The organism is Bacillus sp. FSL K6-0255 (assembly GCF_045040725.1).
Classification (GTDB): Bacteria; Bacillota; Bacilli; order Bacillales; family Bacillaceae; genus Bacillus; species Bacillus subtilis.
This window is the reverse complement of the sequence record NZ_CP150278.1, coordinates 3,057,501-3,115,171: the sequence shown is the minus strand read 5'-3', so window position 1 is coordinate 3,115,171 and position 57,671 is coordinate 3,057,501. Positions and strand designations below refer to the sequence as shown.

The window sequence follows — 57,671 nt, the reverse complement described above, 5'->3', positions numbered from 1 at the left end:
GCTCGGCGTATAGCTTCCGCTGTTGCCGAATGTCGTATAAGCCTTTGTCATCTCAAGAGGCGTCATGCCGTTTGTAAATCCGCCAAGCGCCGCCGGAAGAAGATAGTCACTGTCGACAAGTTTGGCAAAATGATACGGCTCAATATAACTGAATGCCTTTTGGATGCCGACGCGGTCGAGCATTCTAATAGCCGGTGTATTATATGAATTTTTAAACGCCGTATCAAGCGTCACTGTGCCGTAAGTGCGGTTATTGTAGTTTTGCGGACAGTAGTCTTTGCTGCAAAACTTGCTGGCATCAATGGTGCTGCTTGTTGTCGCGCCGGTCTGTTCAATATAAGGGCCGTAATCAAGAAGCGGCTTAATGGATGAACCCGGCTGCCTGTACGCCTGGTAGGCGCGGTTAAAGTCATATTTTTGATAGTTTTTCCCGCCGGATAGAGCGATGATTTGATGCGTCTGGTGATTAATCACAGCCGCTCCGCCCTGTACGTCCGCATACGGGAGCTTGGAATTCATTTGTGCCACAACTTGATTTTGCATATACGGATCAAGTGCAGTATAAATTTTCACACCGTCTTTCATCAGCGTGCTGACTCTTGCGGACAGCTCGTTTTCGATCTTTTCTTTTTGTTTTCCTGATGCTTTTTGAAGGCGTTTATCAAAGCCTTCTGATTCAGACACCAGCTGAGTGAATTCATCATTGACGTAGGAAACGTAGTCAGGATATTTGTCTTCTCTTTTTTCAACATCCAGTTTGATTTTTTGTTTTACGGCTTTTTTCAGCTCTTTGTCCGTAATGACCCCGGCATCTTTTAGCCCTTTAAGCAAACGTTCTTGACGGCTTTTCGTGTAGTCAAAATGCTTGAGAGGATCATATAATGTAGGGTTATTAGGTATAGCACAGATAAAAGCCATTTCTCCCACTGTGAGAGATTTCAGCGGTTTGCTGAAATAGAATTCAGCCGCTGAACCGACGCCATAAACACCATTGTTAAAATAAATGGTATTTAAGTAAGCTTCAAGAATTTCATTTTTCGTATATTTTTTCTCCAGCTGATAGGAATACGCGAGCTCTGTCAGCTTGCGGCTGAAGGAGCGTTCGTGGCTCAAATATAAGTTTCTTGAAAGCTGCTGTGTGATGGTGCTGGCACCCTGGTCAATTTTCTTGTCTTTTACGTTAGAAGCAGTAGCCCGCACCATTCCCATAAAGTCAAAGCCTTTATGCTCGTAAAAATGGCGGTCCTCAGATGTTAAGAAAATCTGTTTGACTTCCTCGGGAATCTTGTTAAATGGAACGAGCACACGGTTTTCGTGGTCGCTGACGATTTCCGAGACAAGGGAGCCGTCCCTGTCATACATGTAGCTGTTCTGAACAAGGCTGATATCTTTCAGATTAATATTTTTATCAAGCACCTGATCCAGGGACTTCATTTGTTTTACTTCTTTTCCGGAAGCGATAACTGTAAATGCAAACAATGGGATTATGCAAAGGAGCAAAATCCATCCGATTATTTTTCGTAACATGGTCACTCTCTTTTCTCCTAAATTCTAGCCATATCGTACCATTCTTTTGAGATTACGAGAAGGTTAAATTTAGAAGATTCCTCAGTTTTTTCTCGGAATCAGCTTGCTTTGGCATAAGAATCTTTCCGAAGTTTCTGCATGATCCAAAGCATGCAGGCGCCGGCGAAAAAGAGAAACGCTGTGACGTAAAAGGTGGCCGAAATGGTAAAGTGGCTCGATATGATTCCGCCGAGCAGAGGCCCGAGCACGTTTCCTAAAAAGCGAAAGCTGACATTGTAGCCGAGAACTTCACCTTGAATGCTGCCGGGAGCCTGAACGCGGATCGCTGCCGTAATGCATGGCAGCAAACCGCCCATTGCCATTCCGAATAAAAATCTGAAAACAAGGAGCACGCTGAGTGAGGACGCGAGCGCCTGCGGAATAAAAAAGAAAGAGGCGGCGAGCAAAAGTCCGATTAAAATGCGGCGGTGGCCGTAGCGGTCGCCCAGATCACCCCATTTTCTAGCCAGCAGCAAACTTCCGAGCCCCGTTGCTGAAAATGCCATGCCGGAGAAAAAGGCAAGATTGACAGGTCCGTGCAGCTCATTTACATATAAAGCGAGCAGGGGCTGGATACTGAAATTGCCTGTTTGAATCAGCATGGTTAACAGCATCATGACCCACAGCGCCGGCTGGTGAAAAATATAGGAGAGCACTTCTTTTCTCGAGTAAGACGTACGTTTGGCTGTTTTCTCTGCAAGAGGCTTTTCTTTGACACCAAATAACACGAGAAGAACAGACGAGAAAATCACAAAGGATGTGATAAAAAAGGTATACGTAAAGCCGAAACGATCAGCAAGCATGCCTCCCAAAAGCGGGCCGAACAAGCTTCCGGACACTTGCCCCATTTGCAGCGTGCCAAGCGTTTTGCCGGCTGAGCTCTTCGGAGTCTGTGCCGAAATCATCGCAAGAGATGTTGGGATGAATCCGGTTACAAGACCCATTGCCATACGCAGAAAAAACAATTGGTACACCGATGTAACAAAGCCCATGAAGAAAATGCTGAGGGCAATGCCCGTTCCGGTTGCCATAAGGATTTTCTTGTATCCGCGTTTGTCTCCGAACCGTCCCCAAAACGGGGATACCAAAAACGCCATGAGAAATGTAATGCCGAACACATAGCCGCTCCACCTTTGCACAAAGCCGTTTGAAAAAGAGCTGAGCGTCTCAATGTATAAGGAGAGAAAAGGAACGATCATCGTCGTGCTAGCGGAGACAAAAAAGTTCGCCAGCCACACAATGACAAAGTTTTTCTTACGGATAGAAATAACATCACCTTCTTATTATTTCGGGTTCCTTACTAATTATAAAGAAACGATTCACAATTTAAAAGAAACGAAGCGGCTGGGAAAATTCATTATTTTTAGAAAATGAAGAAATGTCGAGAAGGGGAATTGATATACTATAAAGATAGCATTTTCTGATCGGAGGAAAGGCAGGTGTAAAAAGGTGACGACAAACAGCTTACTCATTATTGATTTCGAATTTACAATGCCCGACGGAAAGTACAGTCCTCAAAACTTCTTCCCGGAAATCATTGAAGCCGGAATTGTAAAGTCGATTGATGATGAAGTGGTTGAGACGTTTTCTAGCTATGTTAGACCGAAAAAGTTCCCGAAGCTTACGAAACGCTGCAAATCATTTTTAAAAATAACACAAAAACAGGTAGACGAAGGAATGAGATTCGAGGATTTCATCCGTAAACTAAACGAGCTGGATCCTGAGAAAAACAGCACAATTATTACGTGGGGAAACATGGATATGAAAGTGCTGAAGCAAAACTGTATGTTTAACCATATCCCTTTCCCGTTTAAGGGAGAAATGAGAGATTTATCGCTTGAATACAAAAACTTTTTTGGAGACCGGACATTGACGGGTTTATGGAAAGCTGCCGAAGAGTATGGAGATTCCGGAACCGGCACCCATCATAAAGCGCTTGATGATGCTCTCACAGCATACAAACTTTTTAAGCTTGTTGAGCAGGATAAGCAGTATCTCGAAAAGCCAAAACCGCCCACAATCGGCGAAAGAATCGATTTAACCGAACTGTTGAAGCGCGCGACGTAAAAAACCCAATCTTTTGTCAGACTGGGTTATGGCCGGTTAAAATATTCTTTTTCTAAAATGTCCAGATTATGAAGGGAGCGCTTTGCCCACTCCGAACCATCCTCATTCAATTTGGCTCTCAGCTGTGCTGTCGCCTCCCGCAGAGATTCGGTATAATCCGGCACTTCACCGTCATAAGGCTTCACCATATGGTGGGGGATATTGGTCTGTTCACCATATGCGAGCGCTTTTCTCTCATGAAAAAATGGCACATCCGCCTGTTTTGGATGATGAAGGTCTCCCTGAGCGGGATGGGTAAGAACCGCTTTCACTTTCACTAAATAATGCTGCGGCCTGCAAGCCGTGATTTCTCCTATGTATACACCTGTTTTGTAAAATCCTTTAACGATAGAGCCTGTCTCAAACGTGCTCATCTGTCATCACCTCGCATTTATTCTATTAAAGTTCCAATCGATTTGCTAGTGAGGAAGATCAGCGGGAAGCTTAATGGTCACCGTAGTGCCTTTTTGGAAGCTGCTGTTAAATGAAATGGTCCCGTGATGATGTTCAATAATGGAAAAGGTTACGGTGAGGCCGAGTCCCGTTCCGTTCGTTTTTAAGGAATAATAAGGTTCGCCGAGTTTTTGCATTTGATGGTCTGTCATCCCGACCCCATTGTCTGTGATGTTGATCATGATCGTATGGCCGTTTCTTTTGGCTGATATGTGGATCATCCCCTTCCCGTGAGGAACCGCTTCAATACTGTTTTTCATCAGGTTGATGACAGCCTGCTTCAGCTTTGTTGCGTCTCCGTATATCAAAAGGTCCGGTTCTGTTTCAGCCTCGACGGTTACTGACTTGTAATTGGCGTACGACACCATAAGGGAGCTTGTCTCTTTGATAAGGGCAGATAGGTCAAAAACCTCTTTTTCGTATAATTGCTGTTTGGCCATATCGAGATAGTTTGTGATAATGCCTTGCGCCCGGTCAAGCTCTGACAGTACAAGCTTTTTGTAATCCGCACTCGACTTGTTTTGTAGGGTTTCGTCATTAAAAAGCAGCTGGACAAACCCGCGGACAACTGTCAGCGGATTCCTGACCTCATGGGCGACGCTCGCTGCCAGTTCACTCACAATCGTCATTTTTTCAGAATGGATAAGCTGTGAGCGCAGGGCGATATTTTCGGCGATGCTTTCGATAATATAGATGCTTAATAGAAGAACACTGGAGCGGAAAAGCCCTGAGACTGCCGCCTCGTAAACGAAAATTCCTGATTTTTGAAAATTTAAAATATTCAAGGCGGAAAGAATCCAGCTTGAGGCGAAGAATAGGAAAATCTCCACGCAGCTGATCAATAAAGACAGCAGCAGTTTTTTCGCTTTGGACATGAATGGCCATTTTTTCTGAAATAAGATTGGGATAATGATAAGAAAAGGCAGCAAAGTGAAAACAAACATTGCGGAAGGTTCGTAAAAAAGCAGTTCAAAACATAGGACAGATGCGGCGACTGTAAGTCCGGAAGCGGTACTAATGTAAAATAAACAAATGATAACGGGAATCATCTGAAGGCCGTATTGTATGTAGTCCATTTCATGAATCGGGAAAATAATGCATAAAACGGAGGCACCGCAGGCGAAGAGCGTGACCAAACCGCTGTTTATTTTTGGCACAAGAATCGCAGGTTTTCCAAGCCAAAACACTTGGTAAAGAAGAATAGGAAACAAAATAAAGCAGATGTGCAGAAGATAGTCTTTTAGAATTTCCATTCGTGTGAAATCCTTTCGTATAAAATATGAATCTATTATAACACTAAATATTAGAAGTAAAATATAAAATTCCTTTATTAAGAACGCCTTTACAAATGAAGACGTAAAGGCGTTTAACAGCTATATTTACGATAATGCGGCTTTGATGCGGCGCAGGCCGTCCTGCAGGGTTGCAAGAGAGCATCCTGCGTTCAGGCGCATAAATCCTTCTCCGCCAGGCCCGTATTTCGTCCCGGGCTCTAAAATAACTTTTCCTTTTTTTAGCATTCTTTGCTGAAGCTCTGCATCGGACAAGCCGTAAGCGCTGAAGTCGAGCCAAATCAAGTATGATGCATCCGGCTTCATCATTTTGACCTTTGGCAGCTCGGTGCTCAAAAAGGCTTCCGCTTCGTTCATGTTTCTCTCAATGTAAGAGATCAATCCATCAAGCCACGGTCCCCCTTTTGAATACGCGGCTTCGATTGCAGTGACGGCAAACGCGTTCAGTCCGCCTAAACCATTGCGCTGAAGGCTTGCGGAAAACTTGGCGCGCTTCAGGCGATCCGGAATAATGATTGCTGAAGCCTGCAATCCGGCGATATTAAATGTTTTGCTTGGAGCAGCACATGTCACAGAAATATCAGCGAAATCGTCAGAGAGCGAAGCGAACGGCGTGTGTATGTGTCCGTACAGCATTAAATCAGAATGGATTTCATCCGATACAACTGTGACGCCATGCTCAAGGCACAATTCGCCTAGCTTCAGTAAGTCTTCCCGGCCCCATGAACGCCCAGAAGGGTTATGAGGATTGCATAAAATAAACAATGTAACACTTGGGTCACTAAGCTTCGTCTCCAAATCTTCAAAATCCATTGCATATGCGCCGTCTTTTTCTAGCAGCGGATTATGTAAAATGTGCCGGCCGTTTTTCTCCACCATATGGTAAAAAGGCGTATAAACTGGAGGCTGAACAACTACTTGATCGCCCGGCTCCGTAAAAGCTTGTACCGCCATGCTCAAAGCCGTTACAACGCCGGGGCTGAATGTGATGCTTTCCGGATTCACCTTCCAGCCGTGCCTGTTTTGCATCCATCCGCACACAGCATCCCTCGTTTTTTGATCTGGAGTTGTATAACCAAAAATACCGTGGTCAAGACGCTCTTTTAACGCTTCAGTTATCGCTTCTGGCGCGCGAAAATCCATATCCGCCACCCACATCGGGAGTGCGTCTGTCACGCCAAATAATTCGCCTGTTTTGTCCCATTTGACCGATTGGGTGCCAAGGCGTTCTTCTCGTTTATCAAAGTTCATTCTGTTACCCCCTCATGTATGTTTATTCTTCTAAGCTTCACTATGATAAGATAGAACTGCAAATTTTATTATAAGCGGTGATGAATATGGAAGAAAGTCAAGCGGTCAGGGAAATGATTAAGATCATTGCCAAATGGGACCCGTTTAAATATGGAGAAGAGTTTTACGAAACGGAGGCTGTTGATGTCGTGCAGGCAGTCTATGATGAAGACGATCCCGACGTGCTGGCGAAAAGCATTCAGCAAATATTTGAAACTTCTTTTGAACAAACGCTGCCGATCGCCAGCTGCCGGGAAGTGGCTGGCCAGCTTTTATTCATTAAAAACAGCAGCTCCTGCACGCCTTAAAAAAACCGGTTCAGCACCGGTTTTTTTAATTGATAAAATCAGCAATGTGTTCAGAAACAAGTTCAGGCCGTTCTTCAGGCACCAGATGTCCGGTCTGGCCAAGTGAGTACAGCACGGAATTAGGCAAATCTGCGTGCAGCCGTTTACCGATCTCCATTGGGACAATTCGATCCTCCTCGCCCCAAATCAATAGAGCAGGCTTGTTCATTTTCTTCAATTGCTCGGGTTCTAAATCTCCTTCTCTGTGGCGGATAAACCTTGTCATGGCTTTGAAAATCTGCTCGTCCTGAAACGGTCTGCCATAGCCGTCGATCATCTCCTCATCAATCAGCGATTTGTCATGCACCACATTTAATAAATTTTTCATCACGCCTTCTTTCGAGAGCCAGCGTTTGATGTAAAGATGAAAATACGGGATATGGGTCCCGAAAATGATCGTCGGGTGTGAACGTTTTAAATACCCTGAACTGCAAAGCAGCACAACCTTTGAAAAAAGCTCAGGTTTTTGGAGAGCAGCAGACAGCGATATCTGCCCGCCCATAGAATGCCCGACAAGCACAGCCTGTTTCACTTGCAAGTGCTCCAAAATCCCAATGACAAGCTTAGCAAGGTTTTGATAGGTATAGATAAACGTTCTTGATTTTTCAGATTGGCCGAAAGGAGGCAAATCAAGCGCGATGATGTCGTACTTGTCCCGAAGGAGAGGAATTACTTTTCTGAAGCTGAATGCAGATGATAAAAAACCGTGTACGCAGACCAGCGTTTGCCTGCCGGGATTTTGATAATGTTCGTAGTATACATTGACTCCATCGACCATAAACCGCCTTATTGGTGAAACCGCCTCCATTCTGTGTCACTCCCTTTTTTTGATGGTTGTATTATGCCCTGAAATTGTAAATTCTAGCGGAAGTTTCTCCTCGTTTTTTCTTAGCATTCGTCAAAAAACGTGATATAATGTCATGAGATTTCTTGACATTGCAAAGGTGTGAATCAAATGAAATTGACAGAAAAAGAAACAGAAATATTAGAAATTTTAGACGAAAACAGCCGCGCCGATTTAGAAACAATCGCAAAGATGGCGGGCATCCCTGTAAATGAAGTAAAAACAATTATTGACAAACTGGAGAAAGAAAAGGTTATTATCGATTATTCCGCTATGATTGATTGGCGAAAAGTAGACGGACATGAGGGCGTTACGGCCATGATCGACGTCAAAGTAACGCCGAAGCGGGGCGTCGGTTTTGATGAAGTGGCGGAACGGATTTACCGATTCCAAGAGGTTGAATCAGTTTACCTGATGTCAGGCGTATACGATTTGTCTGTCGTGATTCGCGGCAATTCGATGTCTGACGTAGCGCGTTTTGTTTCGGATAAACTGTCAACGCTTGATTCAGTTGTATCTACGACAACCCATTTTATCCTGAAAAAATACAAGCATGACGGCAAAGTGTTTGAAACAGGAGACGACGACAAAAGAATCGTGGTGTCACCGTAAATGACTTCGTATTTATCAGACTATGTACAACAAATAAAACCATCCGGCATCCGCAAATTCTTTGATTTGGCGGCAACGATGGAAGGCGTCATTTCTTTAGGCGTCGGCGAGCCTGATTTTGTTACCGCGTGGAATGTCCGCGAAGCAAGCATTCTCTCTCTTGAACAAGGATATACGTCATACACGGCCAATGCGGGTTTATACTCATTGCGGGAGGAAATCAGCCGTTATTTGAGCAACAGGTTTGATCTTAGCTACTCGCCAGATAATGAGCTGATTGTGACAGTGGGGGCAAGTCAGGCTTTGGATATTGCGATCCGCGCCATTGTGAATCCAGGTGAGGAAGTCATCATTCCTGAGCCGTGTTTTGTGGCGTATGATGCGCTTGTTTCTTTGGCAGGCGGTATCCCGGTTCACGTTCATACAACGGCAGACAAAGGATTTAAAGCAACGGCTGCTGATTTTGAAGCGGCAGTCACTGAAAAAACAAAGGCCATTCTCATCTGCTCACCATCGAATCCGACAGGTTCGGTTTATTCGAAGGAAGAGCTGAATGAGATTGCTGAGTTTGCCAAAAAACATGATGTCATCGTCTTAGCCGACGAGATCTACGCGGAGCTGACATATGATGAGGAATTTACAAGTATAGCGGCATTACCGGGAATGAAGGAACGGACGGTAGTCATCTCAGGCTTTTCAAAAGCATTTGCAATGACGGGCTGGAGGCTCGGTTTTGCCGCGGCACCATCCTTGCTTCGGGATGCCATGCTTAAAATTCATCAATATGCGATGATGTGTGCGCCCGCAATGGCGCAGTTTGCCGCCCTTGAAGGCCTGAAGAACGGCATGGAAGACGTAGAAAAAATGAAAAAAAGCTATCGAAGAAGACGGAATCTGTTTGTAGAATCGCTCAATGAAATCGGTCTCAGCTGTCATCATCCGGGCGGCGCTTTCTATGCTTTTCCATCTATTAAAAGCACGGGAATGAGTTCAGAACAGTTTGCCGAGGAGCTACTGACGCAGGAAAAAGTGGCAGTTGTTCCTGGAAGTGTGTTTGGTCCGAGCGGTGAGGGATATATCCGTTGTTCATACGCAACCTCGATTGAACAGCTTCAAGAAGCGTTAGTCAGAATGAAACGCTTCCTGCACAAAACAACATAAAAAAAGATACGAACCTTTTGTTCGCATCCAATAAAAGGGGGGAATACTAGAAAGCCTTTGGTATTTTCAGTTTACCCCCTTTTTGCTGTGTATAAACCTGATTTTTTATAAAAAGTTTTCTTTGCGGAAATAAGACATGTGTGATATAATTTTAAATTGCGTATAAACAGATATTTAATTTAACTTAGGAGTTGTTATGAATGGCAGCAAAATTTGAAGTGGGCAGTGTTTACACTGGTAAAGTTACAGGATTACAAGCGTATGGTGCGTTTGTTGCATTAGATGAAGAAACTCAAGGTTTAGTACACATTTCTGAAGTGACTCATGGTTTCGTAAAAGATATCAACGAGCACCTTTCAGTTGGCGACGAAGTACAAGTAAAAGTACTTGCTGTTGATGAAGAAAAAGGCAAAATCAGCCTTTCAATTCGTGCGACACAAGCTGCGCCTGAGAAAAAAGAAAGCAAACCAAGAAAACCTAAAGCTGCTCAAGTAAGCGAAGAAGCTTCTACACCACAAGGTTTCAACACATTAAAAGATAAGCTTGAAGAGTGGATCGAAATGTCCAACCGCAAAGACCTTATCAAAAAATAAGCATGAAAAAAGCACCGGACAGGAATGTTCGGTGCTTTTGATTTCATGCAAAATCCTATTTCAGCGTGATTGATATCCTATCGCATTTCAGGATTTGCTGCTTCTTCACGTGATCTTTCCTCGTTTGGCTTAAATAGCAGACCGAGGTTGATTAAGCCGGCGATTCCGACAAGTCCGTAAATGATTCGGGAAAGAGCTGACCCTTGGCCGCCGAAGATAGCCGCTACTAAGTCAAATTGGAAAAATCCGATCAGTCCCCAGTTAATGGCGCCAATGATGGTTAATACAAGACAAATTCTTTGAATGGTACTCATGTTTTGCAACCTCCTCCATGAATTATTAAAACAGTTATAGATTGTGACATATTGGAGAATCTATACATGCATTCTCCATATGAGGCTGGCCTGCCCTCGCTTATATCAGCTTCTTTCCCAGCATCTTGCAAAATAAAACCATCTGGTATGCTGATCGGTGAGAGCTGATTGCTTTACATGTGGTGAGGACATTCTGCATAATAAAAAATCTAAGGAGGAGATGTCATGCAAAACTTTACATACTGGAATCCGACCAAATTAATTTTCGGGCGCGGCGAAGTGGAAAGACTTCCGGAGGAACTCAAACCTTACGGAAAAAACGTATTGCTTGTGTACGGAGGCGGCAGCATTAAACGCAGCGGCCTGTATGATCAAGTGATTGAACAGCTGAATAAAGCCGGAGCGACCGTGCATGAATTAGCAGGTGTGGAACCGAATCCTCGTGTGTCGACTGTTAATAAAGGTGTTGCCATCTGTAAAGAACAAAACATTGATTTCTTGCTGGCTGTCGGAGGCGGAAGCGTAATCGACTGTACAAAAGCGATTGCCGCAGGAGCAAAGTATGATGGTGATGCGTGGGATATCGTTACGAAAAAGCATCAGTCAAAAGATGCTTTGCCATTCGGAACGGTATTGACTCTCGCTGCGACTGGTTCAGAAATGAACTCAGGATCTGTTATTACAAACTGGGAAACAAAAGAAAAATACGGCTGGGGCAGCCCGCTCGTATTCCCTAAATTTTCGATTCTTGATCCGGTGAATACATTCACAGTACCTAAAAACCACACGATCTACGGGATGGTTGACATGATGAGCCACGTATTCGAACAATACTTCCATCATGTATCAAACACGCCGTATCAGGACCGCATGTGTGAATCACTTCTGCGTACAGTCATTGAAACAGCGCCTAAGCTGATCAATGATCTCGAAAATTACGAATTGCGTGAGACGATCCTGTACACAGGAACAATCGCATTAAACGGCATGCTTTCTATGGGGGCAAGAGGGGATTGGGCTACTCATAATATTGAACATGCAGTATCAGCCGTTTATGATATTCCGCATGCCGGCGGACTGGCAATTTTGTTCCCGAACTGGATGAGACACACATTGTCTGAAAACCCTGCCCGCATGAAACAGCTTGCAGTTCGCGTGTTTGATGTTGAAGAAGCAGGTAAAACGGATGAAGAAATTGCCCTTGAAGGTATCGATAAGCTGTCCGCATTCTGGACAAGCCTTGGCGCTCCGAACCGTCTTGCTGATTATGATATTAATGATGAGCAGCTTGACACAATTGCTGACAAGGCAATGGCTAACGGTACATTCGGCCAATTTAAATCACTCAACAAAGAAGATGTGCTTTCAATTTTGAAAGCATCTCTATAAAAAAAGGGGAAATAGCCGTTTGGCTGCTTCCCTTTTTCTTTTTGTCAACTTATGTTACAATGGAAAATCTGTTTTTTACCAGCATCATTTGGAGGTTTTACTATGGAAAATTTCACTTATTATAATCCGACAAAGCTGATTTTTGGAAAAGGTCAGCTTGATCAATTAAGAAAAGAATTCAAACAATACGGCAAGAATGTACTGCTTGTTTACGGGGGCGGCAGCATTAAACGCAACGGCCTTTATGATCAAGTCACAGGCATTTTAAAAGAAGAGGGCGCTGTTGTTCATGAGCTGTCAGGTGTAGAGCCGAACCCGCGTCTTGCAACAGTGGAAAAAGGCATAGGACTTTGCAGAGAGCATGACATTGATTTTCTGCTTGCTGTCGGCGGAGGCAGTGTGATTGACTGTACAAAGGCAATCGCAGCTGGCGTCAAATACGATGGCGACGCTTGGGATATTTTCAGCAAAAAAGTAACAGCGGAGGATGCGCTGCCGTTTGGCACTGTTTTAACGCTTGCTGCAACAGGCTCTGAAATGAACCCTGATTCCGTGATTACAAACTGGGAAACAAACGAGAAATTTGTATGGGGCAGCAATGTCACTCATCCGCGTTTCTCTATTTTAGACCCTGAAAATACGTTCACGGTTCCGGAAAATCAAACAGTATACGGCATGGTTGACATGATGAGCCACGTATTCGAACAATACTTCCATAATGTTGAAAATACGCCGCTTCAGGATAGAATGTGCTTTGCTGTTTTGCAGACGGTCATCGAAACAGCTCCTAAGCTTCTTGAAGATCTGGAAAACTACAAACTTCGTGAAACGATTTTGTACGCTGGTACTATTGCTTTAAACGGCACGCTCCAAATGGGCTACTTTGGTGACTGGGCTTCTCATACAATGGAACACGCTGTTTCAGCTGTATATGATATTCCGCACGCGGGCGGTTTGGCGATACTGTTCCCAAACTGGATGAGATACACGCTTGATACAAATGTAGGCCGTTTTAAAAACCTTATGCTCAACATGTTTGACATTGATACTGAAGGTAAAACAGATAAAGAAATTGCGCTTGAAGGAATCGATAAACTGTCTGCGTTCTGGACAAGCCTCGGTGCACCTTCTCGTCTTGCTGATTACAATATTGGAGAAGAAAAGCTTGAGCTGATTGCTGATATCGCAGCCAAGGAAATGGAACACGGCGGCTTCGGCAACTTCCAAAAACTGAACAAAGATGACGTGCTTGCCATCCTTCGCGCGTCTCTATAAACTCAAAGGGCGGAATCCAGTCATTCCGCCCTTTCTTCTTGACTTGATTTCACAGATAAGTTCATATAAAGTGAAAGATGAAAACACTATACCGTTATGGAGGGACAAGCAATGACGCATGTACGCTTTGACTACTCAAAAGCGTTGACTTTCTTCAACGAACATGAACTTACATATCTGCGGGACTTTGTAAAAACAGCACACCATAATATCCATGAAAAAACAGGCGCGGGCAGCGATTTTCTAGGCTGGGTGGACCTCCCTGAACATTATGATAAAGAAGAATTCGCGCGCATCAAAAAAAGCGCGGAAAAAATCAAATCTGACTCTGATGTCTTGCTTGTTGTCGGCATTGGCGGTTCTTATCTTGGAGCGCGGGCAGCGATTGAAGCGCTGAATCACGCGTTTTATAACACTTTGCCAAAAGCAAAACGCGGCAATCCGCAAGTCATTTTTATCGGAAACAACATCAGTTCATCTTATATGAGAGACGTCATGGATCTTCTTGAAGATGTTGACTTCTCTATTAATGTGATTTCTAAATCAGGTACAACAACTGAACCTGCAATCGCTTTCCGTATTTTCCGCAAGCTTCTTGAAGAGAAATACGGTAAAGAAGAAGCGAAAGCGCGGATTTATGCAACAACTGATAAAGAGCGCGGCGCATTAAAAACGCTTTCTAACGAAGAAGGCTTCGAATCATTCGTTATTCCTGACGATGTCGGCGGCCGTTATTCAGTTTTAACAGCTGTAGGCCTCTTGCCGATTGCTGTCAGCGGCGTCAACATTGACGACATGATGAAAGGCGCCCTGGATGCGAGCAAAGATTTTGCAACATCTGAACTGGAAGATAACCCAGCATACCAATATGCGGTTGTTCGCAATGTCCTTTATAATAAGGGCAAAACAATTGAAATGCTCATCAACTACGAACCGGCGCTTCAATACTTTGCGGAATGGTGGAAGCAGCTGTTCGGAGAAAGCGAAGGGAAAGATGAGAAGGGCATTTATCCTTCTTCAGCGAACTATTCAACAGACCTTCATTCTTTAGGCCAGTATGTACAAGAAGGCCGCAGAGATTTATTCGAAACGGTCCTGAACGTAGAGAAACCTAAACATGAACTGACAATTGAGGAAGCGGATAACGATCTTGACGGCTTGAACTATTTAGCCGGTAAAACCGTTGATTTCGTTAACAAAAAAGCATTCCAAGGCACGATGCTTGCCCATACAGACGGAAATGTTCCGAACTTAATCGTTAACATTCCTGAGCTGAATGCATATACTTTTGGATACCTTGTATATTTCTTCGAAAAAGCCTGCGCGATGAGCGGTTACCTCCTTGGCGTCAATCCGTTTGACCAGCCTGGTGTAGAAGCGTATAAAGTCAATATGTTTGCGTTACTCGGCAAACCTGGCTTTGAAGAGAAAAAAGCAGAGCTTGAAAAACGTCTGGAAGATTAATGTGAGAAAGCTGACTGGCATTTGCCGGTCGGCTTTTTATAAAATCAGAAAGGGTGCTGATGTTCATGAAACAATTGGTTAAACATCTCATCATTGCCGGTTTTTCTGCAGCTATTTTAAGTTTCCTTATCTCCTTTGATGCCGTGTATACAGAGTTTTCTTCAAGCTTTGGCGGCACGCTTTCACATTTTTTCATCCACGCCTTTCTTCTCATTGGTTTGCCGCTTGCCCTTTTTACCGATGCAGTACATCGGATTTTGCATTTAAAACGAACCCATACTCTTTTCACTAAATTAGGACTCTATGCAACGGTTGTTTATGTGTCTTGGGATTCAGCTGTATGGCTTGCAGCGGCAATGGCTGTTTACTTCTTAATTGAATGCGCTTTCTTTTCTGTTGGCCGCGCGAAAGAAACAACGATTTCCATGTAGGCGCCTCTGAATGAAGTCTTGTTCGGCAGGACAGGATAAGTGAAAAAAGGGGCATTCTGATGATACCAATACCTTCCGCGATAGATGGGCAGTCTTTTCTGCTTCAAGAACTGGAACAAGTGATGAAGCCGCTCGGTTATGTGATAAACGGCGGCTGGGAATACGATCATGGCTACTTTGATTATAAAATTGATGATAGAGACGGCTATTTATTTTTAAGAATTCCCGTCAATTCGGTACAGGGCAGTCTCGATGAACGAGGGGCGGCCGTCCGGATCGGAAAGCCATTTATGCTGAGACAGGTGTTTCAGGCGGATGTTGACGATCACGCCGAGGGAGGGCCTTTCCAATCACTGTTTAATCAATTTTCCGAACCGGAAAGGCGGGACGCGGAAATTGATCCGGCATTTTTGGATATCGGCGCCTCTCTCGTGAAAGAATTGGAGGATGTTCTGTTACACTAGATGGCAAGGAATTGATCTGTTTCGAGCACCTTGTATGTAAGAGGAGGGGAAAGCATCGGCCCCTCCTTTTTTTGTACGCCTATAATTGTTGTGTTGTGATCAAGGAAATAGAGAACACAGGTTTTGTAAGCCGCTCCCTTTAGTTCGTCAGGAACAGCAAGAAGCTCCACATGCTGATCAAGTGTCAGCTTGATTCCGTTCTGCTGTTTATGCGGCCGTAACTTGACTTGGTAATGCTGCAGCATCGCCCGGCTGATAAATTCTGAAGTTCCGATGATTTGGTTTGCGCCTGCCCGCTCTGCATTTGTGACAAAACGGTCAGTCAAAATCTCGACGATGCAGTAAGCAAGGGGATTAAGCCCTTTAACAGATAAAAGAGTCAGCACTGACAGCATATCAGCATCAGTTTCACTTTTATACTGATCGGCAGTAATCATCACTGATTCCGCTTCAGTAATATTGGCCCGTTTCAGTGTCCCATCATCGGCAGCGTGCCCGCGTATGAAATGAACGTTTTCAATAAGCGGGCCTTCTGTTAAGGATTCATCGATTAGTACGACTGTTTTGGAAGGGGCGGCAAGCTGAAGGTCCTTCAAAAGCCGGTTTGTTTTTTCATTCCACCCGATCAGAATGATGTGGTCCCGGCCTTTGTAAGCAACTTTTCCTTCGATGTAGCGATGCTGTCTGCTGAATGCGGCCGCTGATAACGTAGCGAAATATGCTGTGACAAAGCTTGCTCCGCTCAAAATCAGCAGTATTCCGGCTGCCTGTCCCAGCGGCGTGTGCGGCACATAGTCTCCATAACCGACTGTCGAAACCGTAACGACAGCCCACCAAATGCCTTCGAATACCGAAGTGAACTGCTTAGGCTCAAGTATATAAATGATTTGGCCGAACAAAAGAATCAGACATAAAATAATAACCCCGATTCGGATAAATAACGGCCACCTGAGCCATGAAATAAATATCCGATTTGATTTCATTCTTTTTCTCCTTCTTCAGATACTGAGATGGATAAAATCTGTTTAATAATTGTATTTAATTTTTCATTTAGCTTTTCCTGGCCGTACATATCTCGGGCCTGCTTCATTAACTCGGCTGTATCATCATCAAGCTGAATAAGCGGTTCATCAATTTCCGATTCATTATAAAGCTGGATAAACGCGTCCAGTCCTTCATTCATTCGGTCGATTGCTGTGCTCAGCTGTTCCTTTTCCTCACTCGTCACTTTCATAGCTTCCATCACACCCGTGCTTTTTTCTAACAGTATGTCCCACTTCCGGTGATGTTTTTCAAAAAATGTACAAAACATATAAAACCGGATTTCTCCATAAACTAAAACAAAAAGGATGAAAAAGATGACGATCTTTCAAAGAACGATCGTGGTTTTGATCGGTACGCAGCTGGCGGCATCCGCGGTGATTTTGTTTATTTTCGATTTGAATTCATATAATCACTTTTCCGGCAGCTTCTCCTGGCTTCATTTTCTGAAAGAACTGGCCGGCAGTTTCGCCTTTTATTTGTTTTCAGCAGGCCTGTTCTTTTTGCTGATTGGATTGTGTGCTCCAAGCCGGAAGAAAAAGCGCATTTCTGTACACGGGAAAGAAAACTCATTAAAATAATCGTAATAGAGAAATGATCATGGAAAAAGGATGATGAAAAAATGCTGTTTATATTTTTAACAATAGCCGCATTGGGATTGTCGTTTTGGGCACAATTTAAAGTAAAGAGCAACTTTGAAAAATATTCAAAAGTGGAAGCCTCAAGCGGACGTACAGGGGCAGAAACGGCAAGACGGATTTTAGATATAAACGGTCTTTACGACGTGCCGGTCGAACCGGTAAGAGGCACTTTAACAGACCATTACGACCCGACAAGACGGGTAGTGCGTTTATCTGAGCCGGTCTATTACGGCCGCTCAATTTCCGCCATATCCGTAGCTTCCCATGAAGTCGGACATGCCTTGCAGCATCAGGAGTCATATGGTGCGCTTGTGCTGAGACATAAAATCTTCCCAGTCGTGAATTTTGCATCCGGTGTAGCTCCTTTGCTTTTCTTAGGGGGCATGCTTCTCGGCAGCCTGAATTTGATCGGGCTTGGCATCATACTGTTTTCAGCGGCAGTCTTTTTCCAGCTGATTACATTGCCTGTCGAATTCAATGCAAGCTCACGCGCGAAGCAGATTATTGTGTCAGAAGGATTCATCCGAAACAATGAAGAAAATGGGGTAAATAAAGTGCTGAGCGCTGCTGCCTTAACGTATGTGGCCGCCGCCCTGGTTTCCCTGTTTGAACTACTTCGTTTTGTGATGATCTTCTTAAACGGTCGTGATGAGAATTAACGTTAAGGAGGTGGCCCCTTACCATTTATGGTAAGGGCTTTTTTTGCTTATTTTACAATTGATCGCCATTTTTGTTTTGATTGGCATTACGGCTGTTTTCGTTGCAGCGGAATTTGCGATCGTCAAAATCAGAGGTTCAAAAATCAATCAGCTCATCGAAAGCGGTGACAGCCGGGCGCTAGCCGCACATAAAATCATCTCCAATCTTGACGAGTATTTATCAGCCTGCCAGCTTGGGATTACGATTACAGCCCTCGGCCTTGGATGGCTTGGTGAACCTACATTTGAACGTTTTCTTCATCCCTTATTTACAATGACAGGCATGCCGGAACCGTTTAACCACATTGTCACATTTGTAGTTGCATTTATCATCGTCACTTTTTTGCATGTGGTGATGGGGGAGCTTGCCCCGAAAACGGTTTCTATTCAAAAAGCTGAAGCTGTAAGCTTATGGATTGCAAAGCCGCTGATCTGGTTTTATAAAATCACGTACCCGTTTATTAAAGCATTAAACGGCTCTGCAAGTTTTCTTGTGAAATTGTTTGGCTTTCATTCAGTAAAGGAGCATCAGGTTGTCATCAGCGAGGAGGAACTAAGACTGATCCTTTCAGAAAGCTATGAAAAGGGAGAAATCAATCAGTCTGAATTCCGTTATGTAAATAAGATTTTTGAATTTGACAACCGGGTAGCGAGAGAGATTATGATTCCGCGGACAGAAATTGCGGTTATCTCTCTGGAGCAGTCGCTTGAAGAGGCAATTCATCACATCATTAATGAACGGTATACACGCTACCCTGTCATCAAAGATGACAAGGATCATATTTTAGGGATCATCAACAGCAAAGATATGTTTAAAGCTTATTTTCTCGGCCAGCCGATAAAGCTGGAGCAAATCATGAGGCCCGTTATCAGGGTCATTGAAAGCATTCCTGTTCAACAGCTTTTAATCCGCATGCAGAAGGAGCGGATTCACATGGCGATTCTCGTCGATGAATACGGGGGAACGGCGGGGCTTGTCACTGTAGAGGATATTATAGAGGAAATCGTCGGGGAAATCCGCGATGAGTATGATCAAGATGAAACACCACACATCCTGAAAAAGGGCGAGCACCATTATGTGATGGATGGAAAAGCGCTAATAGACGAAGTGAATGACCTTCTCGACATTGCGATTGAAAATGAAGAAATTGATACGATTGCAGGCTGGCTTCTAACGCAAAAAATGGAGCTGAAAGCAGGAGATGTGATACACGCGGAGGGCTGTGAATTTAAAATCCTCGACGCCGAAGATCATCACATCCGTTTTGTAGAAATTAAAAAAACTGATTTTTAATAAAAAACAGCCGGGGAACGAACGGCTGTTTTTTGTGTCATCAAGTCATTTCTTAAAAAGCAATGCTGTGAAGCCTTTTTTCTACATAGGATATATAAGACCGGTACACTGGGAAGGAGTGGCTGTATGAAAAAGGCTTGGTGGAAGGAAGCTGTTGTTTACCAAATTTACCCCCGCAGTTTTAAAGATTCAAATGGCGACGGAATCGGGGATATTCAAGGAATCAGATCCAAGCTTTCTTACATAAAAGAGCTGGGCGCTGACGTCATATGGATTTGCCCGCTGTATGATTCACCGAATGCCGATAATGGCTATGATATCCGGGATTATCAAAACATATTAAGCGAGTTTGGCACGATGGAAGATTTTGATGAGCTGCTTGGTGACATTCATGATCTGGATATGAAGCTGATTATGGATCTCGTTGTGAACCACACAAGCGACGAACATCCATGGTTCATAGAATCCCGTTCATCCATACACTCGGAAAAGCGCGACTGGTATATTTGGAAAGACGGCAAAAACGGAAAAACGCCCAACAATTGGGAAAGCATTTTCGGCGGGCCGGCTTGGGAGTATGATCAAAAGACAAGCCAGTATTATCTGCACCTTTTTGATAAAAAACAGCCTGATTTGAATTGGGAAAATGAAAAGGTGAGGAATGCCGTTTATGACATGATCAATTGGTGGCTTGATAAAGGAATTGACGGATTTCGGGTGGATGCCATTACGCATATTAAGAAAAAAGAAGGGTTTCCTGACATGCCGAATCCAAAGGGACTGGACTATGTCCCTTCCTTTCCTTATCATATGAATGCTGACGGCATTATGGATTTGTTAACAGAACTGAAGGAAAACACGTTTTCCCGCTATCCGATTATGACAGTTGGTGAAGCGAACGGCGTCGCTGCAAAAGAAGCAGCTGATTGGGCTGGAGAAAAAAACGGCATATTCAGCATGATTTTTCAATTTGAGCATCTCGGCCTGTGGGATGTAGAGATCAATGAAAGTATTGATATCGTTGCATTTAAACGAATTTTAACTGACTGGCAGGACAGTCTGGAAGGGATCGGCTGGAATGCTTTGTTTATGGAGAATCACGACCAGCCCCGTTCAGTTTCTGTGTGGGGAGACGACGGAGTGTACCTGAAAGAAAGTGCAAAAGCGCTTTCCGCTGTTTATTTTCTCATGAAAGGCACACCGTTTATTTATCAGGGACAGGAACTCGGGATGACGAACGTGGCTTTTCCCTCTATTGAGGACTATGATGATGTCGCAATGAAACGCCTGTATGAAACAAAAACAGCGAAAGGCACATCACACGAGGATGTGATGAAGATTGTCTGGAAAAAGGGAAGAGACAATTCAAGAACGCCGATGCAATGGAATGCAGGTCCATACGCCGGATTTTCTGAGGCCAAACCGTGGATCGGAATCAATGAGAATTACAAATGGCTGAATGCCGAGGCGCAAAAAAATGATAAAACATCCGTTTACCATTTTTACAAAAGCTTGATCAAGCTGCGCCAAACATATGATGTTTTTATTAACGGGACATACGAGCTCATTTTACCGGAAGATCAGCAAATCTTTGCATATCTTCGGAAAAACGAGAGCCATACTGCACTGATTGTGGCCAATCTGACAGGAACACCGGCGTTGTTCAAGCACTCTGGCTTGCCATTGTCATCAGATGCACTCGTCTTGTCAAATATTGAAGCAGAGCCGCACAAGCATATGACATCAGTACTCTTAAAGCCGTATGAAGCAAGAATATATCTATGGTGCTAAACTCCAGCCTTAGACTGGAGTTTTTTTGTTTTATCGGGTTTATGAGAGCGGTTTAACAGGAAAAAAAAGAACACAGAACGAATTAAGCGATGAGAGCGGACAAACGAAAGGAGAAACAAATGCTGAAAACACTGCAAATCAAAACAACCAAACGAGATGAAATGATAGATATCACCCGGGAGGTGGAAGCGTTTCTTCAAGAAACAGGTATAACGAGCGGCGCAGCGCTGATTTACTGTCCGCATACGACTGCGGGCATTACAATTAATGAAAATGCCGATCCGGACGTCAAAAAAGATATGCTCAGAAGGTTTGATGAGGTATATCCGTGGGAACATGAGCTGGACCGCCATATGGAGGGCAATACAGCTGCACACATGAAGTCGAGTACGGTCGGAGCTTCACAGCATGTCATTGTGGAAAACGGCCGGCTTATTCTTGGAACGTGGCAGGGCATTTATTTCTGCGAATTTGACGGGCCTCGCACCCGGACATGCTATATCAAAATGATGGGATAATAGGCTGTTTTTTATGACAAAAGCATGATCGCTGAACAAGCGCCGATAGCCGGAGGGCTTGTCACACCCGCCCACGCTGCGGCTTTATCGAATGAAGGCGTGCTTGGCATTCGTCCATATGCGAAATAAAAAGCGAGGGAAAGAGACACGCGCCTCACCCTTTGTTTTCCGGAAAGCCTGCATGAGGGATAGTTAATCAATGGATGTAAACGTACCGAGCTTTGCCGAACGTAACTTGATAAACTGAGGTGACAGATATGAACATTCTTCAATATTCTTATAAAAAAAGAGGGAAAATTGAGTTTGTATTTGAAGGCTGGCCTCACTCAAAAGTTACAATGGTTCCTATCAAAGGCTACTATTTTGTCCGCTTTATCAAATGGAGCAGCCAGGATCCAATCGTGACAAGAAATGACCTTGAAAAAATGGAGTGGGCTGCGAACCAATATTTTGGCACAGCCCCCTTCTATCGAAAACGAAAGGCATTTGAAACCCCATCGTCCGGAAAATAGGCGATGGGGCTTTTTAGCGGACGATGCGGAAAAGAGACGGAACATCCAGTCTGGTCGCCTGAGACAGAAGGTAGGCTGACTGTAAGGCTCCTTTTTTCCTAAAAGAATTCAGCTTATCAATAATTTGCTTTCCGTTTAAGATTCCAAGACCATGGGCAAAATATTTATCTTCCCCCAGTAGTATCACATTTTCGCCTCTCCATTGCGCCTTTTGCGGATCAAATTCAGGATTCTTAAAATACAAACAATCTCCAAGGAAAAAGTGGTGTCCTGTTTCCGTATATATCGGCAATTTCTCATAATGCCAGTCATATAAAATAATTCTGTCAAAGCTGGCATTGAATTTATCTTCTCCGATTGTATCGATTAAGGCCAAGTAATAAATGATAACGATTGCGGTTGCGCATTCAAACGCATAAAACGGGCCGTTCTCTGCAATGTCCCGAATCGCTTTTGAAGGCGGCATTCTGTATTTCAGCTCCAAGGCGCCCTCCGGTGAAACCCTCCAATACGTTGTATTCCCGTATGTTTTTAAAAAAGTGGCAAACTTCGCCCCGCTTTTGTGCAGCGTCTTTGCCGCTGCTACAATATTCATCCGCAGTTTAAGCTCAAACATCAGTTCAGCAATTGAATGATAATCAAACTGAACAGGCGTCTCAATCATCTCTTTTAAGAGCGGATTCAGATCTTGATCAATCTGCCAATTTTCAATATCCTGGGGACGGAGCAATTGTCCTGATACAATAATCATGTTTAGCCCCCCTTGTTTTTTATAAGATATGCAAAGAGCTTGGGCAATGAAAGTTAAAAAGGCAGAAGACAGCCAAAAAGAACTTCTTCCATTTTTTATTTTAAAACTTTTTTAAGCAGCCGATATATACTGTATCAAACCTGAAGGAGCAAGTGACATGAAGACTTTTATCAATTGGCTGAAGAAACCGTCTATTTCAAAGAAATTAATCGTCTCATTTATTGCGATTCTCATTATCCCTATTCTTATATTAGAATTTAGCTCTTACCGAAGCGCCAGCGGAAAGCTGGATCAGGAAATTATGGGAAATGCGAAAAACAGTGTCGATACATTTAATACAACTGTTACAAATGATCTGGGAGAAAAAGCGAAAGCAGTCACCTTTTTCAGTGAATCTCTTAAAAGATCCGCATTCAAAGGGAAATCAAATCAAGAAGAGATCAAAGCTAAATTTTCACAATATGTATCTATTAATCAAGGAGTAGCCAGAATTTATGGGGGCGCAGATAACGGCACTTATGTACAAGCGCCAAAAGAAAAATTGCCGGAAGGATACGACCCGAGACAACGGCCTTGGTACCAGGATGCGATGAAGGCCGGCGGTGAAATTGTCGTGACAGATCCTTACGTGGCTGCGAGTGACGGAAGCATGGTCATTACCATTGCACAGGAGCTGAAGGACGGATCTGGCGTTGTCGCCATGGATATTACCATTGATAAATTGTTAGAACAAATGAAACAAATCAAGGTCGGAAAAGAAGGTTATGCTTTCATTGCAACAAAAAACAAAACCTATGTCGCCCACAAGAACCATAAGGCTGGAGAAAAGCTTTCAGGCGACTGGGTAGCCAAAATGTATGCGAATGACAGCGGTGAACTCCAGTATACTCTTAATAACGAAGATAAAAAGATGACCTATACTACAAACGAACTGACTGGTTGGAAAATAGCCGGCACAATGTATATGGATGAAATTAAGGATGCCTCAAAGTCTGTGCTGACAACAGGAATGATTGTGCTGATTGCTTCCATTGTGGCAGGCGGAATTTTAATTCTGTTTATCGTTCGTTCGATTACAAAACCGTTAAAACGTCTTGTTCAATCATCGAAAACGATCAGCAGGGGGGATCTGACCGAAACGATCGAAATCCATTCAAAGGATGAGCTTGGAGAGCTTGGGGAAAGCTTCAATGAAATGGGACAATCTCTCCGCTCTCTGATCAGCGCTATTCAGGACTCGGTGAACAATGTGGCCGCATCTTCCGAACAGCTTACCGCATCTGCCGGGCAGACGAGTAAAGCCACCGAGCATATTACGATGGCGATTGAGCAGTTCTCAAACGGAAACGAGGAGCAAAGCGAAAAGGTTGAATCCAGCTCTCATCAGCTGAACTTAATGAATGAAGGACTCCAGCAAGTCTCACAAACATCGTCAGATATTACAAAGGCATCTATCCAATCAACGGAAATCGCCGGAACGGGTGAGAAGTTTGTGCAGCAGACAGTCGGACAAATGAACTCGATTAATCAATCTGTTCAGCAGGCTGAAGCTGTTGTCAAAGGCTTAGAAGGAAAATCAAAAGACATCACAAGCATTTTGAGAGTCATCAACGGAATCGCTGACCAAACAAATCTGCTTGCACTAAATGCAGCCATTGAAGCGGCGCGTGCCGGAGAGTCAGGACGCGGCTTCTCTGTCGTAGCGGAGGAGGTGCGCAAGCTGGCTGTCCAATCAGCCGATTCAGCGAAAGAAATCGAAAAGCTGATCCAAGAAATCGTCGCAGAAATCGACACCTCTCTTCACATGTTTAAAGAGGTCAATCAGGAAGTACAGTCCGGACTTGTTGTCACAGACAATACAAAAGAAAGCTTCCAGAGCATTTTCAGCATGACAAACGAAATCGCGGGCAAGCTGCAGACGATGAATTCCACCGTCGAGCAGCTGTCAGACCGTTCACAGCATGTTTCAGCAGCAGTCAGCGGCATTGCAGACGTGTCGAAAGAAAGCTCGGCAAGCATCCAGGACATTGCCGCATCAGCTGAAGAACAGCTTGCTTCCATGGAAGAAATCAGTTCCTCAGCGACGACTCTTGCGCAGATGGCAGAAGAGCTTCGCGATCTGACGAAACAATTTAAAATCGAGTAAAAACCGAAAAACAGCGCTATCAAAGCGCTGTTTTTTTATATGGTAAACAATAATAAAGTCCTAGTTTAACAGGTGAATTTAGAACTATTTTTCATTTTTTCCTCCATTTTCAATGTAATTTAAAGGAAGATCCGCCGATATAATTTGTAAATTATTGAAAGAAGGTTCAAAAGGAAATGAAAAAAACACTCACCACTATTCGCAGATCATCAATTGCAAGGAGACTTATTATTTCTTTCCTGCTGATCTTAATTGTTCCGATAACCGCCCTTTCGGTTAGCGCTTATCAATCAGCAGTTGCCTCACTTGATGTACAGATGACGCAAAGCGCAAAGGAAAATGTTCAGATATTAGATCACATCATTGATGATAAAATCAGCACTACTGAAAAAAGCCTCGCATATTTCAGCGATTGGGCTACAGCAGAAAAATTTCAGGATAAAAAGAAAACAGAGCTGAAACAGGAATTTAAACAATTTATCCAAATGAATGATAATGTCGCTGCGGTATTTTCAAGCGGCAAAGACGGGGACTTCACACGTTATCCGTACGCTGACATGCCAAGCGACTTTAATGCTTTGGAACGAGATTGGTACAAAGAAGCAATGGCCAATAAAGGCAAAACAATTGTCACTGAGCCTTATGAATCGATTTCATCAGGAAAAATGGTCGTCACTATCGCCCGTCAAACGGTGGATGGATCAGGCGTTGTCGCCATTGATATGAAAATTGATGACTTAGTCACTACCGCGAAAGGAATCAATATCGGAAAAGAAGGCTATGCTTTTATTTTGAGCCAAAACAAGAAAGTCATCGCCTACTCCGGAGAAAAAGCGGGAACAGAGCTAAAAGGGGACTGGGTTGATAAGCTCTACAAGGATAAAAGCGGGGACTTTGAATATACGTACAAAGGCAAAAAGAAAAAAATGGCATTTGCAACAAGCGAAACAACAGGCTGGAAAATCAGCGGCACGATGTATGCAAACGAGATTCACGATGCTGCAAGCAGGGTTCTGATCATGGCTTCAATCGTTCTGGCGATTGCCATCGGAGCTGGAATGACGGCGATTTATTTTGTGATTCGATCCATCACAAAGCCATTGAGACGCATTGTCGCATCAGCTGAAAAAATTAGTGAAGGCGATCTAACCGAAACGATTGAAATCAATTCAAAAGATGAACTCGGCGTTCTGAGTGAGAGCTTCAATCATATGGCACACTCGCTTCGCTCGCTCATTCAGGGGATCAAAGACTCAGTAGAACACGTTGCCTCATCGTCCGAAGAGCTGACTGCATCGGCAGACCAGACAAGCAGAGCCACTGAGCACATTACGATGGCTATCGAGCAATTTTCAAACGGCAGCGAAAGCCAAAGCGAGAAAATAGAAACGACAACCGAACAAATTAATGAAATGAATGACGGATTGGCAGAGCTGGCGCGGGCTGCAGCAGTGATTACAGAAACATCCGCAGATTCAACAGAAGTGTCAAGTAAAGGGGAGACACTCGTCCAGAAAACAGCCGGCCAAATGAACACAATTGACCATTCCGTAAAAGCAGCGGAACAAGTGGTGAAAGGGCTGGAGATCAAATCAAAGGATATCACAAATATTTTGCGTGTCATCAACGGTATTGCGGATCAAACCAATCTTTTGGCTTTAAATGCCGCCATTGAAGCGGCCAGAGCGGGTGAATACGGCCGGGGCTTTTCAGTCGTCGCTGAGGAAGTGAGAAAGCTCGCGGTACAGTCGGCTGACTCGGCAAAAGAAATTGAATCGCTGATCAGTGAAATCGTAAAGGAAATTCACACATCACTGAACGTGCTTCAGTCCGTAAACAAAGAAGTTGAAACAGGGCTTGTCATGACGGATGAAACTAAACAGAGCTTCAAACATATATCTCAAATGACCAATCAAATTGCTTCCGAGCTGCAAAACATGAATGCGACGGTTGAGGAGCTGTCAGCGGGAGCTCAAGAAATTTCCGCAGCTTCAAATGATATCACAGCCATTTCTAAGGAAAGCTCGGATGGCATCCAAGATATCGCCGCTTCAGCTGAGGAACAACTGGCATCCATGGAGGAGATTAGTTCATCTGCACTGACGCTTGAAAGAATGTCTGAAGAACTCCGTGATCTGACAAAACAATTTAAAGTAGATAAATAATAGGTCTAATATACTATTTATTTATGGGAAATTAGTTACTTTTGTTAAATTTCTTCTTTTTTGCTGTATATATTTACCCATTTCCAGCCGATATGAAGGGTAGCATAAAAAAGGAGAAATGAATGATGAAAAAAATACTCCAACTCATAAAACAAAGATCAATTACACGGAAGCTTCTCGTTTCCTTTCTGTCGATTCTCATCATACCGGTTGTTATATTGGCGATCTTTGCGTATCAATCGGCTAGCAGCTCACTCGACAGACAGATGATGGGGAGCGCATTGGAAAATGTACAGCAATTAAACGAAATCATTAACACCAGCATCGGCGAAAAAGAAAACAGTGCTGATTATTTCAGCGAATGGCTGACAAAAGAGAAATACAATGCAAAAAGCAATGCAAGCATTGCAGAGAAATTCTCACAATATATCAGCCTTAACAAGGATGTAGAATCCATTTATACAAGTGACACAAAAGGGCACTTTACCCGCTATCCGGATCTTCCGATGCCAAGTGGCTATAATCCGGTTGAACGCGACTGGTACAAAAAAGCGGTTGCAAATAAAGGGAAAGTCGTGATCACAGACCCTTATAAAACCGCGTCGACAAATACGATGGTTGTGACAATCGCCCAGCAGACAAAAGATGGTTCAGGCGTTATCGCAATCAACATGACGATTGAAAATCTGCTGAAAACAACCAAAAAAGTCAACATCGGCACACAAGGCTACGCATTTATCATGACGAAGGACAAAAAAGTTGTCGCACACCCTAATGAACAATCAGGAACTGAATTAAAAGGCGACTGGCTCGATAAGATGTTGAGTGCTGATAAAGGCGATTTTCAATACACCATGGATGGCGATAAGAAAAAAATGGCCTTTGACACAAACAAGTTGACGGGATGGAAGATCGGCGGCACCATGTATTTGGATGAAATCCATGAGGCAGCCCAGCCTGTCCTTCACCTTGCTTTAATTGTCTTGGCCGCAGCTATTATCATAGGGATTATCGTCATGACATTGATCATTCGGTCGATTACAACACCGCTGAAACAGCTTGTCGGTTCCTCTAAGCGGATCAGCGAGGGAGATTTGACGGAAACCATTGATATCCGTTCAAAAGATGAATTGGGCGAGCTCGGCAAAAGCTTTAACAATATGGCGTCGTCACTTCGTTCTCTCATACACGCCATCCAGGATTCGGTAGACAATGTTGCCGCTTCCTCTGAGGAGCTGACTGCATCAGCTGCGCAAACGAGCAAGGCAACAGAGCACATTACATTGGCGATTGAACAATTTTCTAACGGCAATGAAAAACAAAACGAAAACATTGAAACGGCAGCAGAGCACATTTATCAAATGAATGACGGGTTGACGAATATGGCTCAAGCTTCTGAAGTGATCACTGATTCATCTGTTCAATCGACAGAAATTGCAAGTGAAGGCGGCAAGCTTGTTCATCAAACCGTCGGCCAAATGAATGTCATTGACAAGTCCGTTAAAGAAGCGGAGCAAGTCGTACGCGGATTGGAAACGAAATCGAAAGATATTACAAACATTTTGCGTGTGATCAACGGCATCGCAGACCAGACGAACCTGCTTGCCTTAAACGCAGCAATTGAAGCAGCGCGCGCAGGCGAGTACGGCCGCGGCTTCTCCGTTGTAGCGGAAGAAGTAAGAAAACTGGCAGTACAGTCAGCAGATTCAGCAAAAGAGATTGAAGGATTAATCATCGAAATTGTGAAGGAAATCAATACATCACTCGGCATGTTCCAATCTGTCAATCAAGAGGTGCAGACAGGACTTGACATCACAGATAAAACAGAAATGAGCTTCAAACGCATTTCTGAAATGACGAACCAAATCGCCGGCGAACTGCAAAATATGAGTGCGACGGTTCAGCAGCTTTCTGCCAGCTCCGAAGAAGTTTCGGGAGCGTCTGAGCACATTGCATCGATTTCAAAAGAAAGCTCAGCGCATATACAAGATATCGCGGCGTCAGCTGAAGAGCAGCTAGCTTCCATGGAAGAAATCAGCTCGTCTGCAGAGACCCTTTCCTCTATGGCGGAAGAGCTTCGGGATATGACCAAACGATTTAAAATTGAATAATAAGCCTTAACACCCAAGCTTGTTGCGCTTGGGTGTTTTTTTTAGTTTTTTTATTAAACCTTTTATCCTAGTTTGACGATATTAGATTTATCTTAAAGGAGGAGTCAACGAGAATGGGAAAATTCATACAATGGATCAAACAGCCATCGATCAGCAAACCGCTAATCGCTGCGTTTCTGGCAGTGCTTATTTTGCCGGTTGGGGTTTTAGCATATTTCAGTTATCAATCAGCTTGGAACGCGTTAGACAGAGAGCTCATAAACAGTGCGAAGGGAAATGTTGAAGAACTAAACAGTACGCTGCAAAATAAATTAGAAGATAAAGTAAAAGCAATAGATTATTATAGTGAGACAGTCGATAAAGACATATTGCTAGGCAAAAACAAAACATTACTGAAAGAGAAATTTAAGCAGTACACGACACTTAACGACGATGTAGGCGCAATCTATGCTGCTTCAGAAGATAAGAAGCTTTATAAATATCCGGATAGCGGTGTTCCGAAAGGTTTTGATCCGACAGGACGTGACTGGTACAAACAGGCGGTTGCGGAAAAAGGACAAGCTGTTTTCTCAGAACCGTATACTGATGAAGCGACAGGAGATATCGTTGTCACAATTTCAAAACAATTAAAAGACGGTTCAGGGGTTATAGCGCTTGATTTAAACCTGGATGAAGTGCTTACTGCATCACAAAGAATCAAAATCGGTAAAGAAGGTTTTGCATTTATTACGACTGGCAACAAAAAATATATCGCCCATCCGACAATTAAGCCGGGGACAACCGGATCCGGCGATTGGACAAACCAAGTATATTCCAAAAAAGAAGGCTCATTTGAATATACATTCGAAGGCAAAGAAAAGAAAATGGCCTTTACGACAAATAAACTGACTGGCTGGAAAATCGCAGGCACATATTTTGTCAGTGAATTGCAAGATGCTTCAAGTCCGGTGCTGAACACTGCGGTTATCATTCTATGCGTGTCAATTGTAATCGGCGGCATACTCATACTCTATATTATTCGTGCCATCACCAAGCCGTTAAAAAAACTTGTCTCAACGTCTGCAAAAATCAGCAGCGGAGATCTCACAGAAGTCATTGACATTCACTCGAAAAACGAGTTTGGCCAGCTTGGCGAAAGCTTTAATGAAATGTCTGCATCATTGCGTTCTGTAATCGGGGTTATTCAAACGTCTGTAGAAAACGTTGCTTCATCTTCTGAGGAGCTGACGGCAAGCGCAGCCCAAACGAGCAAGGCAACTGAGCATATTACACTTGCCATCGAACAGTTCTCAGATGGCAACGAGGCGCAAAGCGAGAAACTGGAAACAAGCTCAAATCATCTTTCTCAAATGAACGAGGGGATTTCAAAAGTGGCTCAGGCCTCTTCAACCATTACGAAATCATCGATTCAGTCCTCTGAGGCAGCGGGCAGCGGAGAAAAGCTGGTGGAGCATACAGTCGGCCAGATGAAAACAATTGACCAATCCGTTCAAAAAGCGGAAGCGGTTGTGAAGGGTCTTGAAACAAAATCGCAAGACATCACAAGCATCTTGAATGTGATTAATGGCATTGCTGATCAAACCAACCTGCTTGCATTAAATGCTGCGATTGAGGCGGCAAGAGCGGGAGAATACGGAAGAGGTTTCTCAGTAGTTGCGGAAGAGGTTAGAAAACTTGCTGTACAGTCAGCAGACTCCGCCAAGGAAATTGAAGGATTAATTCAAGAGATTGTCAGGGAAATCAGTACCTCACTTTCAATGTTCCAATCCGTGAATCATGAAGTGAAAGAAGGCTTGCAGATTACGGATCAAACAGCGGAAAGCTTTAAACAAATCTATGAGATGACAACCCAAATTTCCGGCGAATTGCAAAACTTGAACGCGACGGTTGAACAACTGTCAGCCGGATCACAGGAAGTGTCAAGTGCTGTTGAAGATATTTCTGCAGTGGCGAAAGAAAGCTCAGCAGGCATTCAGGATATCGCAGCTTCGGCGGAAGAACAGCTTGCGTCCATGGAAGAAATCAGCTCTTCAGCGGAAACGTTGGCAAACATGGCGGAAGAACTTCAGGACATTACGAAGAAATTTAAAATTGAATCTTAATAAAACAAGAAAGCGGCATATCTGCTGCTTTCTTTTTTGTTGAAAACAAAAATAAACAAAAACAATTCAAAAACAAACAGAAATCATGTATAATGAAAACGGATACAAATAAAAGGGGATGGAGGAATATCAAATATGGTGAAACATATATGGGATTCAGAGCGAGCTGCACAGCTGCCTAAAGGTGTAGAGGAATTGGTGTACAGGTCCAATCTGATCGGGTCAGACCGCACTGTCTGCAACTGGGGCGGGGGGAATACATCTATGAAAACAACGGAAAAGGATTTTAGAGGCCGTGAAATAGAAGTCATGTGGGTAAAAGGAAGCGGTTCGGATTTGGCAACAATGAAAACGCATAACTTTACCGGTTTGAAATTAGATGATATCCGCCCGCTGATTAAAAGGGACCAAATGCCAAATGAAGAAATGGTAGACTACCTGTCTCATTGTATGATAGACAGCAAACATCCCCGCCCTTCAATTGAAACGCTATTACACGCTTTTCTGCCATACAAACATGTTGACCATACCCATCCAGATGCGATTATCAGCATATGCTGTGCAGATAATGGAAAACAAATCGCTGAAGACATTTACGGAAACCGATTTGTATGGGTGCCATACGTTCGCCCTGGATTTACTTTGTCTAAAATGATCGCTGAAGGCGTAGCAAACAATCCCCACGCCGAGCTTATATTAATGGAGAAACACGGCTTAGTCACTTGGGGAGAGACGTCTGAAACATGTTATCAAAAAACGATATCCATCATTCAAGAAGCCGAGCAGTATGTTAACGATCGTATCAATCAGCATGAGGTATTCGGAGGCAAAAGGTATCAGCCGCTGCCGGAGGATAAAAGAAAACAAATCTTGGCAGGCATCATGCCTGTGATCAGAGGAGCAGTAAGTGAAGAAAAGAAAATGATCCTTTCCTATGATGATCATGACGATGTCTTGGAATTTGTAAACAGTGTCCAAGCGCCAGCACTTTCGCAAATCGGTGCGGCATGCCCGGATCACCTTGTTCACACAAAACGGGTTCCGCTGTACATTGATTGGAATCCGGAAACTCAAGATGTGCACAAGCTTGCAGATCTGATCAAGTCAGGAGTCGAGACCTTTACATCAGAGTATCAGGCTTACTTTACACGAAATCAGCAGGATGGGGATCAAATCTTTGAATCCTCCCCACGGGTGATATTGATTCCGGGAATCGGAATGGTGAATACAGGAAAAAGTTATGCCATGTCTAAAGTAAGCGGGGCTTTATATCGGAGGGCCATCGCCGTGATGAAAGGAGCAACCGCTCTGGGGCAATTTGTTTCTTTACATGAAAATGAGTCCTACCATGTCGAATATTGGCCGCTCGAACTATATAAACTCACGCTGGCCCCGCCGGAAGCAGAATTTTCCCGAAAAGTAGCGCTGATAACTGGAGGAGCCGGCGGAATCGGCAGTGCGGCATGCCGCCGATTTGCAGCTGAGGGAGGGCACGTGATCGTAGCTGATCTGAATATAGAAGGCGCACAGAAAATTGCCGGGGAAATAAACGATGCATACGGAAAAGGACGGGCAATGGCTGTCAAAATGGATGTGACAAAGGAGGAAGACGTACAGTCAGCTTTTGAACGAGCGGCGCTTGCTTACGGCGGCATTGATATCGTCGTCAATAATGCCGGGCTGGCCACATCAAGCCCATTTGACGAAACAAGTCTAAAAGAATGGAATCTTAATATGAATGTTTTAGGAACAGGCTATTTCCTTGTAGCCCGTGAAGCGTTTAAACAGATGAAACATCAAAATAGAGGCGGAAGCATGGTATTTGTCGGATCGAAAAATTCAGTTTATGCGGGAAAAAACGCCTCTGCCTACAGCTCTGTTAAGGCGCTTGAAACCCATTTAGCAAGATGCATTGCTGCAGAAGGTGGAGAATTCGGCATTAGGGTCAACTCTGTTTTGCCTGATGCGGTTCTTCAAGGATCGGCAATCTGGGGTTCAAGCTGGCGGGAGGAACGAGCCGCGGCGTACGGGATTGAACCGGATCAGCTGGAGGAACATTACCGGAAACGGACAGCATTGCTCGTCAATATTTACCCGGAGGATATTGCCGAAGCCATTGCATTCTTCGCTTCTTCCAAAGCCGAAAAAACAACGGGCTGCATGATCACGGTAGACGGCGGCGTCCCTGCTGCTTTTACGCGTTAGAAATATGCTATGATAAAAAATATAAGACGGACTACGATATGAGGAAGGGCGTTACCGATGCTAGTAGCAGAACGGCAGCAAAAAATAGTGGAAATAGTAAATATGCGTTCAAGCATCCGCGTTTCCGAATTAAGTGACATATTTTCAGTCACAGAGGAAACCATTCGGCGTGATCTTGAAAAGCTTGAAAAAGAACATAAACTGAGCCGGAGCCACGGAGGAGCGGTCAGTATTCAGCAGAAGGAATCAGAAATTCATTTTTCTGAACGGGAAATCACGAATGTCATCGAAAAAAAAGCCATCGCTCACGAAGCGGCCAAATATGTAAAAAGCGGAGACCGAATCATTCTCGATGCAAGCACAACCGCTTGGTACATGGCAAAAATACTCCCTGACATTGAGCTCACCGTGATTACAAACTCAATGAAAGCAGCTATTGAACTCAGCAATAAAGAAAACATATCAGTCATTTCAACAGGCGGCATTTTGCTGGAAAAATCATTATCGTTTGCCGGCCCGTTAGCAGAGCGTTCACTTGAGACCTATCATGTCAATAAAACCTTTCTGTCATGTAAGGGATTTGACGTACACAACGGGATGAGTGATTCAAATGAGTGGCAGGCGCTGCTCAAAAAACGGATGATCGAAAGGTCGGACCAGACCATTTTGATGGCCGATTCAAGCAAATGGGGGAACCGCGAGTTTTCACATATTGCCTCGCTGCAAGATGTCAGCCGCCTTATTACGGATTCTGGACTTGATCCGGCATCGGTAAAAGCTCTTGAGGACAAAAAGGTGAAGGTGACAGCTGTTCCTCTTTCGAAGAGAGGGTGAAAGGATGATTTATACTGCCATTGATGTAGGCGCATCAAGCGGGAGAATCATGGTAGGTGAACTGAATGAAGGGAAGCTTGACATACAAGAGATTCACAGGTTCGCTAACGGTTTCAGTCAAAGAGACGGGCATTGCTTATGGGATATTGATCATTTGCTAAAACAAATCCTGCAAGGACTGCAAAAAGTAAAGACGCTTGGGTATGAACACTGCACCGTAGGCATTGATACATGGGCAGTCGATTATGTCTTACTGGACGAAAAAGGCGATCGGTTGCGGGAAGCAATCTCCTACCGTGATAGAAGAACAGATCACACAATAGACAAACTGGAACATACCCTCTCAAAAGCCGCAATTTATCAAAAAACAGGAATACAATTTCAGCCTTTCAACACGATCTATCAATTGTTTGAAGAAGACCGTGAGCTGCTGAAAAAGACAGACAAAATTATGATGATTCCTGATTATTTAGGCTATTGTTTAACCGGAAAAGCTGTAACGGAAATCACAAACGTGTCCACAACACAGCTTTTAAACGTCTCAACGGGAAATCTTGATCCTGAATTGCTTGAAGCCGTGTCTGTTCTGGAACAGCAATTTGCGCCGCTCACTGAACCGGGGTGTGAACTCGGGAAGCTAAGAAATGAGTGGTTCCCGGATTATGATCTCCCGGCGTGCAAGGTGATGACAGTCGCAACACATGATACGGCCTCGGCCGTCATTGCGGCGCCAGGCGTAAATGATGGCTGGGCGTATATCAGCAGCGGAACATGGTCGTTAATCGGGGTTGAAAACAAAACACCGATAATAACTGATCTTGCTTTAGAAAACAACTATACAAATGAACGCGGCGCAAACAACACCATTCGCTTTCTCAAAAACATTATCGGCATGTGGGTGATACAAGAAGTCAAACAGCAGCTACAAGCAGATTATTCTTTTCAGCAGCTTGCAGAAGAAGCCAAAAAAACAGAACCATTCCAGCAATTTATAAACTTAAATGATAAACGTTTCCTGAATCCAGAAAACATGATAAAGGAAATACAACATTATTGCAGACAAACCCGCCAAAAGATTCCCCGTACTGCAGGCGAACTTGCCTGCTGCATCTACAGCAATTTAGCCATCATCTATGCGATAGCCATCAAAGAGCTCGAAACAATCACAGAAAAACCGATCGAGCAATTTCATATCATCGGCGGCGGAGCCCGGAATGATTTCTTAAATCAATTAACGGCAGACATGAGTGGAAAAGCGGTATATGCAGGGCCGATAGAGGCAACTGCCACCGGAAATCTTTTGATGCAAATGATTGCTGCCAAAGAAGTCAAAGACATAAAAGAAGCCCGGCAAGTCGTCAGAAATTCCTTTCCGATCAAAGTGTTTACACCTAAAGACATTGATAGAAGCACGATCATTCAGTCATTTCAGCAAACTGTTTTGAAAGCGCTATCTAAATGATGAAGAGGTGAAAAGGTTTGAAAAGAAAAGCCAGTATCATGTTTGTCCATCAAGACAAGTACGAAGAATACAAACAGCGGCATGATGACATTTGGCCTGAGATGGCAGAAGCACTCAAAGCTCATGGAGCACACCATTATTCCATTTTTCTAGACGAGGAAACAGGCAGGCTTTTTGCATATTTAGAAATAGAGGATGAAGAGAAATGGAGAAAGATGGCGGACACGGAAGTTTGCCAAAGATGGTGGAAATCGATGGCGCCATTAATGAAAACAAATTCGGATTTCAGTCCTGTTGCGATAGATCTAAAGGAAGTTTTTTATTTGGATTGAAAAACTGATAAAGGGAGAGAGCCGTATGACCATAAAAGCCAATTATGACAGTGCAAAACAGGCATATGAAAAATGGGGAATTGATGTTGAAGAGGCGCTTCGGCAATTAGAGCAAGTGCCCATTTCGATCCACTGCTGGCAGGGTGACGACATTGAAGGCTTTGAAGTAAATAAGGGCGAGCTTTCAGGCGGAATTGACGTGACTGGCAATTATCCCGGAAAAGCGCAAACTCCTGAAGAATTAAGAAGAGATTTGGAGAAGGCTCTTTCTCTCATTCCTGGAAAGCACCGCGTAAACCTGCATGCGATATACGCAGAAACAAACAGGGAAGCGGTAGAACGTGACGAATTGAAGCCGCAGCATTTTGAAAACTGGGTGAAATGGGCAAAAAACCTTGGGCTCGGTTTAGATTTTAATCCAACCTTGTTTTCGCATGAGAAAGCGGCTGACGGACTCACCCTTTCACACCCTGATCCGGACATCAGAGAATTTTGGATCAGGCATTGCATCGCTTGCCGCCGTATCGGGGAATACTTCGGGAAAGAATTAGGAACACCTTGCTTGACGAATATTTGGATTCCCGACGGCTATAAGGATATCCCGAGTGATAGACTGACACCGCGTAAAAGACTAAAAGAATCACTGGATCGGATCTTCGCAGAGGAGATCAGTGAACAACACAATCTTGATGCAATCGAGAGCAAGCTGTTCGGGCTTGGCTCCGAATCATATGTTGTCGGATCTCATGAATTTTATTTAGCTTATGCTTTGACGAATCATAAGCTTTGTTTACTTGATACAGGCCATTTCCATCCGACTGAGACGGTATCGAACAAAATCTCGTCCATGCTGCTTTACACAGACAAGCTTGCCTTGCACGTATCTCGGCCTGTTCGTTGGGATAGCGACCATGTAGTGGTTTTGGATGATGAATTGAGAGAAATCGCTCTTGAAATTGTACGAAATCATGCTCTTGAGAAGGTCGCCATCGGTCTGGATTTTTTCGATGCCAGCATTAACCGTGTAGCCGCCTGGACCATCGGAACGAGAAATATGATCAAAGCTTTATTGTATGCCCTGCTTCTCCCGAACGGATATTTAAAACAATTGCAGGAAGAGGGCCGCTATACAGAAAGGCTGGCCCTGATGGAGGAATTCAAAACATATCCTTTCGGAGCCATCTGGGATTCCTACTGTGAGCAAATGGGCGTTCCGGTAAAAGAGGCATGGCTTCATGACATCAAAGAATATGAACAACAGGTGCTTTTAAAAAGGAAGGCATCTTCTCCGATTGCCTAATAAAAAATCCGCCGCGGCATTTGCACGCGGGCGGATTTTTTTAAGCTTGATCAGCAGGGTATACAATCCCCATTTGCTTTCTTGCTTCCTCCATAATTTTTGCGGTGGTCAAAGACCGTTCAAATGTATTTTCTTCAGATTCCAGCTTATTCTCTTTTATAAGTGTGACAAATTCTTCTGCTTCATAGAACATCGCCGGTTTAGGATCAGGGATCGCGATGTTTTCAAGGCGGCCGTCCCGGTAGCGGATTTCAACACGTTCAGGCCGATGAATCGTATCGATTACAATCGTCCCGTCTTCACCCTGGATTTCCGCCGGGGCATAGGAAGTAGAGATTTTAGAATGCATCAGAACAGCTTCGAACCCGTCGTAAGACAGAATGACAGTTCCTTCTCCGTCCACTCCGGAGGATAAAGCATATCCGTTTGCTTTTACATCCTTCGGCGCGCCAAACAACACAACAGCCGGATAAATACAATAGACGCCAATATCCATTAATGACCCATTGGAAAGCTCAGGCTGAAACGCATTCAAAACAGTTCCGCTTCTGAACGCGTCATACCGTGAGGAATACTGGCAGTAGCTTGCGGTAAATCTGCGGACAGTGCCGATTTTATGCAGGTGTTTTTTCAGCTCTTTGAAATTCGGCAGGAAAGTGGTCTTCATTGCTTCCATGAGAACAACGCCGTTTGCCTTAGCTGCTGAGATCATCTCTTCTGTTTCTTTTGTATTCGAAGCAAACGGTTTCTCACAAAGGACATGCTTGCCATGGTTCATAAAGAGAACGGCTTGTTCCTTGTGAAGAGCGTTCGGGCTCGCTATGTATACGGCATCAAAGCAATCGCTCGCCGCCATTTCCTGAAGGTCTGAGAAGGCATGCGCAGCGTTGTGTTTAGCAGCAAACTCGCCAGCGCGTTCAGCCGATCTTGAATAAACAGCAGTCAGCTGAAAATCTTCGATATCCGCTGCTGACTCAAGAAAGCGGTCTGTAATCCAGTTGGTTCCTATTATTGCAAAACGTATCACTCGTATCGCTCCTTTTGTATGATATAGCTAAATTATAGCTTAAAAAGAACAAAATCACATGATAGATATAAATAGAATGTTAAAACCGTGAAAGCTTTTCCAGCAATTAACGGTTTTTATTTTTCATTATAGGGACGATAGTGTACAATTTAATTAAACTATGTATGACGGAGGAACGATAGTGGAGACGTTGCAAACATGGAGCGGCAGATTCAAGCGATTCTTCTTGGATAATAAGTTTGTTTTATTTTTGCTTGTGCTGCTGCTGATTGGTTTAAATATTCTAGTATTTACAAAAACATCATTTATTTTCACCCCGATTATTGTTCTGCTCAAAACGATATCACTTCCGATTATTTTGACAGGCATTGTTTTTTATCTGTTAAACCCAGTCGTCGATTTTCTGGAGAGAAGAAGAATAAGAAGAATCTATTCTATATTGCTGCTATATCTATTGGTTATCGGGCTGATCACGATCACGATCGTGTCGATCATTCCCTTCTTAAAAGAACAAATTATGAGTTTGATTGACAATATCCCAAGATATGTGGACGTCGTAGAAAATCAGACGAAACAGCTGATCGGCAGCAACTTCGTCAACCAGGCCCAGCAAACGATGAACATTAATATATCTGATCTTGCTACAAAGGTTTCGGATCAGGCAGCGACGATCGTGAACAGCACCTTTACCGGTGTTGGGAATTTTATCGGCGCACTGACTGAGATTATCATTTCGATCGTCACGGTTCCGTTTATTCTATTTTATTTGCTAAAAGACGGAAGAAAATTACCGGTCTACATACTGAAGTTTGTGCCGACTCGATTGAAAGAACAGACATATACAGTCTTAAGCGAAATGAATCATCGGTTAAGCTCTTATATCAGAGGCCAGATCATTGTCAGCTTCTGTATCGGGTTTTTGCTGTTTATCGGTTATTTGATTATCGGACTGGATTATGCTTCATTGCTTGCAGTCATTGCGGCTTGCACAAGCATCGTTCCATATTTAGGGCCAACGATTGCCATTACGCCTGCGATTATCATTGCCATAGTGACATCGCCGCTCATGCTGCTTAAGCTGGTGATCGTTTGGACGATTGTTCAGCTGATTGAAGGGAAGCTGATCTCTCCGCAAATTATGGGAAAAAACCTTCACATCCATCCGATTACGATTATTTTTCTGCTGTTAACAGCCGGCAAGCTGTTTGGTGTTGTTGGAATCATTCTTGCCATTCCTGGCTATGCAGTTGCCAAAGTCATTACGACACATTTATTTGACTGGTTTAAAATGCAGTCACATTTATACGATGAAGAAAAAAATGAAAATACGTCGGGTCATAAAGTGTGATTTTCGTTTATAGTTATATAAGACGGGCTTTCCATTTATGGGAAGCTCCCGTTATGTAAAAAAATAAATGTCTAATGGGGAGAATCAAAATCATGACTCTATGGGAATTGTTTGTAGCCGCCATTTTAGGAATCGTAGAAGGATTAACAGAGTACGCGCCGGTTTCTTCGACAGGACATATGATCATAGTAGACGACATCTGGCTTAAATCAAGTAATCTGATGTCAGAAGAAGCTGCTAACTCATTCAAGGTGGTTATTCAGCTAGGCTCCATTTTAGCAGTAGCTATCGTGTTTAAAGACCGAATTTTAAATTTACTCGGCTTGAAAAAAAATATTACAAGCGACCAGGAGCAGGGACATAAATTAAGCATTGCCCAAATCGCCGTCGGACTCGTGCCTGCAGCTGTTCTCGGCTTTTTGTTTGAAGATTACATTGATGAATATTTATTTTCTGTCAAAACTGTGGCCATCGGTTTAATTGCCGGGGCAATCCTGATGCTTTTTGCTGACTGGGTCAATAAGCGGAAAACAGCGACAGACACACTCGACCGCATTTCCTATAAACAGGCGATAGCAGTCGGCTTATTCCAATGTCTTGCCCTTTGGCCGGGTTTCTCACGTTCTGGTTCAACCATATCCGGAGGTGTTATTCTCGGATTAAACCACCGAGCTGCAGCCGACTTTACGTTTATTATGGCGATGCCGATCATGATGGGAGCCAGTTTTCTAAGCCTCGTGAAGCATTGGGACAGCTTAAGCTCGGATCTGATGCCATTTTTCATCGTCGGCTTTATCTGTGCCTTTGTGGTCGCACTGTTTGTCGTCCGTTTCTTCTTAAGGCTGATTAACAAAATCAAACTTGTCCCATTTGCTATCTATCGAATTATTCTCGGTGTGATTTTACTTTTGATCATGATGTAAGTCGAAAATAAGGCTCTTTTCCGAGCCTTATTTTTTCTGTCAATTCAAGAGGAAACAGCTTGTTTTTCAAAATAAAATCATCTATAATAAACATGACGTTACATACGGGGCCATAGCTCAGCTGGGAGAGCGCTACGCTGGCAGCGTAGAGGTCAGGGGTTCGAGCCCCCTTGGCTCCATACCTTTAAACCCTTATTCTATAAGGGTTTTTTTGTTTTGAGGAAAAGGTACATTCTCTGAATCCCCCAGTTGAGCGAAGTCAAAGTGAGCAGCTTATCTGTCAATCAAGAATTTTCTAAAACCTCCTTTTGTTCCTCAAAGACCGTCATGTCTTCCAAAGGAGGGGAGTAGACATGAAGAGACACCATTCGTTCGGATGTGGGATTAGACATTTTGTGAATTAAACCTTTGGTTGAAATAAGGCATTCTCCTTCGTGGACAAAGTATGAATTGGAGAGTTCTGCGTGTTCGCCGGCTGAGCGATAAATAGAATTAAGAAGCTTTCCTTCTAACACCATTGCACAACCAATGGATTGACCATGATCATGTACAGTTGTCTCCTTGTTTGGCGGAATGTTAATCACGATAATTTCCAATTCATTATTTCGATAGATGGCATTTCGGCCGTAAGCGTACTGGTCTGGTTCCTTAATATACGGTTGACTTAATTTTGCTGCGTTTGGAATTTGTTTTAAAGACGTTGCTAAATCTTTAACCGATGGATTTTTCAAGCCGCTAAAAATGTCTTGGATACACTCATACAGTTCCATTCGTTTTTGCCTCCCGGAATATTTAGAATTTCCTTACATTGGTATTTCATAGGTTAATTCATGGTATTTACCCATATACAATTTAGAGGCGGCAAACGCCCAGTGAACACAAAAAAATGTGGGGGCAAAATGTTGTCTTATCACCAACTTATTTGAGTTTATTAGTTGGAATAGTGGATTGAAAGGATTAAAACGGCCTGCTTTAATTTGCTTGAGGGAACGAGCAGGGATTCATAAGTGCAGTTATAGACACAATATCGGGGAAAAGCTTTCAAGCTTTCTATGTTGTGCTTGAAATTTACTCCATTGACAAAACACAATCGATTTGAAATAATATTTGATTATATGCTCATTCATTCACATAATTATAATAAAATAATATCATTTCCCTTGAAAGGGAGAATATTAGAATGAAAGCTAATGGTATGCAAAATCTATTAGCTTCTTTTGTTTTCAAAAAATGATGTGTTTCGCATGTATTCATATAGGAAGGAATGACAACATGAAGACAAAACACTATTGGGTGATTTCTTTGCTCGCCGTCTTAGCGGTCGGGCCGGGATTGATGTCTAACACGGCATTGTCGTCAGTTCAAGGCCTTGTTCAGAAAGCGGTTGGAACAAGTGTCTTCACATCAGTAAATCCGATATTGATCGGCAATATGGCCTTTGCCTTGTTAGTTCCGGCAGGACCGCTGCTGAGGAAAAAATTCGGTGCTCGTCCCGTCTATCTGGCTTCATTACCTGTTTTTATACTAGGCTCACTGCTCATCGCATGTTCAGGCGATATTGCATGGATGGCGGCAGGGCGCTTTTTACAGGGGGCGGCAACAGGCGTCATGCTGATGATTATGATTCCAATGCTTGTACTGTCATTCCCGATTGAACGCAGGAACTATGCACTGCTTGTGCTGATCGGGGGATTCTATGGTTCTGTTATCATCGGCACAATCCTCGGAACCATTGCAACAAGCTGCGGGCATTGGAGATGGCTGTTTTTCATCTTTGGCACCTTGTCCCTGATCGGTGTCGCGGTGAGCTATTTCTTTCTCCATGACGAGCATCACGGAGCGGCGGATCAAGAACAGCCGCTTGATCGTGCGGGAATTCTTTTATCTGTTTTCCTTGCCGCAGCCTCAGCGGTTTCATTCATTTTTCTGCAAAAATGGGGGCTGTCATCGGGTTATGTATGGATTGGTTTCGGGGTGACGTTATGTTTGCTCATTGGTCTATTGATTGTGGAATATAAAGTGAAAAACCCCTTCATATCTATTAAACTGATGCTGCTGCCAAAACCGGTGCTTGGCTTATTGATCATAGCTGCAGGGACGATAACGGTAGCTGTCAGCCTGTCTGCTTTTCAAGGTTTGCTCCGTCAAATGTATGATATTTCTCAGGAGCATCTCATTTTTTTAAACTTGACTCTTTTAATCGGAGTGGCGATCGCGGCCATTTTAAGCGCTCTGTTATATGATAAAGTCGGACCAGGGATGCTCGGTATTATCGGCGGACTCATTCTCGTTTTTGTGAATTTTCAATGGCTGCATATACAGGATCGATCATCTCTTTATATGTTCGCGGCACTGTTTATCATGCTTGCAGCGGGAACAGGCCTGACAGTCGCCGCAGGGCTGATGGGAGCTGCCATGGGAGGCCCGCTGCCTGATTTGGTCAAGAGAATGACAGCTGTTCAGTTTTTAAGATTGTTTGTCTATATGGGAGTTCCCATTCTCATCGGCTTTTTCACGAAAAAAGATGCTGCCAGACAAAGCGGTTCGGTACAGGATTCTATGATGACTGCTTATCATGATCTCTTCTTCATTTCTTTTAACCTTAGCGTGCTGCTCGTCTGCCTGTCATTTTGTATGAATGCCACTGGAATGGGGCACAAGCTGGCACATAAACCACATGATAAAGCGAAAACAGCTCCGGAAAAACCGGCCGTCTCAGCACAAGGTTTGTCGAAGGCAACTGTCAAATCATATAAAGTAATAAATGATACGGAATATCGGAATGCACTCAGAAATTTACAAAAATAGAAACATGGTAAAAACCTTTTCATTGAGCGAAAAGGTTTTTATTTTGCAATCTTTTCCCAACTTTATCCCTAAAGAATTGAAAAATATTAGAAGTGCAAGTAAAATTCTAAAAGGTAGATTCTTTTACATTCGTAATCTTTTAATTCGAAGGAAGGTTTTCATGGCCCGTAAAAAACTTAAAAAACGTAAACTCTTGATTTCACTATTTTTCCTTGTATCGATTCCGCTAGCTCTGTTTGTTTTAGCGACAACTTTATCAAAACCGATTGAAATATCCAAAGAAACTGAAGAAATCGATGAACAGCAAGTATTTATAGACAGTCTGTCCGGACATGCCCAAATTTTGTATGAAAAATACCATGTTCTCCCCAGCATCACAATTGCTCAGGCCATTCTCGAATCGGACTGGGGGAACAGTGAACTGGCTGCTAAGGCCAACAACCTTTTTGGCGTAAAAGGGAATTATAAAGGCCATCATGTCACGATGGAAACGGACGAAGTTGAAAAAGGGAAAAGAAAAACCATTCGCGCGAAGTTTCGAAAATACAGCACGTTTTTTGAATCTATGGATGATCACGCCCAATTGTTCGTCCGTGGCACATCGTGGAATAAAAAGAAGTATAAACCGGTGCTTGAGGCAGGGAATTATAAGGAAGCGGCAACCGCCCTGCAAACATCAGGATATGCTACAGACCCTGACTACGCTGACAAAATCAGCGCTATTGTGGAAAAATACGATTTAGATGAGTACGATGAGGTAAATCCATCCCTCAAATCTGTGGATTTAAACGCCTCTATTAAAGACAGTGCCGTTCAAGACGTATGGTCCAAGCCTTCTACTGATGATCGGTCCATAAGGCTTACCTCTGCCCAATCTTACGTCGGCAAAGACATAAAGGTTGTGTCTAAAAAACAGAAAGGCCAGTCTGTATGGTACCAATTCCAAATCAATGATAAACTTATCGGCTGGATTGATGATTCAGCTGTTGAAATAAAGGAGGCAACCTAAGCCCTTTTTACTGGTATTTTTAATTCTTTGTTCCATTCCGGGGAATTTGAGGTATAATATTCCACGGAAGTTATCACTTTTTAACTATGCTTTCGGGAGGGAACAAAGGTGCAGAAATATAGACGCAGAAACACGGTTGCCTTTACAGTACTAGCTTATTTTACTTTTTTTGCGGGAGTATTTTTGTTTAGTATCGGACTCTATAATGCTGATAATCTGGAACTCAATGAAAAAGGTTATTACATCGCTGTTATGATACTTGTAGCAGTTGGTGCGATTCTTACGCAAAAAGTGACCCGTGATAACGCGGAGGATAACGAAATCATCGCGGAACAGGAAAAAAGACAAAATCAATCTCATATCGAATCATAAAAAATCCGGCGACTGCACGCCGGATTTTTTTGATATCACCCTGTAAACACTTCGCCATCAGGATAACGGATATTTGATTGCTCTGTTTTTGCGAATGAAAACACGAACGTTAAAGGACCAATTCTTCCGATAAACATGATGACAATGATGATACACTTGCCAGCTGTTGTCAGTTCAGGAGTAAGCCCCATCGTAAGGCCGACAGTTCCGAATGCGGAAAAGGTTTCAAACACAATTTGAAGAAATGGCGCTTGTTCTGTGATCGTCAGGGCGAAAATCCCTAAAAACACGATGAACAAACTGGTGACGCTCACAGCTAAAGCTTTAATGATAATCGGATATTTGATGGAACGGCGGAAAATAACCGTTTCTTTTTTACCTCTCAAGTAAGCAATAACAGATGTTAAAATCACGATGAACGTAGTCAGCTTAATGCCGCTCGCCGTTGATGCGCTTCCTGCTCCGATAAACATCAATAATAAAGTAAATACAATTGTTCCTTCTCTCATGCTTCCAAAATCTAGAGAATTGAACCCTGCGGTTCTCGGCGTCACTGCCTGAAAATAGGAGGCCCACAGTTTATCCACTATATGCAGGTGGCCGAGCGTGCCGGGGTTGCTGTATTCTAAAATAAAGACCGTAAGCATAGCGATCGCATTCAACATCAGCGTTCCTGTAAGCATGAGCTTTGTATGTAAAGAAAAAGTTTTAAAACGCCGATTTTTCATCACATCAAACAGAACCGTAAATCCGATCCCTCCTGTAATAAATAAGAAAGTAATCACGAGGTTCACTGTAGGATCGCCAACGTAGCTCATCAAATTATCAGGCCACAACGAAAACCCGGCATTGTTAAAAGCAGATATTGCGTGAAACAAACTTGCAAACAAGCCGGATGACCAGCCGTATTGAGGTACAAGCCGGATGGATAAAATGAGTGCTGCTATCAATTCAATACTGATCGAAAACAGAAACAGGACTTTGACAAGGCCAATGACACCGCCGATTGTCGGCTGGTTTAAGGCTTCCTGGACGAGCATTCGTTCTTTTAAGCCGATTTTTTTTCCTAATATCATGACGATCAAGACCGCAAATGTCATAAATCCAAGCCCGCCAATCTGAATCAGCCCCATAATTACTGTTTGCCCGAATACCGTAAATTGAGTGCCGGTATCGACAACAGCAAGCCCTGTAACAGTTGTAGCGGAAGCCGCAGTAAAAAGGGCATCTATCCATGACAATGGCTTCGTAGTGGAAATCGGAAGCATTAATAGGACAGCCCCGATGATAATGGTAAGGAAAAAACCAATGGCAAGCACTTGAGGCGGTGTAAACCGAACCCATTTGATCACTTTATCCTTTTGAAGTGTCACCTTTGTCTACATCCCTTCGTTTTCAAAACGTTTAATATCCTTTTTGTGGCCCATGATCACCAGGCAATCTTGCTCGCGAATGATGTCTTCAGGCGCGGGGGAAAGACAGATATCTCCATGATGTTTAATGGCCAGGATCGTGCAGCCGTACTTTGCTCTTACATTCAGGTCAATAATCGATTTTGAATCAAGCTTGCGCGTAGCCAGCAGCTCGACAATACTGTATTCATCAGATAGATCAATGTAATTCAAAACATTTTCGTCTGAAAGGCTTTGTGCGATTTTAACCCCCATATCTTTTTCAGGATGAATAATGCGGTCAGCGCCTATTTTTTCAAGCACCTTGTGATGATAATAGTTTTGAGCCTTCACCCAAATATTTGGAATATCAAGCTCCTTTAATAATAGGGTGGTCAGCGTACTCGCTTGAATATTTGCTCCGATGGCAACAATCACATATTCAAAATTGCGTATTCCTAATGAAAGCAATTCGTTTTCTTCGGTGGCGTTGGCAATTACCGCATGAGTGGCGTAAGAAGCATATGCATTGACCTTTTCTTCGTTGATATCAACCGCAAGGACCTCATGCCCCATTCTATGAAGTTCTTTACAAATGCTGCCGCCAAACCGGCCCAGCCCGATCACGGCAAATTGCTTATTTTTAATTCTTCCCAATGTTCATATCTCCCTTAGTGAATTAACGTTTTTGAAACAAAAAAGACCATTGCAAAGAATGGCCGATAATAGACCTCCTCTCTGTATACGCCTACGAGGTTAGCTGTCGGATTAGGGATTCAGAGTACCCCCTCTTACTTAGTAAGATTCACCCCAAGGCTGTTAATAAAACAGCCAATCGTTGGTTCCCCCGTTCGTGTTTGATTAAGCGGTAAAAGAGACTGTATGAAATTGAACACTCAAGAATTTACTCCTGTTTCTAGTGTTTGTCAATTTAAATTTTAAACCAGAAAAAAGATAACGGGGATTAGAGAAAAAGGGGAGGGTAAAACGCAAAAAAGACCGGCGTTAACCGGTCTTTTACATTAGTTGCAACCGCAAGGCTGAGTCGGAGGAGTGCTGCGCTTAGCCACGTCAATGCTGGCTTCTGCGTAAAATTTATTTCCGATGCTTAATGATTTATTCTCCGCACGGAAAGTATATGTACCAGCGGCAGGAAGTGTTTTGTTATTCAGTTTTAATTTGAATTCGCCAGCTCCTAACAAATCAAGTGCCAAAGGAACTCTTACTGTTTTCCCGTTATTGAGGATCTGTGTTGTACGCAAGGCATTTCCGTTCAATGTGTCTTTCGTGTTTGCAGTAAATCCGCTTGGCAATGTAAACTCCATAACGCCAAGGCTGAGAAGCGTGTTTGGACGGTAAGTCAATTCGATATCTGAGAAAGACCATTCCGTTTTGCTGGCGCCAGTGATTGTTGCGAACAATGAAGCTGTAGACTGTGTTCTCATAGTGGATTCAGTATGAGCTTTAGTTGATGTAGATTCAGCCGCGAAAGAAGCTGTAGGTGCAGAAACGAGTAACCCGAGACTTAATGCACTAATTGCCAAAGAAGATAATAATTTGCGTTTCATAACAAAATTCCCCCTAAAAAATGATAAATTAAACAGGCCTGCCCGCTTTTCACCTCCTCTGAAAGGCCAAATACAAATTTTACCTACATAAAATTACCATCAAATATTTTGGAAGTAAATGGGGTGTTTTTCCCGTATTTTTCAAATTTGTAGTAGTTACATCAAAAAAACGCCTAGTTTCCCAGGCGTTTTCTGCTTTACTTTGTTTCGACCGGTATAAATTTAAAAATTTCTCCGGTCTGCACCGATTCAGCAAGCCGTTTCAGCCAGTCATAGTAAGCTTTAGAGCTTTCCAGCTGATCATATAACTGCAGTGCTTCATTTTTGATATCCTCATCGAGATCTTCCTTGCATAAAACCTTTTGTAAATCAGCTTGAGCTTCCTCGATCGCTGTTACATTCACTTGAACCTCCCGCTCCCATTTAGGTGGAAAGAAATTTGTGAAAAATTTAAAGAAATCCTTCTCAGCCACAAATGTATGCTTGCGGATGCCCCGGTGAAATGTTTTTTTCACTACATTTAAGTCTTGAAGCTTTTTGACGCCAGTGCTCATGCTTGGTTTGCTCATTTGCAACTCCTCACGCATTTCGTCAAGCGTCATCTCATCCCTCATATACATCGTCCCATATAAAATCCCGACACTGCGGGTAATTCCGTAAAGATCCATCGTTTCAGCAATGGAGTCAATAACAAGATCCCGAGCCTGTTCTATAGCTGCAAATTCTGGATTTTCATCCATACTGACCCTCTTTTCCTTTAGAAAATTAAATTCGTTAAGTTATTTCTTTATGTTCTTTATCTTAACGAAACATGAGGAAAAGTCAAAAAGAAAAATCAAAATGGGACTTTGACAGTTTAAAAACCATATGTTAGATTAAGGTTGTTAAAAACATTAAATTTTTATTTAACAAACTTTATTTACGTCAAGGAGGCTTATATGAGTCAAACATTATTCATTGACGGAGAATGGATCAGTGCCGAAAAAGAACAGATCCGCAGTATTATCAACCCATTTAATCAAGAAGAAATTGCAACTGTAAGCGAGGGAGGGCGAGAGGACGCCATCAAAGCAATCGCAGCCGCACGTAGAGCATTTGACAAAGGAGAATGGTCATCGCTATCCGGGCTTGAACGCGGAAAAATTGTTCTGAAAATTGCGGAATTAATCAGACGCGATCTTGAGGAGCTGGCTGAGCTTGAATCTCTTGATACAGGAAAAACACTCGAAGAAAGCAAGGCCGATATGGACGATATCGCCAATGTTTTTCAATATTACGCCGGCTTGGCAGACAAAGATGGCGGAGAGATCATTTCATCTCCGATTCCTGATTCAGAAAGCAAAATTATTAGGGAGCCAATCGGGGTTTGCGGCCAGATCACTCCATGGAATTATCCGCTCCTTCAAGCGAGCTGGAAAATCGCCCCTGCACTGGCCGCAGGAAACACAATCGTCATGAAGCCGAGTGAGATTACGCCGCTGACGACAATCAAAGTCTTTAAGCTGATGGAAGAAGCCGGTGTTCCAAAAGGTGTCGCAAATCTTGTTCTTGGACCGGGAGCCACAGTGGGCGACGAGCTTGCCGTAAACAAAGACGTCGATTTGATTTCATTTACGGGCGGAATTGAAACAGGCAAAAAAATCATGCGGGCGGCAAGCGGAAACGTCAAAAAAATCGCCCTTGAACTTGGCGGGAAAAACCCAAATATTGTTTTCAAGGACGCGGATTTAGAAGTTGCGGTTGATCAGGCCTTAAACGCTGTATTTTTCCACGCCGGCCAAGTATGCTCTGCAGGTTCCCGCTTGCTTGTTGAGGATGCCATTCATGATCAATTTTTGGCGGAGCTGGTCAAACGGGCAAAACGCATAAAACTCGGAAACGGTTTTCATGCTGAGACAGAAAGCGGTCCGCTTATTTCGGCGGAGCACAGGGCAAAGGTAGAAAAATATGTAGAGATCGGAATAGAGGAAGGCGCGAAGCTGGAGACAGGAGGCAAACGCCCGGAAGATCCTGAGCTTCAAAACGGCTTTTTCTATGAACCTACTATTTTCTCAAACTGTAATTCTGACATGAGAATCGTTCAGGAAGAGGTTTTCGGTCCTGTATTGACAGTCGAAACCTTCAGCTCTGAAGAAGAGGTAATCGAGCTTGCGAATGATACCATCTATGGCTTGGCTGGAGCGGTATGGTCAAAAGACATTGAAAAGTGCGAACGGGTAGCAGCCCGCTTGAGAATGGGAACCGTTTGGATCAACGATTTTCATCCGTACTTTGCACAAGCGCCATGGGGCGGATATAAGCAATCCGGGTTCGGACGCGAGCTTGGAAAAATAGGCCTTGAAGAATACACAGAAGTCAAACATGTATACCGCAATACAAAACCGGCAGCGGTTAACTGGTTTAATTCATAAGAGGGGGAGATTGATGATGACATTAAATATGAAGGTAGAAAGCATGCAGAAATTCCACACATTTGAAATTCCGACTGTGATTAAGCATGGAATCGGAGCCATCAAGCATACGGGTGAGGAAGTAGCTGCACTGGGCGTTTCAAAAGCGCTCCTTGTCACAGACCCTGGGATTTATAAAGCCGGTGTTGCTGATCCCGTAATCGAATCACTTAAAGAAGCAGGCATTGAAGTGGTACTCTTTAATAAAGTTGAGCCAAACCCGCCTGTCCGTCTGGTGAATGAAGGATCTGAGCTTTACAAAAAAGAGAACTGTAATGGTTTGGTGGCAGTCGGAGGCGGAAGCTCCATGGATACAGCAAAAGCAATCGGAGTAGAAGCGACTCACGAAGGAAGCGTGCTTGATTATGAAGCGGCAGATGGGAAAAAACCGCTGGAAAACCGCATTCCTCCGCTGACGACAATTCCCACTACAGCTGGAACCGGATCAGAAGTAACCCAATGGGCGGTTATCACAGATGAAGAAAGAGAATTCAAATTCAACACGGGCGGTCCGCTGATTGCAGCGCACTTGACAATCATTGATCCTGAGCTTCATGTTTCAATGCCTCCGCATGTAACAGCTATGACGGGAATTGATGCGCTCGCCCATGCCATTGAGTGCTATACAATGAAATTTGCACAGCCAATCACGGATGCGGTTGCCTTAATGGCGATTGAGTATGCCGCTCATTACATCAAGAGGGCATTTGCTGATGGAGAGGATCTGGAAGCAAGGTACGGAATGGCGCAGGCTGCGATGCTTGCCGGTCTTTCTTACGGAAGTGAATCAGCGGGCGCTGCTCATGCGATGAGCCAAACGCTTGGCGGTATTATCCCAGTCGCTCACGGCCAATGTGTAGCGGCGATGATGGGCCCTGTCATGGAATACAACTGGAAGGGCTATCCTGAGAAGTTTGCGCGTATTGCGAAAGCGTTCGGTATTGATACAAGCAAGATGACAACAGAAGAAGCTGCGAAAGCATCTGTCAATTGGATGTATGATCTGGTCGAAGATTTAGAAGTGCCGACTTTAGAAGAGCAGGGAGTATCACCTGATATGATCGAACGCTTGTCTAAAGAAGCAATGAAAGATCCGCAAACCTTCGGAAACCCTAGAGATTTAAATGAAAAAGCATACAACTGGATCTACAAACGCTGCTTTAACCTTACGCCTAAAACGGTATAATCAAAATCCCGCTCCTTTACAGAGCGGGATTTTTTGGGATAATGAAGCATAGGTGGAAATTTTAGATAAGAAGGAAGGTGCCAGCTGATGTGGAAGCGTATGACTGCAAAAGCGGAAGGCTTATATATCGCAGATACAAAAAGCTTCGTAACAAAGCAAATGGACAAGCTTGATTTTGATTATGGCGGCATCCCCGGCGACTTGCATTTTGGCCTGACCAAAAAAGCGGGAGCCAGAGAACCAATGTTTTCAAGAGGGACTGAAATTTTCAACCGCAGACAAATTTCAATTGTTTCAATAGAGGAATGCAACGAAATCGCTTTAAAAATGGGAGTGCCGAGAATTTTGCCGGAATGGCTCGGGGCGAATGTGGCAGTCAGCGGTATGCCAGATCTTACTTCATTAAAAGAAGGAAGCCGGATTATTTTTCCGAGCGGAGCGGCTCTGCTGTGTGAGGGCGAAAATGATCCGTGTATCCAGCCGGGAGAAGTCATTCAGTCTTATTATCCGGACCAACCGAAGCTGGCGTCGGCTTTCGTCCGCCACGCACTGGGCATTAGAGGGATTGTCTGTATTGTGGAGAGACCTGGTGCTGTTTACACAGGTGATGAAATAGAAGTTCATTCCTATCAGCGAAAAGTCAAACGAAAAGCAGAAAGGGTCTGATTAAATCAGGCCCTTTCTATCTTTTCTTTAATTTCTTTCATTTGGCTGAGGTGCCGTTTTTCATGATGGCCGATAAAATCGATCCACTGTCTGACAGTCAGCTCTTGAAACACAGGATGCGGAAGCACTCTTTCAAAATCTTCTTCTTTCAGAGAGGCAATCGCAGCAGTCAGCTGCTCTCTTACCACATCAAGCTCACGTTTCATTTGGCTGCCTGAAATAAAATCATGCGCAGGCTCAAGATGACTCGGGGCTTTCCGTTTATTATTTCTGTCCTGTGCTACCTCAAGCGGTTTTTCTTCAATTTCTTTAATCGGAGCGTCCTTTACACGTTCCTTCAACATTTTTTGTGCGGTCATATCGATTTTTTTCAAATGGTCAAGAACTTCCCGTATGCTCCATTCTTCAGCAGAAGGCTTTTGATTCAGCTTTTCGTCAGAAAGTCCTTTCAATTCGTTCCACGTTTCTAATCTGGCTTCATTAAAGATACTCATCATATCTCCTCCTAAAATGACATTACCATATATATAGGCAATTATCATTTATAAAGCACTTCAAATGGGTTACTTGTCTTAAAATTTTGAAACTTTTCCTGGGGTGTCTCGTATAAATGGTAACGGCAGCCGTTCATCAATGCATTGATGAAGAAAGGATGAGGAAATTGGAGTTATTTGGAGTACCTATACAAACAATTTATCTTTATACGCTTATTATTGCGGGCAGCCTTACGCTGTTATTTCTGTTTTTCGGAGATGTATTTGCAGGGCTGCCAGAAGGCATTCCGTTTCTTAATCCGACATTAGTGCTCTCATTTTTCACATGTTTTTCAGCGGGCGGATATATAGGTGAACTCGTATTGCCTCTGTCAAGCTTGCTGATTGCGCTTTTATCTTGCATCCTTTCGATCATGCTGGTGGTATTGCTTCACATCTTTGTACTGGTACCATTATCATCTGCAGAAGAATCATTGGCATATAGAGAAGATGATCTCAGAGGAAGACTCGGTAAAGTGATTACAGCTGTTCCGGTTGACGGGTTTGGTGAAGTGGTCATAGAAGGGATAGGCGGGACCATTTCAAAGTCAGCGGTCAGTTTTGATAATCAGCAGATCAGTTACGGGACAACGGTGTTAGTCGTAGATATTAACAACGGAGTTCTTTCGGTTACTCCGCATGAACCCATTTAACATAAAAGGAGGAATTTGATATGACAATGCCGATTATAATGATCATCGGAGTTGTATTCTTTTTATTAATTGCACTAATAGCTGTGTTTATTACGAAGTATCGTACAGCAGGGCCTGATGAAGCGTTAATTGTAACAGGGAGCTATCTGGGCAATAAAAATGTTCATGTCGATGAAGGCGGCAACCGTATTAAAATCGTCCGCGGCGGAGGAACCTTTGTCCTTCCCGTCTTCCAGCAGGCAGAGCCGCTAAGCTTATTATCAAGCAAACTCGATGTTTCGACACCTGAAGTCTATACAGAACAAGGAGTGCCAGTAATGGCCGATGGAACTGCGATTATTAAAATCGGCGGTTCTATAGGAGAAATCGCTACAGCGGCCGAACAATTTTTAGGGAAATCAAAAGACGACCGTGAGCAGGAAGCGCGGGAGGTTTTAGAAGGCCACCTTCGTTCCATTCTCGGCTCAATGACAGTAGAAGAAATCTATAAAAACAGAGAAAAATTCTCTCAAGAGGTGCAGCGTGTCGCTTCACAGGATCTCGCGAAAATGGGGCTTGTAATCGTCTCGTTTACCATTAAAGATGTTCGTGATAAAAACGGTTATCTTGAATCATTAGGGAAACCGAGAATTGCCCAAGTAAAACGCGATGCTGATATCGCAACAGCAGAGGCTGATAAAGAAACCCGAATTAAGCGGGCAGAAGCCGATAAAGACGCAAAAAAATCAGAACTTGAACGGGCGACGGAAATCGCTGAAGCTGAAAAAATCAATCAGCTCAAGATGGCTGAATTCCGCAGAGAACAAGATACGGCAAAAGCGAATGCCGATCAGGCATATGATTTAGAGACTGCCAGAGCGCGCCAGCAAGTCACAGAGCAGGAAATGCAGGTTAAAATTATCGAACGCCAAAAACAAATAGAGCTAGAAGAAAAAGAAATTCTTCGCCGTGAACGTCAATACGACTCAGAGGTAAAGAAAAAAGCCGATGCAGACCGTTATTCTGTTGAGCAGTCCGCAGCAGCTGAGAAAGCCAAACAGCTCGCGGAAGCCGATGCCAAGAAGTACAGTATTGAAGCAATGGCAAAGGCTGAGGCGGAAAAAGTAAGAATTGACGGGCTAGCAAAAGCAGAAGCAGAAAAAGCGAAAGGAGAGACAGAGGCAGAGGTTATCCGCCTGAAAGGTCTTGCAGAAGCGGAAGCAAAAGAGAAAATTGCGGCTGCCTTTGAACAGTACGGGCAGGCGGCGATTTTCGATATGATTGTCAAAATGCTTCCGGAATACGCGAAACAAGCAGCGGCACCTCTTTCAAATATTGATAAAATCACCGTTGTCGATACAGGAGGAAGCGGTGAATCAAGCGGAGCAAACAAAGTAACCAGCTATGCGACGAACTTAATGTCAAGTCTGCAAGAAAGTTTAAAAGCATCCTCGGGAATCGATGTAAAAGAAATGCTTGAGAACTTTTCAGGAAAAGGAAACGTAAAACAAAGCATCAATGAATTAACAAATGAAATCAAAGAAGCCAAAACGGTCCAAAAATCAGAGTAAGGAAAGGACAGAACCGTATGGTAACTGTACGTGAAGCGAAGTTAGAGGATATAAAGGGTATTGCAAAAGTGCATGTAGACAGCTGGAGGACAACATACCACGAAACTATCCCGATTGATTATTTAAACAGCCTGAACTATAAGGAATTTGAAGACAAATGGAAAAGTCGCTCGTTAAAGGGGGTATTTGTTGCTCAGGACGAAATGGGTTCAGTATTCGGCTTTGCTTCATTTGGACCTATTCGCTCTGAACAAGAAGGCTATGACGGCGAGTTATACGCTATTTATCTTCTGGAAGAGCGCCAGCGGCAAGGTGCAGGCAGGGCGCTCTTAGCAAAAGGAGCGGAGTTTTTGCTTCAACATGGTTTTTCAAGTATGTTTGTTTGGGTTATTGAGCAGAATCCCTCGATTATATTTTATCAGGCCTATTCACCTGAAAGAGTAGCGGAGGACAACTTTGAAATTGCCGGAGTAAGGCTGAAAGAAGTAGGTCTTGGCTGGCCGGATCTTTCAGCTTTAAAAACGCTTCTTAACAGATAACGAAAAATCCCCCAGCGGAATTCGCTGGGGGATTTTTACTTTTACGCTTTGTCACTTTTAAGCAAACGGGGTGCTGTCATAAATAATAAACATAGGACAATTGCACAAATAATGAATGAAGGTACCATGTAAGTCGCATTATAAGTTAAAGAATAAATCCATACCGGTGTTCCTTTTGGAGCAAAGCTGCCGAAAAACACAGCTCCTGAAATGACATGCGCGGCATAGCGCAGCAAACTGCCGATAAAAACTGCGCTTACCACTGAAACAATCAATTTCCCTTTTGTTTTTGATACAGCGGCTTTACGGACTGAAGAAGCGAAACAGCCGCTTATGCCGATTGCTGCGAAAGCGACAATGTAATCTAACAATAGCTGTACAGGATGTTGAGCAAACAAGTTTCCGATTGCTATTTGTACTAGACCTGTCAACAAACCTGTAGTAAGACCTGCTTTGACACCCCAGCGAAACGAAATTAAAAAGATCGGAATCATCATGATGGAGACCGAGCCTCCTTGAGGCATGCTAAGAAACATTCCTGAGACAATGTCTAAAATAACGGCTGCCGCTGTCATAATGGCAATTTCAATAAGGCGAACCAGTTGCTTAGATTGATTCATATCTATCTCCTTCCATTGACAGACAACCAAAAGGACAACAAAAAAGCAGCACGCGGAAGGATGAGAAAAGTTCCACGCACTGCTTTACGATCTGCAATTCATTTGACTTTGCCACATCCCTACGCCAGCGTTAACTAACAGGTTCAAAGGGTCAGAACGAAACCGCTCACTCTCAGCTTTAATGCTCCCCTTGTGGTCATCAGTATTTAGTTCGTTTCTACTATACAAGAAAACGAAAAAAACAACAAGATCACATGACTGATGTATATGTTCTTTTAAGAAAGTTATATGATACACACGCTTTAGAAATCATGGCGAGGATTATAGTTTATTTGTTTTATAGATTTTTTTAAAAAAACTATTGCAATAAATAAATACAGGTGTTATATTATTAAACGTCGCTGATGCACAGCGGACACAAACTAGATGCTTCAAAACAACTTGAAAAAGTTATTGACAAAAAAGAAGCTGAATGTTATATTAGTAAAGCTGCTTCATTGAGAAGTAACGAAATGATCTTTGAAAACTAAACAAGACAAAACGTACCTGTTAATTCATTTTTATAAATCGCACAGCGATGTGCGTAGTCAGTCAAACTAGGGCCTGCACGACGCAGGTCACACAGGTGTCGCCGCGGATGCGGTGAACTTAACCTGTGATCCATTTATCGGAGAGTTTGATCCTGGCTCAGGACGAACGCTGGCGGCGTGCCTAATACATGCAAGTCGAGCGGACAGATGGGAGCTTGCTCCCTGATGTTAGCGGCGGACGGGTGAGTAACACGTGGGTAACCTGCCTGTAAGACTGGGATAACTCCGGGAAACCGGGGCTAATACCGGATGGTTGTTTGAACCGCATGGTTCAAACATAAAAGGTGGCTTCGGCTACCACTTACAGATGGACCCGCGGCGCATTAGCTAGTTGGTGAGGTAACGGCTCACCAAGGCAACGATGCGTAGCCGACCTGAGAGGGTGATCGGCCACACTGGGACTGAGACACGGCCCAGACTCCTACGGGAGGCAGCAGTAGGGAATCTTCCGCAATGGACGAAAGTCTGACGGAGCAACGCCGCGTGAGTGATGAAGGTTTTCGGATCGTAAAGCTCTGTTGTTAGGGAAGAACAAGTACCGTTCGAATAGGGCGGTACCTTGACGGTACCTAACCAGAAAGCCACGGCTAACTACGTGCCAGCAGCCGCGGTAATACGTAGGTGGCAAGCGTTGTCCGGAATTATTGGGCGTAAAGGGCTCGCAGGCGGTTTCTTAAGTCTGATGTGAAAGCCCCCGGCTCAACCGGGGAGGGTCATTGGAAACTGGGGAACTTGAGTGCAGAAGAGGAGAGTGGAATTCCACGTGTAGCGGTGAAATGCGTAGAGATGTGGAGGAACACCAGTGGCGAAGGCGACTCTCTGGTCTGTAACTGACGCTGAGGAGCGAAAGCGTGGGGAGCGAACAGGATTAGATACCCTGGTAGTCCACGCCGTAAACGATGAGTGCTAAGTGTTAGGGGGTTTCCGCCCCTTA

General features: G+C 43.6%; 56 protein-coding genes, 1 tRNA gene, 1 rRNA gene, 1 pseudogene and 2 riboswitches (2 of these 61 cut by a window edge). Of the genes and pseudogenes, 41 read left to right on the top strand and 18 right to left on the bottom strand.

Going from position 1 to position 57,671, the window contains the following annotated elements:
• Positions 1-1,533, bottom strand: partial view of a transglycosylase domain-containing protein gene (locus MHB62_RS16315; RefSeq protein WP_080287629.1) — the 5' portion only. The gene continues 342 nt to the left of window position 1, outside the view; only the first 1,533 of its 1,875 coding nucleotides appear in the window; its start codon is at positions 1,531-1,533; its stop codon lies beyond the left edge, outside the window.
• 92 nt (positions 1,534-1,625) lie between these two features.
• Positions 1,626-2,834 carry a multidrug efflux MFS transporter gene (locus MHB62_RS16310; RefSeq protein ID WP_220562392.1) on the bottom strand — a complete coding sequence of 403 codons (1,209 nt, stop codon included), beginning with the start codon at positions 2,832-2,834 and terminating at the stop codon, positions 1,626-1,628.
• Here MHB62_RS16310 and MHB62_RS16305 point away from each other — a divergent pair.
• Positions 2,737-2,940 carry a hypothetical protein gene (locus MHB62_RS16305; protein WP_003243502.1) on the top strand — a complete coding sequence of 68 codons (204 nt, stop codon included), beginning with the start codon at positions 2,737-2,739 and terminating at the stop codon, positions 2,938-2,940. The two genes, MHB62_RS16310 and MHB62_RS16305, sit on opposite strands and share 98 nt — an antisense overlap.
• A 75-nt stretch (positions 2,941-3,015) precedes the next feature.
• Positions 3,016-3,633 (top strand): 3'-5' exonuclease KapD, encoded by a 618-nt coding sequence (gene kapD / locus MHB62_RS16300; protein ID WP_003228846.1) that lies wholly within the window; start codon positions 3,016-3,018, stop codon positions 3,631-3,633.
• Positions 3,634-3,659: 26 nt separating this feature from the next.
• On the opposite strand, the gene kapB is transcribed toward kapD, so the two are convergent.
• The 3 genes from kapB to patB form a co-directional block, all read right to left on the bottom strand.
• Complete coding sequence (gene kapB / locus MHB62_RS16295) at positions 3,660-4,046, bottom strand: kinase-associated lipoprotein KapB (protein WP_015384502.1); 387 nt, start codon at positions 4,044-4,046, stop codon at positions 3,660-3,662.
• 45 nt (positions 4,047-4,091) lie between these two features.
• The gene (kinB, locus tag MHB62_RS16290) at positions 4,092-5,378 is read right to left on the bottom strand and encodes a sporulation sensor histidine kinase KinB (RefSeq protein ID WP_003228853.1); all 1,287 of its coding nucleotides are present in this window, start codon (positions 5,376-5,378) and stop codon (positions 4,092-4,094) included.
• Between the two features lie 126 nt (positions 5,379-5,504).
• The gene (gene patB / locus MHB62_RS16285; RefSeq protein ID WP_029725858.1) at positions 5,505-6,668 is read right to left on the bottom strand and encodes a cystathionine beta-lyase PatB; all 1,164 of its coding nucleotides are present in this window, start codon (positions 6,666-6,668) and stop codon (positions 5,505-5,507) included.
• Between the two features lie 86 nt (positions 6,669-6,754).
• On the opposite strand from patB, the gene MHB62_RS16280 reads away from it, so the two are divergent.
• Positions 6,755-7,015, top strand: coding sequence for a YugE family protein (locus MHB62_RS16280; RefSeq protein WP_032722422.1), 261 nt, complete (start codon positions 6,755-6,757; stop codon positions 7,013-7,015).
• 25 nt (positions 7,016-7,040) lie between these two features.
• Here the strand turns inward: MHB62_RS16280 and MHB62_RS16275 are convergent, their stop codons facing one another.
• Positions 7,041-7,862, bottom strand: a complete 822-nt coding sequence (locus tag MHB62_RS16275; RefSeq protein WP_019712492.1) for an alpha/beta fold hydrolase — start codon at positions 7,860-7,862, stop codon at positions 7,041-7,043.
• Positions 7,863-8,009: 147 nt separating this feature from the next.
• Between MHB62_RS16275 and MHB62_RS16270 the strand changes: the two genes are divergently transcribed.
• From MHB62_RS16270 to yugI, 3 genes are all read left to right on the top strand, one after another.
• Entirely contained in the window at positions 8,010-8,510 is a 501-nt protein-coding gene (locus tag MHB62_RS16270; RefSeq protein ID WP_009968070.1) for an Lrp/AsnC family transcriptional regulator, read from the top strand.
• On the top strand, positions 8,511-9,671 hold the full coding sequence (locus MHB62_RS16265) for an aminotransferase (RefSeq protein ID WP_003228862.1): 1,161 nt from the start codon (positions 8,511-8,513) through the stop codon (positions 9,669-9,671).
• A gap of 200 nt (positions 9,672-9,871) precedes the next feature.
• A complete protein-coding gene (yugI, locus tag MHB62_RS16260) occupies positions 9,872-10,264 on the top strand; it encodes a S1 domain-containing post-transcriptional regulator GSP13 (protein WP_003228864.1) in 393 nt (130 codons plus the stop codon).
• Between the two features lie 77 nt (positions 10,265-10,341).
• Here yugI and MHB62_RS16255 read toward each other — a convergent pair whose 3' ends face one another.
• Positions 10,342-10,578 carry a DUF378 domain-containing protein gene (locus tag MHB62_RS16255; RefSeq protein ID WP_003220771.1) on the bottom strand — a complete coding sequence of 79 codons (237 nt, stop codon included), beginning with the start codon at positions 10,576-10,578 and terminating at the stop codon, positions 10,342-10,344.
• Positions 10,579-10,803: 225 nt separating this feature from the next.
• Here MHB62_RS16255 and MHB62_RS16250 point away from each other — a divergent pair, with 225 nt between their 5' ends.
• The 5 genes from MHB62_RS16250 (at position 10,804) to MHB62_RS16230 (ending at position 15,601) form a co-directional block, all read left to right on the top strand.
• Positions 10,804-11,967 (top strand): iron-containing alcohol dehydrogenase, encoded by a 1,164-nt coding sequence (locus MHB62_RS16250; protein ID WP_032722420.1) that lies wholly within the window; start codon positions 10,804-10,806, stop codon positions 11,965-11,967.
• Between the two features lie 102 nt (positions 11,968-12,069).
• Positions 12,070-13,242 carry an iron-containing alcohol dehydrogenase gene (locus MHB62_RS16245; protein WP_032722419.1) on the top strand — a complete coding sequence of 391 codons (1,173 nt, stop codon included), beginning with the start codon at positions 12,070-12,072 and terminating at the stop codon, positions 13,240-13,242.
• 111 nt (positions 13,243-13,353) lie between these two features.
• Complete coding sequence (locus MHB62_RS16240; RefSeq protein ID WP_003243401.1) at positions 13,354-14,706, top strand: glucose-6-phosphate isomerase; 1,353 nt, start codon at positions 13,354-13,356, stop codon at positions 14,704-14,706.
• Positions 14,707-14,765: 59 nt separating this feature from the next.
• Positions 14,766-15,137 carry a hypothetical protein gene (locus MHB62_RS16235; protein ID WP_015251349.1) on the top strand — a complete coding sequence of 124 codons (372 nt, stop codon included), beginning with the start codon at positions 14,766-14,768 and terminating at the stop codon, positions 15,135-15,137.
• A gap of 59 nt (positions 15,138-15,196) precedes the next feature.
• Entirely contained in the window at positions 15,197-15,601 is a 405-nt protein-coding gene (locus tag MHB62_RS16230; RefSeq protein ID WP_029725855.1) for a YugN-like family protein, read from the top strand.
• On the opposite strand, the gene kbfO is transcribed toward MHB62_RS16230, so the two are convergent.
• Together kbfO and mstX are read right to left on the bottom strand one after the other, a co-directional pair.
• A complete protein-coding gene (kbfO, locus tag MHB62_RS16225; RefSeq protein ID WP_029725854.1) occupies positions 15,598-16,584 on the bottom strand; it encodes a potassium channel protein KbfO in 987 nt (328 codons plus the stop codon). The two genes, MHB62_RS16230 and kbfO, sit on opposite strands and share 4 nt — an antisense overlap.
• Positions 16,581-16,913: a biofilm formation protein MstX gene (gene mstX, locus MHB62_RS16220; RefSeq protein ID WP_003228886.1), complete on the bottom strand. Its 333-nt coding sequence runs from the start codon at positions 16,911-16,913 to the stop codon at positions 16,581-16,583. The genes kbfO and mstX overlap by 4 nt, the downstream gene beginning before the upstream one ends.
• A gap of 46 nt (positions 16,914-16,959) precedes the next feature.
• Between mstX and MHB62_RS16215 the strand changes: the two genes are divergently transcribed.
• From MHB62_RS16215 to MHB62_RS16185, 7 genes are all read left to right on the top strand, one after another.
• The gene (locus tag MHB62_RS16215; RefSeq protein ID WP_015483620.1) at positions 16,960-17,223 is read left to right on the top strand and encodes a membrane protein; all 264 of its coding nucleotides are present in this window, start codon (positions 16,960-16,962) and stop codon (positions 17,221-17,223) included.
• A gap of 41 nt (positions 17,224-17,264) precedes the next feature.
• Positions 17,265-17,942 (top strand): zinc metallopeptidase, encoded by a 678-nt coding sequence (locus tag MHB62_RS16210; protein ID WP_003228889.1) that lies wholly within the window; start codon positions 17,265-17,267, stop codon positions 17,940-17,942.
• Between the two features lie 43 nt (positions 17,943-17,985).
• Positions 17,986-19,275: a hemolysin family protein gene (locus tag MHB62_RS16205; RefSeq protein WP_024571512.1), complete on the top strand. Its 1,290-nt coding sequence runs from the start codon at positions 17,986-17,988 to the stop codon at positions 19,273-19,275.
• Between the two features lie 126 nt (positions 19,276-19,401).
• Positions 19,402-21,066 (top strand): alpha-glucosidase, encoded by a 1,665-nt coding sequence (locus tag MHB62_RS16200; RefSeq protein ID WP_032722416.1) that lies wholly within the window; start codon positions 19,402-19,404, stop codon positions 21,064-21,066.
• Positions 21,067-21,091: 25 nt separating this feature from the next.
• Positions 21,092-21,226, top strand: coding sequence for a hypothetical protein (locus MHB62_RS16195; protein WP_003243642.1), 135 nt, complete (start codon positions 21,092-21,094; stop codon positions 21,224-21,226).
• Positions 21,186-21,584: a secondary thiamine-phosphate synthase enzyme YjbQ gene (locus tag MHB62_RS16190; protein ID WP_003243483.1), complete on the top strand. Its 399-nt coding sequence runs from the start codon at positions 21,186-21,188 to the stop codon at positions 21,582-21,584. Before MHB62_RS16195 ends, MHB62_RS16190 begins: the two co-directional genes overlap by 41 nt.
• A 257-nt stretch (positions 21,585-21,841) precedes the next feature.
• Positions 21,842-22,096, top strand: coding sequence for a hypothetical protein (locus MHB62_RS16185; RefSeq protein WP_003244393.1), 255 nt, complete (start codon positions 21,842-21,844; stop codon positions 22,094-22,096).
• A gap of 13 nt (positions 22,097-22,109) precedes the next feature.
• On the opposite strand, the gene MHB62_RS16180 is transcribed toward MHB62_RS16185, so the two are convergent.
• On the bottom strand, positions 22,110-22,847 hold the full coding sequence (locus MHB62_RS16180; RefSeq protein ID WP_003243977.1) for a protein-glutamine gamma-glutamyltransferase: 738 nt from the start codon (positions 22,845-22,847) through the stop codon (positions 22,110-22,112).
• Between the two features lie 157 nt (positions 22,848-23,004).
• On the opposite strand from MHB62_RS16180, the gene mcpB reads away from it, so the two are divergent.
• The 10 genes and pseudogenes from mcpB to rhaA all read left to right on the top strand — a co-directional run bounded on the left by mcpB (position 23,005) and on the right by rhaA (position 37,504).
• Positions 23,005-24,993 carry a methyl-accepting chemotaxis protein McpB gene (gene mcpB / locus MHB62_RS16175; protein ID WP_003243461.1) on the top strand — a complete coding sequence of 663 codons (1,989 nt, stop codon included), beginning with the start codon at positions 23,005-23,007 and terminating at the stop codon, positions 24,991-24,993.
• A gap of 176 nt (positions 24,994-25,169) precedes the next feature.
• Positions 25,170-27,158 (top strand): methyl-accepting chemotaxis protein TlpA, encoded by a 1,989-nt coding sequence (gene tlpA / locus MHB62_RS16170; RefSeq protein ID WP_032722413.1) that lies wholly within the window; start codon positions 25,170-25,172, stop codon positions 27,156-27,158.
• 122 nt (positions 27,159-27,280) lie between these two features.
• A pseudogene (gene mcpA, locus MHB62_RS16165) lies at positions 27,281-28,324 on the top strand (methyl-accepting chemotaxis protein); the annotation flags it as partial.
• Positions 28,319-29,269 (top strand): methyl-accepting chemotaxis protein, encoded by a 951-nt coding sequence (locus MHB62_RS16160; protein ID WP_369877620.1) that lies wholly within the window; start codon positions 28,319-28,321, stop codon positions 29,267-29,269. The pseudogene mcpA and the gene MHB62_RS16160, both read left to right, overlap by 6 nt.
• Positions 29,270-29,382: 113 nt before the next feature.
• On the top strand, positions 29,383-31,371 hold the full coding sequence (gene tlpB / locus MHB62_RS16155; RefSeq protein WP_019712495.1) for a methyl-accepting chemotaxis protein TlpB: 1,989 nt from the start codon (positions 29,383-29,385) through the stop codon (positions 31,369-31,371).
• Positions 31,372-31,506: 135 nt separating this feature from the next.
• Positions 31,507-33,576 (top strand): bifunctional aldolase/short-chain dehydrogenase, encoded by a 2,070-nt coding sequence (locus MHB62_RS16150; RefSeq protein WP_019712496.1) that lies wholly within the window; start codon positions 31,507-31,509, stop codon positions 33,574-33,576.
• A gap of 57 nt (positions 33,577-33,633) precedes the next feature.
• Positions 33,634-34,410, top strand: a complete 777-nt coding sequence (rhaR, locus tag MHB62_RS16145; protein WP_009968057.1) for a rhamnose catabolism operon transcriptional regulator RhaR — start codon at positions 33,634-33,636, stop codon at positions 34,408-34,410.
• A 4-nt stretch (positions 34,411-34,414) separates the two neighbouring features.
• Positions 34,415-35,872 carry a rhamnulokinase gene (gene rhaB, locus MHB62_RS16140; RefSeq protein ID WP_003243094.1) on the top strand — a complete coding sequence of 486 codons (1,458 nt, stop codon included), beginning with the start codon at positions 34,415-34,417 and terminating at the stop codon, positions 35,870-35,872.
• Between the two features lie 17 nt (positions 35,873-35,889).
• Positions 35,890-36,204, top strand: coding sequence for an L-rhamnose mutarotase (gene rhaM, locus MHB62_RS16135; protein ID WP_003243762.1), 315 nt, complete (start codon positions 35,890-35,892; stop codon positions 36,202-36,204).
• Positions 36,205-36,229: 25 nt separating this feature from the next.
• Entirely contained in the window at positions 36,230-37,504 is a 1,275-nt protein-coding gene (gene rhaA, locus MHB62_RS16130) for an L-rhamnose isomerase (protein WP_032722410.1), read from the top strand.
• Between the two features lie 40 nt (positions 37,505-37,544).
• Here rhaA and iolU read toward each other — a convergent pair whose 3' ends face one another.
• Positions 37,545-38,531, bottom strand: coding sequence for a scyllo-inositol 2-dehydrogenase (gene iolU, locus MHB62_RS16125; protein WP_003228926.1), 987 nt, complete (start codon positions 38,529-38,531; stop codon positions 37,545-37,547).
• Positions 38,532-38,712: 181 nt separating this feature from the next.
• Between iolU and MHB62_RS16120 the strand changes: the two genes are divergently transcribed.
• The 3 genes from MHB62_RS16120 (at position 38,713) to MHB62_RS16110 (ending at position 40,981) form a co-directional block, all read left to right on the top strand.
• A complete protein-coding gene (locus MHB62_RS16120) occupies positions 38,713-39,879 on the top strand; it encodes an AI-2E family transporter (protein WP_021480467.1) in 1,167 nt (388 codons plus the stop codon).
• 92 nt (positions 39,880-39,971) lie between these two features.
• Positions 39,972-40,802, top strand: a complete 831-nt coding sequence (locus MHB62_RS16115) for an undecaprenyl-diphosphate phosphatase (RefSeq protein ID WP_014477785.1) — start codon at positions 39,972-39,974, stop codon at positions 40,800-40,802.
• A 106-nt stretch (positions 40,803-40,908) separates the two neighbouring features.
• Positions 40,909-40,981 (top strand) — tRNA-Ala (locus MHB62_RS16110).
• Positions 40,982-41,086: 105 nt separating this feature from the next.
• Here the strand turns inward: MHB62_RS16110 and cdoA are convergent.
• Positions 41,087-41,572, bottom strand: a complete 486-nt coding sequence (gene cdoA / locus MHB62_RS16105) for a cysteine dioxygenase (protein ID WP_021480465.1) — start codon at positions 41,570-41,572, stop codon at positions 41,087-41,089.
• Between the two features lie 502 nt (positions 41,573-42,074).
• Here cdoA and MHB62_RS16100 point away from each other — a divergent pair.
• The 3 genes from MHB62_RS16100 (at position 42,075) to MHB62_RS16090 (ending at position 44,991) form a co-directional block, all read left to right on the top strand.
• A complete protein-coding gene (locus MHB62_RS16100) occupies positions 42,075-43,610 on the top strand; it encodes an MFS transporter (protein ID WP_032722408.1) in 1,536 nt (511 codons plus the stop codon).
• Between the two features lie 160 nt (positions 43,611-43,770).
• Positions 43,771-44,619, top strand: a complete 849-nt coding sequence (gene lytG / locus MHB62_RS16095; RefSeq protein WP_003228938.1) for an exo-glucosaminidase LytG — start codon at positions 43,771-43,773, stop codon at positions 44,617-44,619.
• Positions 44,620-44,727: 108 nt separating this feature from the next.
• Positions 44,728-44,991 (top strand): YiaA/YiaB family inner membrane protein, encoded by a 264-nt coding sequence (locus MHB62_RS16090; protein WP_003222348.1) that lies wholly within the window; start codon positions 44,728-44,730, stop codon positions 44,989-44,991.
• Positions 44,992-45,026: 35 nt separating this feature from the next.
• Here the strand turns inward: MHB62_RS16090 and ktrB are convergent, their stop codons facing one another.
• The 4 genes from ktrB to gbsR form a co-directional block, all read right to left on the bottom strand.
• Entirely contained in the window at positions 45,027-46,364 is a 1,338-nt protein-coding gene (ktrB, locus tag MHB62_RS16085) for a Ktr system potassium transporter KtrB (RefSeq protein WP_003243582.1), read from the bottom strand.
• 6 nt (positions 46,365-46,370) lie between these two features.
• Positions 46,371-47,039 carry a potassium uptake protein KtrA gene (ktrA, locus tag MHB62_RS16080; protein WP_003243377.1) on the bottom strand — a complete coding sequence of 223 codons (669 nt, stop codon included), beginning with the start codon at positions 47,037-47,039 and terminating at the stop codon, positions 46,371-46,373.
• 72 nt (positions 47,040-47,111) lie between these two features.
• Positions 47,112-47,260: riboswitch (cyclic di-AMP (ydaO/yuaA leader) on the bottom strand.
• 144 nt (positions 47,261-47,404) lie between these two features.
• Entirely contained in the window at positions 47,405-47,950 is a 546-nt protein-coding gene (gene bslA / locus MHB62_RS16075; protein ID WP_003243556.1) for a biofilm surface layer hydrophobin BslA, read from the bottom strand.
• Between the two features lie 197 nt (positions 47,951-48,147).
• Positions 48,148-48,690: a transcriptional regulator GbsR gene (gene gbsR, locus MHB62_RS16070; RefSeq protein WP_003244320.1), complete on the bottom strand. Its 543-nt coding sequence runs from the start codon at positions 48,688-48,690 to the stop codon at positions 48,148-48,150.
• 198 nt (positions 48,691-48,888) lie between these two features.
• Between gbsR and betB the strand changes: the two genes are divergently transcribed.
• The 3 genes from betB (at position 48,889) to MHB62_RS16055 (ending at position 52,252) form a co-directional block, all read left to right on the top strand.
• Positions 48,889-50,361, top strand: a complete 1,473-nt coding sequence (gene betB, locus MHB62_RS16065; protein ID WP_003243430.1) for a betaine-aldehyde dehydrogenase — start codon at positions 48,889-48,891, stop codon at positions 50,359-50,361.
• Positions 50,362-50,377: 16 nt separating this feature from the next.
• The gene (gene gbsB / locus MHB62_RS16060; RefSeq protein ID WP_003243227.1) at positions 50,378-51,586 is read left to right on the top strand and encodes a choline dehydrogenase; all 1,209 of its coding nucleotides are present in this window, start codon (positions 50,378-50,380) and stop codon (positions 51,584-51,586) included.
• A gap of 87 nt (positions 51,587-51,673) precedes the next feature.
• Positions 51,674-52,252: an MOSC domain-containing protein gene (locus MHB62_RS16055; protein ID WP_003243361.1), complete on the top strand. Its 579-nt coding sequence runs from the start codon at positions 51,674-51,676 to the stop codon at positions 52,250-52,252.
• Positions 52,253-52,257: 5 nt separating this feature from the next.
• Here MHB62_RS16055 and MHB62_RS16050 read toward each other — a convergent pair whose 3' ends face one another.
• Positions 52,258-52,746 carry a DinB family protein gene (locus MHB62_RS16050; protein WP_003242867.1) on the bottom strand — a complete coding sequence of 163 codons (489 nt, stop codon included), beginning with the start codon at positions 52,744-52,746 and terminating at the stop codon, positions 52,258-52,260.
• 167 nt (positions 52,747-52,913) lie between these two features.
• On the opposite strand from MHB62_RS16050, the gene MHB62_RS16045 reads away from it, so the two are divergent.
• The 3 genes from MHB62_RS16045 to MHB62_RS16035 are packed head-to-tail and all read left to right on the top strand — an operon-like array spanning position 52,914 to position 55,527.
• Positions 52,914-53,438 (top strand): NfeD family protein, encoded by a 525-nt coding sequence (locus MHB62_RS16045; RefSeq protein ID WP_015251368.1) that lies wholly within the window; start codon positions 52,914-52,916, stop codon positions 53,436-53,438.
• A 20-nt stretch (positions 53,439-53,458) separates the two neighbouring features.
• Complete coding sequence (gene floT, locus MHB62_RS16040; protein ID WP_014477772.1) at positions 53,459-54,988, top strand: flotillin lipid rafts scaffold protein FloT; 1,530 nt, start codon at positions 53,459-53,461, stop codon at positions 54,986-54,988.
• A 17-nt stretch (positions 54,989-55,005) separates the two neighbouring features.
• Positions 55,006-55,527: a GNAT family N-acetyltransferase gene (locus MHB62_RS16035; RefSeq protein ID WP_015714591.1), complete on the top strand. Its 522-nt coding sequence runs from the start codon at positions 55,006-55,008 to the stop codon at positions 55,525-55,527.
• 41 nt (positions 55,528-55,568) lie between these two features.
• Here MHB62_RS16035 and thiT read toward each other — a convergent pair whose 3' ends face one another.
• Positions 55,569-56,147, bottom strand: coding sequence for an energy-coupled thiamine transporter ThiT (gene thiT / locus MHB62_RS16030; protein WP_003228966.1), 579 nt, complete (start codon positions 56,145-56,147; stop codon positions 55,569-55,571).
• Between the two features lie 99 nt (positions 56,148-56,246).
• Positions 56,247-56,348: riboswitch (TPP riboswitch) on the bottom strand.
• A gap of 463 nt (positions 56,349-56,811) precedes the next feature.
• On the opposite strand from thiT, the gene MHB62_RS16025 reads away from it, so the two are divergent.
• A 16S ribosomal RNA gene (locus tag MHB62_RS16025) occupies positions 56,812-57,671 on the top strand (it continues 690 nt past the right edge of the window).

Excerpts from the sequence above, each read along its gene's own strand:
- MHB62_RS16305 (WP_003243502.1), top strand. The coding sequence starts at position 2,737 with ATGTATAAGGAGAGAAAAGGAACGATCATCGTCGTGCTAGCGGAGACA.
- kapB (WP_015384502.1), bottom strand. The coding sequence starts at position 4,046 with ATGAGCACGTTTGAGACAGGCTCTATCGTTAAAGGATTTTACAAAACA.
- kinB (WP_003228853.1), bottom strand. The coding sequence starts at position 5,378 with ATGGAAATTCTAAAAGACTATCTTCTGCACATCTGCTTTATTTTGTTT.
- patB (WP_029725858.1), bottom strand. The coding sequence starts at position 6,668 with ATGAACTTTGATAAACGAGAAGAACGCCTTGGCACCCAATCGGTCAAA.
- MHB62_RS16280 (WP_032722422.1), top strand. The coding sequence starts at position 6,755 with ATGGAAGAAAGTCAAGCGGTCAGGGAAATGATTAAGATCATTGCCAAA.
- MHB62_RS16275 (WP_019712492.1), bottom strand. The coding sequence starts at position 7,862 with ATGGAGGCGGTTTCACCAATAAGGCGGTTTATGGTCGATGGAGTCAAT.
- MHB62_RS16270 (WP_009968070.1), top strand. The coding sequence starts at position 8,010 with ATGAAATTGACAGAAAAAGAAACAGAAATATTAGAAATTTTAGACGAA.
- MHB62_RS16265 (WP_003228862.1), top strand. The coding sequence starts at position 8,511 with ATGACTTCGTATTTATCAGACTATGTACAACAAATAAAACCATCCGGC.
- yugI (WP_003228864.1), top strand. The coding sequence starts at position 9,872 with ATGGCAGCAAAATTTGAAGTGGGCAGTGTTTACACTGGTAAAGTTACA.
- MHB62_RS16255 (WP_003220771.1), bottom strand. The coding sequence starts at position 10,578 with ATGAGTACCATTCAAAGAATTTGTCTTGTATTAACCATCATTGGCGCC.
- MHB62_RS16250 (WP_032722420.1), top strand. The coding sequence starts at position 10,804 with ATGCAAAACTTTACATACTGGAATCCGACCAAATTAATTTTCGGGCGC.
- MHB62_RS16245 (WP_032722419.1), top strand. The coding sequence starts at position 12,070 with ATGGAAAATTTCACTTATTATAATCCGACAAAGCTGATTTTTGGAAAA.
- MHB62_RS16240 (WP_003243401.1), top strand. The coding sequence starts at position 13,354 with ATGACGCATGTACGCTTTGACTACTCAAAAGCGTTGACTTTCTTCAAC.
- MHB62_RS16235 (WP_015251349.1), top strand. The coding sequence starts at position 14,766 with ATGTTCATGAAACAATTGGTTAAACATCTCATCATTGCCGGTTTTTCT.
- MHB62_RS16230 (WP_029725855.1), top strand. The coding sequence starts at position 15,197 with ATGATACCAATACCTTCCGCGATAGATGGGCAGTCTTTTCTGCTTCAA.
- kbfO (WP_029725854.1), bottom strand. The coding sequence starts at position 16,584 with ATGAAATCAAATCGGATATTTATTTCATGGCTCAGGTGGCCGTTATTT.
- mstX (WP_003228886.1), bottom strand. The coding sequence starts at position 16,913 with ATGTTTTGTACATTTTTTGAAAAACATCACCGGAAGTGGGACATACTG.
- MHB62_RS16215 (WP_015483620.1), top strand. The coding sequence starts at position 16,960 with ATGACGATCTTTCAAAGAACGATCGTGGTTTTGATCGGTACGCAGCTG.
- MHB62_RS16210 (WP_003228889.1), top strand. The coding sequence starts at position 17,265 with ATGCTGTTTATATTTTTAACAATAGCCGCATTGGGATTGTCGTTTTGG.
- MHB62_RS16200 (WP_032722416.1), top strand. The coding sequence starts at position 19,402 with ATGAAAAAGGCTTGGTGGAAGGAAGCTGTTGTTTACCAAATTTACCCC.
- MHB62_RS16190 (WP_003243483.1), top strand. The coding sequence starts at position 21,186 with ATGCTGAAAACACTGCAAATCAAAACAACCAAACGAGATGAAATGATA.
- MHB62_RS16185 (WP_003244393.1), top strand. The coding sequence starts at position 21,842 with ATGAACATTCTTCAATATTCTTATAAAAAAAGAGGGAAAATTGAGTTT.
- MHB62_RS16180 (WP_003243977.1), bottom strand. The coding sequence starts at position 22,847 with ATGATTATTGTATCAGGACAATTGCTCCGTCCCCAGGATATTGAAAAT.
- mcpB (WP_003243461.1), top strand. The coding sequence starts at position 23,005 with ATGAAGACTTTTATCAATTGGCTGAAGAAACCGTCTATTTCAAAGAAA.
- tlpA (WP_032722413.1), top strand. The coding sequence starts at position 25,170 with ATGAAAAAAACACTCACCACTATTCGCAGATCATCAATTGCAAGGAGA.
- MHB62_RS16160 (WP_369877620.1), top strand. The coding sequence starts at position 28,319 with ATGGCGTCGTCACTTCGTTCTCTCATACACGCCATCCAGGATTCGGTA.
- tlpB (WP_019712495.1), top strand. The coding sequence starts at position 29,383 with ATGGGAAAATTCATACAATGGATCAAACAGCCATCGATCAGCAAACCG.
- MHB62_RS16150 (WP_019712496.1), top strand. The coding sequence starts at position 31,507 with ATGGTGAAACATATATGGGATTCAGAGCGAGCTGCACAGCTGCCTAAA.
- rhaR (WP_009968057.1), top strand. The coding sequence starts at position 33,634 with ATGCTAGTAGCAGAACGGCAGCAAAAAATAGTGGAAATAGTAAATATG.
- rhaB (WP_003243094.1), top strand. The coding sequence starts at position 34,415 with ATGATTTATACTGCCATTGATGTAGGCGCATCAAGCGGGAGAATCATG.
- rhaA (WP_032722410.1), top strand. The coding sequence starts at position 36,230 with ATGACCATAAAAGCCAATTATGACAGTGCAAAACAGGCATATGAAAAA.
- MHB62_RS16115 (WP_014477785.1), top strand. The coding sequence starts at position 39,972 with ATGACTCTATGGGAATTGTTTGTAGCCGCCATTTTAGGAATCGTAGAA.
- cdoA (WP_021480465.1), bottom strand. The coding sequence starts at position 41,572 with ATGGAACTGTATGAGTGTATCCAAGACATTTTTAGCGGCTTGAAAAAT.
- MHB62_RS16100 (WP_032722408.1), top strand. The coding sequence starts at position 42,075 with ATGAAGACAAAACACTATTGGGTGATTTCTTTGCTCGCCGTCTTAGCG.
- lytG (WP_003228938.1), top strand. The coding sequence starts at position 43,771 with ATGGCCCGTAAAAAACTTAAAAAACGTAAACTCTTGATTTCACTATTT.
- bslA (WP_003243556.1), bottom strand. The coding sequence starts at position 47,950 with ATGAAACGCAAATTATTATCTTCTTTGGCAATTAGTGCATTAAGTCTC.
- gbsR (WP_003244320.1), bottom strand. The coding sequence starts at position 48,690 with ATGGATGAAAATCCAGAATTTGCAGCTATAGAACAGGCTCGGGATCTT.
- betB (WP_003243430.1), top strand. The coding sequence starts at position 48,889 with ATGAGTCAAACATTATTCATTGACGGAGAATGGATCAGTGCCGAAAAA.
- gbsB (WP_003243227.1), top strand. The coding sequence starts at position 50,378 with ATGACATTAAATATGAAGGTAGAAAGCATGCAGAAATTCCACACATTT.
- MHB62_RS16055 (WP_003243361.1), top strand. The coding sequence starts at position 51,674 with ATGTGGAAGCGTATGACTGCAAAAGCGGAAGGCTTATATATCGCAGAT.
- MHB62_RS16050 (WP_003242867.1), bottom strand. The coding sequence starts at position 52,746 with ATGAGTATCTTTAATGAAGCCAGATTAGAAACGTGGAACGAATTGAAA.
- floT (WP_014477772.1), top strand. The coding sequence starts at position 53,459 with ATGACAATGCCGATTATAATGATCATCGGAGTTGTATTCTTTTTATTA.
- MHB62_RS16035 (WP_015714591.1), top strand. The coding sequence starts at position 55,006 with ATGGTAACTGTACGTGAAGCGAAGTTAGAGGATATAAAGGGTATTGCA.
- thiT (WP_003228966.1), bottom strand. The coding sequence starts at position 56,147 with ATGAATCAATCTAAGCAACTGGTTCGCCTTATTGAAATTGCCATTATG.